The following is a 57,671-nucleotide window of genomic DNA, read 5'->3' as shown; positions in this document are numbered from 1 at the left end:
TCAGATAAGTGGCAGGGTTGCTGCGGGTACTCTTTCCGATAGGGTTCTGGTCAACAAACTCTACATGACTGATGCTCTTCCAGTTGCCTTCCATCGATGCATATTCGCCTGGTGCATCTGCTACGAGGTCCAGACGGCGACGCATGGCAGGATAGAGGATTCCCTTGATGAGCGAACTCTTGCCTGAGCCTGATACGCCGGTTACACAGGTGAAAACATTGAGCGGTATCTTAACGTCGATGCCGCGCAGATTGTTCATCCGGGCTCCCTTGATTTCGATATACTGGTTCCAGGCACGATGGCTCGTTGGCGCCTTTATCTCCTCGTTGTGGGTCAGGTACTTGATGGTATAACTCTCCGGATATTCAGCCAGCAGCTTTTCCTGTTCAGCCTTGTCGGTTGTTGAATATTCTGATGACGGACCGGCGTAGACCACTCTTCCGCCCAGTCTGCCGGCATCGGGACCGATATCGATGAGATAGTCGGCTGCCCGCATAATCTCTTCGTCGTGTTCTACCACAACCACCGTATTGCCCAGTTGCTGCAGTTCTTTCAGCACCTTAATCAGTCGGGCGGTATCGCGGCTATGGAGTCCGATACTAGGTTCATCGAGGATATATACGCTACCCACGAGCGATGAGCCCAGGTTGGTGGTCAGGTTGATGCGCTGACTCTCACCGCCGGAGAGGGTGTTGGAGAGTCGGTTGAGCGTAAGATAACCCAGACCAACATCCAGGAGGAACTGCAGGCGGTGGGTGATTTCGGTGAGCAGACGCTTGCTGATTTCCTTCTCATGCTCCGAGAGTTCCAGTTTCCTGAACCATTCGCTCAAGTTCACAATTGACATCTCAACCAGTTCGGTGATGCTCTTTCCGCCAATCTTTACATAGTTGGCTTCCTTCTTGAGTCGGGTACCATGGCAGTCAGGACAAATCGTCTTTCCACGGAATCGGCTCAGCATCACGCGGTATTGTATCTTGTACTGGTTCTCCTTTACCATTCTGAAGAACTCATCGATGCTCACCCTTTCCTGCTGTTTGCGTTTCTTCTCGCCAGGCAGACCGTGCCACAGCCAGTCCTTCTGCTGCTGAGTCAGTTCGAAATAAGGCTTGAAGATAGGGAAGTCGTATTCTGCAGCTCTGCGGATGAATTCCTTGAGCCACATACCCATCTTTTCGCCTCGCCAGCAAACCACACATCCGTCATAGACGCTCATCGAAGTGTTCGGGATGACGAGTTTCTCATCGATGCCTATTATGCTGCCGAAACCTTCGCAGGTAGGGCAGGCTCCGAGAGGAGAGTTGAAGGCAAACATATTGTCGGTAGGCTCTTCAAACTGCATGCCGTCAGCTTCGAACCGGGTAGAGAAGTCGTAGCAGATGTTGCTTGGCAGGAAGACGAGGCGGCAGGCTCCATCGCCTTCATAGAAGGCAGTTTCGGCAGAATCCATCAGTCGGCTGATGTCATCCTTCTCATCGCTTACCGAAGCACGGTCGATGACCAGGAAGATTTCTTCATCCTTCTGTTGCATTCTCTTTCTCAGTTTATCGCCGCTTACTTCCAGCAGATCCTTGTCAGCCTGCTCCATGAAGTCTTCTATGCGTACGAATTCACCTTTTATATATATACGCGCGTATCCTTCCTGGTTGTACATCTCCAGCTGTTTGCCCAGACTGCGCCCTTCGATGACGTGGATAGGGGCGAGGATGACAAACCTGGTACCCTGGGAATACTGTCGGGTACAGGCGAGTACATCTTCGGTAGTATGGCGTTTCACCTCCTGTCCGCTGATAGGCGAATAGGTTTTTCCGATGCGTGCGTAGAGCAGTCGCAGGTATTCGTAGATTTCGGTGTTGGTGCCCACGGTAGATCGTGGGTTGCGCGAAATCACTTTCTGTTCGATGGCGATGGCAGGTGGCAATCCCTTGATGAAATCACATTCCGGTTTGCTCATACGTCCCAGAAACTGGCGAGCGTATGAAGAGAGCGACTCCACATAGCGGCGCTGGCCCTCAGCATATAAGGTATCAAAAGCCAACGATGATTTTCCCGATCCTGAGACACCCGTAATGGCAACAAACTTGCCCTGAGGTATCTTCACATCGATATTTTTGAGGTTGTTGGCTCTTGCCCCTTTGATCTCTATATATTTATCTTTTGGCATATTCTTTTGCTTTTTACCCTTTTACCTTTATTCATGGTGGTAAGGTTCACCTTTTATAATAGTACATGCGCGATAGAGCGCCTCGGTAAAGATAAGGCGAACCATCTGATGCGAGAAGGTCATCTTGGAGAGGGAGATCTTCTCGTTGGCGCGGTCGTAGACAGACTGTGAGAAACCGTAAGGACCGCCGATGACAAAGACGAGCCTGCGGGCAGTGGCCTGCTTGCGCTCTATCCATTTTGCAAATTCGATGCTTCGGAATTCCTGTCCATGTTCATCCATCAGCACCACGGTATCCGAAGGCTGGAGGAGTTTCAGAATCAGTTCTCCTTCCCGTTCCTTCTGCTGCTGTTCGCTGAGACTCTTGGTGTTCTTGAGCTCAGGAATGGTTGTTATGTTGAAAGGCATATAATGGGTGATGCGCTCGGCATAATCCTTGATGCCCGCAATGAAATGCTTGTTTACGGTCTTTCCGACCAGAATGAGTTCTGTCTTCATTTTCTTCCTATACACTTGAATTCTTCACTGAAGTTTCGCAAATAAGCCCCACACGCCCTGAAAGGGCAGAAGCTCCTAGCCCAGGGCCTTCAGCCCGTACTTGAACCACATGCGAAACTTCAGTTCTTCGTTCTTCACTTCTTCTCGTCCCTGTAATATCCTGTTCCTATTCTTTTCGGATTCTTCGGGAACCAGCCTTTCTCGCAGCGTTGTCTCTGTTCGAAGAGTTCACCGATGCTCCAAAGGCATGAAGCACCTACTACGCCCAATATGGCAGAGAAGAGCACGTTGGCAACCAGGAAGGCAGCTCCGATGCAGATGATGCCTGCAACGAGGAAAACCCACCAATAGCGGGTGCCCGTATAATATTCCGTCTTCATGACGATAGGGTGAAAGATACCTATTATTAAAAAGGTGGATACGGCGATGATGACGCCCGTGTAATATACTTCCATATTCTATTGTTTTTATATTTTGTTCATTCAACTTTTGTTATCTTACCAATACAATATTGCTAAATATTAGCCTTATTCTATTTTCAATTCCATTTCAATGTGCAAAAATACAAAAAAAACTTCATTCTTGCTTGGTTTATCAAAATTTTTATATAACTTTGTACGCAAATAGAGAAATTATGCATTGTTTTCGTGCACATCCTTCTCGATAAGAATTAATTAATAACATAATATAATCAAACTATGGCTAATAACGCAGAATTGATCAAGCAGTGTGAAGAAAGAGCACAGCAGTGGCTCACACCTGCTTTTGACGAAGAAACCCGTAAGGAAGTAAAGGCAATGCTCGACGCAGAGGACAAGTCTGCTCTCGTTGATGCATTCTATCAGAACTTGGAGTTCGGTACTGGTGGTTTGCGCGGTATCATGGGCGCAGGTACCAACCGCATGAACAAGTATATCGTTGGTATGGCTACACAGGGCTTTGCTAACTACATCCTCAAGGCTTTCCCTGGTGAGGAGAACCTTTCTGTAGTGGTAGGTCACGACTGCCGTAACAACTCCCGTCTCTTCGCAGAGACCGTAGCTGCCATCTTCTCTGCCAATGGCATCAAGGCTTATCTCTTCGAGAGCCTCCGTCCTACACCAGAGATTTCTTTCGCTATCCGTGAGCTCGGTGCCAAGGCCGGTGTTAACGTAACAGCTTCTCACAACCCTAAGGAATATAACGGTTACAAGGCTTACTGGAGCGACGGTGCTCAGGTTCTGGCTCCACACGATACAGGTATCATCGAGGAGGTAAACAAGGTTACTATCGACCAGGTGAAGTTTGAGGCTAACTGGGATAAGATCAAGATTATCGGTGGTGAGATGGATTACGACTACATGACAGCCGTTCATTCTGCTATGATTGACCAGGATGTCATCAACCGTCAGAAAGACCTCAACATCGTTTATTCAGCTATGCACGGTACAGGTCGTGTCATCGTTCCTCTCTGTCTGCGTTCTTGGGGCTTCCAGAACATCAATGTAGTTCCTGAGCAGATGGTAGTAGATGGTAACTTCCCAACAGTGGTTTCTCCTAACCCAGAGAATGCAGAGGCTATGACCCTCGGTATGAAGCTCGGTACCAAGTTGAACGCTGACCTCGTGGTTGCTACCGACCCAGATGCTGACCGTCTGGCTATCGTTTGCCGTGATGACAAGGGCGAGTGGATGATCATCAACGGTAACCAGACAGCCATGATGTTCTGCTACTACATCATCGAGAACAAGAAGAAGTTGGGTAAGTTGAAGCCAACAGACTTCCTCGTAAAGACCATCGTAACAACAGAGGTTATCGCTGAGATTGCCAAGAAGAACAACGTAGAGTTGCGCGATTGCTACACTGGTTTCAAGTGGATTGCACGCGAGATTGCTATCTCTGAGGGCAAGCAGCAGTACATCGGTGGTGGTGAGGAGAGCTTCGGTTTCTTGCCATACGATAAGGTACGCGATAAGGATGCTCCTGCATCTATCTGTCTGATTTGCGAGATTGCAGCATGGGCTAAGGATCAGGGTAAGACTCTCTACGACCTCCTGATGCAGATTTATGCAGAGTATGGCTTCAGCAAGGAGTTCACTGTAAACGTAGTTCGCCCAGGTAAGACTGGTGCTGACGAGATTAAGCAGATGATGGCAGACTTCCGTGCCAACCCTCCACAGGAGTTGGGTGGCAGCAAGGTGGTAACCTGGAAGGACTATCAGTCTTTGGAGGCTAAGCATGCTGACGGCAGCGTAGAGAAGCTCGATATGCCTGCTACAAGCAATGTACTCCAGTGGTTCTGCGATGACAACACTAAGGTAAGTGTCCGTCCATCAGGTACAGAGCCTAAGATTAAGTTCTATATTGAGGTTAAGGATCCTTCATTCAAGTGCGCTGGCTGCTACAACCGCTGCACAGCTGCTGCAATGGATAAGATCGAGGCTATCAAGAAGAGCCTGAAGTTGGATTAATTTCATAGGAAATCATATCATGGCGCTCCGGTAATTATTGCCGGAGCGCTTTTCGTTTCAGTAGCCGTTTATTCTTCTCGAAATAGGGTAGCAAGTTACCCTCATTATCATGTTTTTACAGAAAAAAAGCAAAAAGACTTGCATATTTTCTGATTTTTATTTACCTTTGCACCCATATTACAAAATTATAACATATAATTATACTCTTATGGGAGGCATTTTCGGAACTATTTCCAAGAAAAGCTGTGTCGCTGATCTCTTTTACGGCACAGATTACAACTCACATCTCGGCACACGCCGGGGCGGTTTGGCAACCTACAGTAGTGAGAAGGGCTTCGTGCGCTCTATCCACAATCTGGAAAGTTCATACTTCAGAACGAAGTTTGAACCTACACTCAACAAGTTTGAAGGAGCTACATCGGGCATCGGCGTGATTAGCGATACAGATGCCCAGCCACTCATCATGAACTCTCATCTTGGCCGCTTTGCCATTTGCACTGTAGCTAAGATAGTAAACAAGGATGAACTTACTCAGCTTCTGCTCGAAAAGAACATGCACTTTGCAGAGATGTCTTCGGGTAGTACCAATCCAACAGAGTTGGTGGCTCTGCTTATTATTCAGGGTAAAACCTTCAGAGAAGGTATCGAAAACGTTTTCCATCACATCAAAGGTTCCTGCACCATGATGATCCTTACCGAGGATGGCATCATCTGTGCGCGTGATAGTTGGGGACGTACTCCAATCATCATCGGCAAGAAGGAAGGTGCCTATGCGGCTTCCAGCGAAACCACCTCGTTCCCTAATCTCGATTATGAAACAGCATATGAGGTAGGACCAGGCGAAATCGTGAAGATTAAAGCTGATGGCATGGAGCAGATCCGACCTGCCAACAAGAAGATGCAGGTTTGTTCTTTCCTCTGGGTTTACTACGGATTCCCTACATCTACCTATGAGGGCAAGAATGTAGAGGAGGCGCGTTTTACCAACGGCTTTAATCTCGCCAAGACCGATGATGTGGAGGTAGACTGCTGCAGCGGTATTCCTGATTCGGGTACAGGTATGGCGATGGGTTATGCTGCCGGCAAGGGTGTACCTTACCAGCGTTGTATTGCCAAGTATACGCCTACATGGCCTCGTAGTTTTACTCCTAGCAACCAGAGCATGCGTTCACTGGTAGCCAAGATGAAGCTGATTCCTAACAAGGCGATGTTGAAGGGCAAGCGAGTATTGTTCTGTGATGACAGTATCGTTCGTGGTACCCAGCTTCGCGACAACGTGAAGGTGCTTTTCGACCAGGCTGGCTTGAAGGAGTGCCACATGCGCATTGCATGTCCTCCATTGGTATACGGTTGTCCGTTCATCAACTTCACTTCTTCAAAGAGTGATATGGAGCTGATTACCCGTCGCATCATCGAGAAGTTTGAGGGCGATGCCAACAAGAATCTTGAGAAATACGCTACCACTGGTTCTCCTGAGTATCAGAGAATGGTAGATGAGATTGCCAGCCAGTTGGGCTTGACTTCCCTGAAGTTCAACACCATCGAGCAGCTGGTAGAGGCCATCGGTCTTCCTAAGTGCCAGGTATGTACCCATTGCTTCGATGGCAGCAGCGCTTATACTCTTGATGAGTTTGCTGATGAAGACTAAAATAAGAATATAAGTTCTTGATAGATAATAAGATAGGTCTAGCGACCCCGCTTAGCGAGGTGTAGCTAGACCTATTTTTATATTATTTCTCGGCAAAATCTTCTTTTGCATAAAATGTATTATTTTGCATAGAACGTAAACTTGTTCTTGTAATCTCTGTTCACGCAAATGGTTGCCTTGCGCTGGGAGAGATTGTATACCACCGACCACTGGGTATGGCTCGTTGGATTGCCTGGAGTTTCTGCCTGACTCACACCATTGAGCAGATTCATGGCTCCTTCCTCTGACAACTGGTTACTGTTCTGCTTGATGACGAATTCCATCATGTCGTAGCGGGTCTTGCCGTGGTTCGAGAGTTTCGGACCTTTATCTGAACATGCCATGGTTTCAGATACATAGAAGTTGCTGGCATAGCGCTTTTCTATCACCTCGCGGGTGTTTGGCAATACGTCAGGATATTTGAAATGAGTCTTTCCGTCTTCACCCGTATATTCATCGTCGATGTAAATCTTGCTTTGGTGATCCTTGTCATATACGAATTCTACGATGGCATAACGACCCGTGGCATCTGCCATGTAGAAATGATAGTTGCCGTCATTATCCGGTATCCAGAGGTCATATCCATCCAGAATCTTGAGAGCTTCATCTACAGTTCTTGCATGATCCAGCATCATGCGTAAGGCCAGGGTTGTAGTCAGTTTCTTGCCTGTGCTTGCCTGCTGGGTTGGCTTGCCGTCGAGATGGAGTACGGATACGGCAAAGCCGGCCTCGTTCATGCCGTCCATCAGAAGATATGGGAATGCCATGATATAGGAAAGGTCTTGCGTCTTATGTTTCTCAAACTGTTCCTTGTTATATAGGATGTAATGCCAGAGATCCTGCCGGTAACCTATCCAGTAGGCATCCACCATGCTGATGGATTTCAGTCCACCTTCTGGAGCCGTGCGAACCAGGGCTGCTGCAATCGGTTCATTATCGTGAGAATAGTCAAAGTTGCGCCCCATCAGATAATCACCAGTATCTGGTGTCGTAACAGCAAAGGCACTGCAGCCGGCATCCAGCTTGACTCTTGTCTTGAGCCAGGATGGTGTTTTGTCGCAGAGGGTTTTTAATACGGCACCAATCAGTTGGGTGTTGTCGGTAAGATTATAGCCTGATATGGTAGAGAGTTTGTAATCCTCCGTATAGTCAAGATAGAAGAATCTTCCGTCTTTCAAGTCCTGGATAGACCGGACCATCTCCAGTTTCTTGGCATCGGTCAGTAGACTGGCTGGTACGTCCTGATAGTGTGCCTTATTGTTTACTTCTGGGCTGTCATCATCGCTGCATGAAGATAGCAGAAACATACAGAATGTGATGCTGAAACTTAAGCATAAAAACAGAAACCATTGTATGTGCTTACTGTTGAAAGTGATATTCTTTTTCATACGTAATTAGTATTAAATGATTGATAAATGATTTGAATTTTCAAATGCAAAAGTAATGGAAAACCACTCTCGGTAGGGAGAAAAGTACACTGAAAAATGCTGATTTTTCTGGAATTATAAAAAAATATCCCTCAAAATACATCAAAACCAATCTTTTTTATTATTTTTGCAAGAAGAAAAAGCGATTCGTGTGTCTGTGCAAAATGATTCGTCAGTCAGGGCAAACCTGCCTCATCTGTCAATACGAAATAATTTATCTATCCATTATGAATATGAAAGAAAAGAACGCAAAGAAATCTAAGATACATCAGTTAGGATTCTGTTTCCTGAAGAGAGAATCTAATTACTTGGACCGCCAACGTCAAGCTATCCTTGTGTGTTTCTCCGTGATGCTCTCTTTGGGCATCCTGTCAAATATCCTGGGCTTTTCTGGAGCCTTTGATCCGTTTTTTACCGTGTCTAACATCGTTTTTCTGATAGTTGTGTTATCCTCCTTCATGGCTTATCTCTTCGGGAAAATCCCAATGGTGAGGGCAATCGTTTGTATCGCTATCGCCACCCAGTGCTTTATCGGAGCCGATATCCTCTACAGTGCCTTTATGCCTACGCTGAAAGATAACAGAATGGTGATTCTCATCAATATGCTTATCCTTTCAGACAACATGTTTTTCTCGCTGGCGGCTTATCAGGCGCGTCTCACACGCTGGCTGGTGGGAATAGCTTTTGGGGTTTATATATTGAGTGTGATTGTAACGGGGGATGAATCGCTCATGGATTATTTCTTCATGATAATGCTCATATTGCTTTTTATCAGCGTGCTGAGTCTGGCTGTTGCCAGAAACGGTGAGTATCTTGTCAATGCGAACAGAACGTTGCAGCGTGATGAGGAAGAACTGCTCCAGGTGCTGAAGATAAACAAAAAGCAGATTAAGGCATACGTGGCTCTGGCGAAGGAAAGGCATGATGTTAAACTTACCGCGCATTTGCTGGATCTTCTGGGTGAGGCTTCGCAGAAGAATGTCATAGACAATGTGATGCAATATCTCCAGACCCGCGAATTGAGCAAACAGAACATAGAACGTGTCTTTCCCGAGTTGAGTGCCTCTGAACAGGAAATCTGTTACCTTATCCTGCAGAACAGAAAGTTGAGTGAGATTTGCACGCTGCTCAACAAGTCGGAATCGAACATCACTACCCAGCGGGCCAACATCAGAAAGAAGTTGGGAATGGGCTCAGCTGATAACCTGAAGAAGGTTCTGGAGAAGCGCATAGCTGAAAGCCAGTAGGCCGATGAGGCTGATATTGAACCATATCCTGTTATTTTCGGAAATTTTGAACATATTGTGATAAGATGTGAATAGTCATTTATCACCGAAAAGCCGTACCTTTGTACCCAGATAATAAATGAAACGTAAATCAATAGAAATCATTAAGAAGAAATGAAGAAAATAATCATCTTATGTTTCGCGCTCGGAGCTTTCCATACACTTGGCGCACAGGAGACGCTTACGCTCAGCCAGTGCCTGCAGATGGCAGTGGATAACAACCTGTCGCTCCAGAGCAGCCGAAACGAAATAGCTAAGGGAAAGTACGCTATCAGCGAAAATCAGGCTAAACTCTATCCGCAAATCAATGCGGTGGCACAGCTCAACGACAACTTTACGCCACCTGTTTCGGTTACCGACGGCTCGGCTTACGGCAAGCCTTATAATGTAACCAAGACGTTGCAGTATAATGCTTCGGCAGGAGTACAATTGCAGATGCCGCTGTATAACCAGATGATTCTTACCGCCATCGACATCACCAAGATTGCCGATAAACTCAACCAACTCTCTTATGAGAAGGCGCGTGAAGACCTTATCGTGCAGACTGCCAAGATGTATTACATGGCGCAGAACACATCTGAGCAGATTCGTCTGACGGATGACAACATCAAGCGACTGGTAGAACTCAGAAACATCACCCAGGCTTTCTATGATAACCAGATGAGTCTGGAGGTAGATCTGAAGCGAGTGAATCTCAATATCGAGAACCTCACCGTGCAGCGCGATAACGCCATCGCCATGCTCGAACAGCAGTATACCATGCTCAAGTATGTGATAGATTATCCTGCCGAGAAGGAGATGAAGGTGACAGCCGTAGATCCGGGAAAGATAGAGATGGTGAAGGCTGACGGACTGGATACGGGACTCTACGAACTCCAGTTGCTGGAACAGAAGAAACTGCTCACCCAGAAGCAGACCAAACTAGCCAAGGACGGTTATCTGCCATCGCTCTCGCTGACCGGAAACCTGATGTATTCTGCCTTTACCGATAGGATAGATCACTGGATTCATTCGGGCGAATCAAACCACTGGTATGGTTCCAATGGTCTGGGCATCCAGCTGCGAGTGCCTGTATTCGATGGTTTTGAAAAGCGTTCTAAAATCAGAAAGGCGAAGATAGAGGAGGAGAATGCACGCATCGGTTACGAGGACGCCCTGAAGGGACTGCAGGCAAACTATATGAATGCGGTGAGCGAGGTGAACAACAGTCAGCGCAACTACAAGAAACAGTTTGATAATTATACCATGGCGCAGGATGTTTACAACGTAACGGCCGACCAGTATAAGGAGGGTGTGGCTTCGATGACAGCGGTGCTGCAGGACGAGATGCGCATGAGCGAGGCAATGAACAATTATCTCACAGCCTACTATCGCTACAAGGTTGCCAATCTCTCGCTGCTCAAGTTGACTGGACAGCTCAACCAGATTTCGGTTGCTAAATAACGGAGAAGAATAAATCATTAAAAAATAAAATATAAACAGGAAAACGGGATGTAAAAAAGTTTACTTCATATTCCCTGATTCCAAATTACAATAAAACTATGGAACAGAACGAAAATAAAAATGTAGAAACAGCAGAGGCTACACAGGTATCTCACGAAGAAACCAGGAAGAAACTCAAGAAGCAGCGCGTAAGACAGATTGTTGCCAGTCTGATAGGTGTTGCTATTCTGGCTTTCGGACTCTGGAAAATCGTATGCCTCTTCCTCGATTATAACTCTAACGAAACGAGCAATGATGCTCAGATAGAGCAATATATCTCGCCGGTTAATCTCCGTGCATCCGGCTATATCGCCAAGGTATACTTCAGAGAACATCAGGAAGTACACAAGGGAGATACCCTCCTTGTGCTCGACGACCGGGAGTATCGTATCCGTCTGATGGAGGCTGAAGCAGCTCTCAAGGATGCCAAGGCAGGAGCCAATGTCATCAACGCTACAGAGCAGACCACCGAGACATCCGCTTCTATCTATCAGGCATCCATCGATGAAATAAATGTACGACTTGCCAAACTCGCCAAGGACTGCGAACGCTATCGCAACCTGGTAGAAAAGAAGGCGGCTACTCCTATCCAGCTCGAACAGCTGGAGGTAGAATATGCAGCCACCAAGAAGAAACTCGAAGGGGTAAAGAAGCAGCAGGCTGCTGCCTATAAGGGAGTAAACGAGGTAACTACCCGCAAGCAGAATGTGGCTGCCTCCATCGAGCGTGCCGAGGCTGCCGTAGAGATGGCAAAGCTGAATCTCTCTTACTGTGTGGTTGTGGCCCCTTGCGACGGTAAACTGGGTCGCCGCTCTATCGAGGAGGGACAGATGGTAAATGCAGGAACCACCATTACCTACATCATTCCAACCAACAACAAATGGGTGATTGCCAACTATAAGGAAACCCAGATAGAGAATCTCTATGTAGGACAGAAGGTGCGTATGACCGTAGATGCCATCAGTAACAAGGAGTTTGAGGGTACGGTGACCGCCATTTCTGGTGCTACCGGTTCGAAATATTCGCTGGTACCTACAGACAATTCTGCTGGCAACTTTGTCAAGATTCAGCAGCGTGTGCCTGTAAGAATCGATTTCAACAACCTCAGCAAAGAGGATAATGAGCATCTTGCTGCCGGCATGATGGTGGTTGTCAAGGCTGAGAGAAAGTAAAAACAGCTAGATGGAAATGAAGTAATATATGGAAGAAGAATATAAGAATTATCCGTTTTATGATTGGGTGCCCAAACCGCTCGGCATCATCTTCATGATCATCCTCTTCGTGCCGATGATTACGATGAGTGGCGTCTATTCTGCCAACAGCGGCGAGATGATGAGCGGGCTTGGCATCCAGTCGGAATACATCGCCTTTGCGGGCTTCTGCACCTCGATAGGAATGGCGGCTTTCTCGCCGTTCTTCTATGATCTGGTGTGCATCCGGAGAGAGAAGATGATGTGTATCGTGGGCTTCTCCATTCTCTTTATCCTCAGTTTCGTGTGTGCCCAGACCGACTCGCTGTTCATACTCGGACTGTGCAGTCTGCTGATGGGTTTTGTCCGTCAGACGCTGCTGATGGCGCATCTCTTCGTGCTCATCAGATATGGTTTCGGAATAGAGGCTACGAGGAATATCACGCCGGGATGCGAGCCTACTACCGAGGAAGCATGGGATGCGGTAGATTCGGAGAAGATGGTGTCGCAGCCGGTCATCTATCTCTTCTTCATGATTATCGGACAGTTGGGAACCTGGCTTACGGCATGGCTTGCCTATGCTTATGAGTGGCAGTATGTTTATCATTTCATGATGGCATTCATGCTGGCAGGCATCATCATCGTGTTCTTCACCATGCCTTATCATAAGTATCCGATGCCTAAGTTCCCGATAACGATGTCGAAGTTTGGTAATGTTACGGTGTTCAGTATCATGCTCTGTTCGTTTGCTTATGTCATGGTTTTCGGCAAGACGCTCGACTGGTTTGATGATCCTACTATCCGTTTCTCTTCGGTGGTCTGTCTTATCTTTACCGCTCTGTTCATCTATCTGGAGAAGACGAGGCGTTCACCTTATTTCATCATGGAGGTGTTCCAGCTCAGGGTCATCAACTACGGCATCCTGCTCTTCTTCCTGCTGATGGTTTGCAATTCGAGTGCCATGTTTGTCAACGTGTTCACCAATGTGAGCATGAAGATAGATAACTGGCAGAACGCCACGCTAGGCAACTGGGTGATGGTGGGCTACACCGTGGGACTGATATTCGCCGTCATTGCCCGAGCCAAGAATGTTCACCTGAAGTGGATGTACTGTCTGGGCTTCCTCTTTATCGGAGCCTATGCGCTGTACATGTATTTCGAGGTACAGAACGACGGTATGTATGAGCGTATGAAATGGCCTATCATCATCCGTTCTACGGGAATGATGCTGCTCTATTCGCTCATCTCCACGATAGCCAACCAGCGCATGCCTTACCGCTTCATGTCAACCTGGGTTTGCATCATGCTTACCGTTCGTATGGTCATTGCCCCTTGCATCGGCTCGGCGCTCTATACCAATGTGCTGCAGCACAGACTGCAGTATTATGTAACCCGCTTTGCCCAGGATTACGACCGCACGAACATCGAGACGGCGAAGACTTACGACCAGACGGTGAGAGGCATGCAATATCAGGGCAAGAGTGTAACCGAGGCGCAGAATATGGCTGCCATGAGTACGAAGGGAAAGGTACAGGTACAGGCCACGCTGGTGAGTATCAAGGAGATGGCAGGCTGGACCTTCTACGGCTGTCTGCTGTGTGCCGGACTGATGCTCGTTCTCCCTTGGCGCAAGCGCAATATCGGGGAACTGACGCGTGAGTATCTGCTGAAGAATGTAGATGTGAAATCCCTGGGAAGAAGGTAGGGGAGTGCTAAAATATCATAAAAGATACAGGCTGCTCATCTGATGAATGGATATTTTTGTTATCTTCGCAGTTAAATCTGAAGATAACAGACCCATATTCATCATGAAAATAACAGATAATATCATCATATATGAGGCTCATGAGTTTCCTCAGCTGTTGATGCAGCCTTTCTACTCCGACTATGTCGGTATCGTAATCTGTCATCAGGGGATGTTCCGTTTCTGTGTAGACGGAACATCCTTTGTTGCATCTGAGGGTGAGACCGTTTTCCTCTCCAAAGGAGTGATGTTTCATGTGCAGGAAACGGGCAAGAACCTTAAATATACCCTTCTTTTTTACCGTGCTGAACAGATTCGTCACATGTTGGGCAATACCGTGGTTACCATGCGTCTTTATGCTACGATTTATCCCAAACCCTGCCATGTCAGGACGACGGGTTATGAGGATATGCTCACTTCCTATGCCCTGATGCTGAGGAAACTGGAGCTGGAAAAAGAGAAGAGTGGTGAACTGGATGCCTATTGTGTGCATGAGCAGAAACTGTTGCTGATGGCTGTTACGTACCGTTTGTGCAGCATCTTCTCGGCATCGTTCAAGGCTGCCGGCAAGGAGATGGAACGGAAGATTGCCATCTTTGAGTCGCTGGTGCTGCTGATAGAGAAGAATTATATGCGTGAGCGCAGTGTGGCTTTCTATGCAGACGAACTCTGTCTTACACCGAAATATCTGTCGGTACTGGTCAAGTCGGTTTGCGGTCAGACGGTCCAGCAGTTGCTTTTCAAGGCGATGATCCGTCGCAGTATCTATCTGATGAAGAACACCACGAAGACGATACAGCAGATAGCCAATGAACTCAGTTTTCCCAATGCTTCAGCCTTCGGAACCTTCTTCAAGAAACATACCGGTCTGTCGCCTAAGCATTACCGTAATTGGGAAGAGGGGAATGAACCGCCTTCTTTCAAATAAAGATTTCATCCTATACCTATAAAATAAAAAAGGGACAGAGGAATCGTTCTGTCCCCTGTCCCGAAACTGTGATATAACTAAAACAACTGAGCGAAAGCTTCGGCTGTCTTTCCTGTATAGGTCTTCATCTCTGTAACCGGCTTGTAACCGAAATCCTTGAAGGCAAGGAGCTGTGTGGCAACAAACTGGTGGTCGTCAGAGATGCAAGCCTGTAACTTCATATTACCCATGCTGATGGCAGAAACAGGGAAGTTGCTGATCGCTGTTTCTACATCCTTTGGGGCTGCACTGAGGATGTTCTCAAGCTTTCTTCCATCCTCTGCAGAATATTCTTTCTCTTTTATCTTAATCACGCTGTTGGTAGGTTGATAGATGAGCTTGACTGTCAAACCCATGAAACCTTTCTTTACCTGTACATCCTGGAGTGCCAATACATCAGCACCCATCTCTAAATGATTAATCTTTGCCATAATTTTATACTGTTATTTGCTTATTCTTAATTCTTGAAAAATAATATATATTGAACTGTTTTTTGTTTTGAATAGGGGTGTAGCCAGTCTTATCGCAAATCTTAGGAAAGATGCGATAAACCTATATGAAATTTTAAAAAGAGAAAAGAATAAGCACTAACAGAGCAGACGTCGCAGGCAAATGACATAATACTTGCTGGCGACATCAAAGTGGATTGGGGCAGTTTCCTGTCGGAAAGGCTCCATGCCACCTTCTATAGCTGATAAAAGGGATGATAAATAACGGATTCTATTTGTAAGCAATCTACTGGCAGTCTGACTGTTGTGCATATTGCCACTTGGCAATAAGCGCTGCGGACGGCTGCTACAGATGCGGTAAGCAAGCTGCGAGGCGTTTTCAAGCTGTGCCTCAGGCTGGCTCTTGTCATACTCAACCTTCGCCAAACCATCTTTCTTATGGCTTGCATCTTCGGTATAAGAATCCTCGGGAGTAAAAGAAATAGAGGCAGCAGATACCTCTCCATAGCCTGAGAAGACCATGGACACCAGAAAAAGGATGTATAGTATCAACTGCCTCATATTAAATATATTATGGTGTCAGGATGAACTCCTGACACCGGGGATGATTAATAGCTTCTTGCGATGATGACACGGGCTACGGCTGGTTTGCCGCTTACCATATCTACACCTGGAGTCTGCTCGTAAGCGAAAGGCACGCAGCGGATAGTAGCCTGAGTTTCCTCCTTGATCTTAGCCTCGGTCTCGGCTGTACCGTCCCAATGGCAGAGGAAGAAACCACCATCCTTCACACGCTCCTTGAACTCCTCGTAGTTGTCGCACTCGTAAACGTGAGCATCACGGTAAGCACGAGCCTTCTCGAAGATATTCTTCTGGATGTCTTCCAACATATTCTTTACGCGCTCTACGATACCGTCGAAGCTTACGTTCTCCTTCTCCAAGGTATCACGGCGCATAATCTCGATGGTGTTGTTCTCCAAGTCACGGCCACCCATAGCCAGACGAACAGGAACACCCTTCAACTCATAGTCAGCGAACTTGAAGCCAGGACGCTTGGCAGGGTTATCATCATACTTCACGGTGATGCCCAACTCGCGGAGCTGGTCGATGACAGGCTGCAACTTAGCAGTAATCTGAGCCAACTGCTCGTCGCCCTTGTTGATAGGGACGATAACCACCTGGATAGGAGCCAGCTTTGGAGGCAATACGAGACCGTTGTCATCGCTGTGAACCATGATGAGGGCACCCATCAGTCGGGTAGAAACACCCCATGAAGTAGCCCATACGTACTCAGGCTTGTTCTCCTTGTTCAAGTAGGTAACATCGAAGCTCTTTGCGAAGTTCTGACCCAGGAAGTGAGAAGTACCGCTCTGGAGAGCCTTACCATCCTGCATCATTGCCTCGATGGTATAAGTGTTCAGGGCACCGGCGAAACGCTCAGTCTCACTCTTCACACCCTGCAATACAGGAACACCCATGTAGTTTTCAGCAAAATCAGCGTAAACCTTGAGCATCTCCTGAGCCTTTGCCTCAGCCTCTTCCTTGGTAGCATGAGCGGTATGACCCTCCTGCCAGAGGAACTCAGAAGTACGGAGGAACGGACGGGTACGCATCTCCCAACGCATTACGTTACACCACTGGTTGCAGAGGATAGGGAGATCACGCCATGAATGAATCCAGTTCTTATAGGTGTTCCAGATGATGGTCTCAGAAGTAGGACGGATGATGAGCTCCTCATCGAGCTTTGCGTTAGGATCAACCTCAACCTCTTTGCCATCCTCTGTAGAACGGAGGCGGTAGTGGGTAACTACGGCACACTCCTTGGCGAAACCTGCCACGTGCTCAGCCTCACGAGAGAAGAAACTCTTCGGGATGAGGAGAGGGAAGTATGCGTTCTGTACACCTGTCTGCTTAAACATCTTGTCGAGCTGCTGCTGCATCTTCTCCCAGATAGCGTAACCGTATGGTTTGATAATCATACAACCACGAACTGGTGACAACTCAGCGAGATCAGCCTTTACTACCAAATCATTGTACCACTGACTGTAGTTGTCAGCGCGCTTGGTTAAATTCTTGAGTTCTTTAGCCATATTGCTTTTTTCTATTTATTTTGTTTTTTATTTCTTCTGTTACTTATATATTAAGGTATAAGCATGAGCCCCTTCATCATCTGCTGACGGCAGTTCATCTGTCTGCAGGTGTCTGAAATCCTACTTTTAGGGATTTTCCACCCCCAAATAGGTGATTTCCTAGCTCTATTTCGACAAATACCCTTAAATTTGCATGCAAAAATACAAAAAAATATTAGAAAACTCTCCATTATGGAGAAAAAAGAGTTATCTTTGCAATTAAATAACATAAATATAGGAGATTTTAAAATGAAAAAGACTAATTTTGCAGTTGCAGGCCTCTCTTTGTGCTTGCTTTTCTCAAGTTGTGGAACCAATCAGAAGACTGGTACAGCTGTAGGTGCCGGTTCTGGTGCAGCTCTGGGTGCTCTCGTTGGTGGATTGCTCAACAATAGCCATCGTGGTACAGGTGCACTTGTTGGTGCTGCTATCGGTGCAGCTGTTGGTGGCGGTGCTGGTAACCTCATCGGAAAGCACATGGATAAGGTGAAGGCTGAGGCTGAACGGGTGAAGAATGCACAGGTTGAGACTGTAACAGATGCCAATGGCTTGTCTGCCGTTAAGGTAACATTTGCTTCTGGTATCCTCTTCCCAACTAACGGTTCTACTCTCAGCAGCAGCGCAAAGACTGATTTGGCTCAGTTTGCCGGTGTATTGAAGAACAATACCGACTGCGAGGTTTCTATCCAGGGTTATACCGATGCTACAGGTAATGATGGTATCAACTTGCCATTGAGCCAGAAGCGTGCTGAGGCAGTTTACAACTATCTCGCTTCTTGCGGTGTTACCAGCCGTCAGGTAAAGAATGTTCAGGGTTTTGGTTCTGCTAACCCTGTTGTTAATACTACTGCTGCTTGCGCCCAGAACCGTCGTGTAGAGGTTTACATGTATGCTAGCCAGGCTATGGTTAACGCAGCCAACAACGGTACATTGAAGTAATAAGTTTCATGCTCCCGGAAGGGAAAAACTAAATAGATGATTTTGAAGAAAATCAAGAATATAGTAAAATGGGTGGTGGTGCTGTTTTTCAGTACCACCATTCTTGCTGTAGTGGCATATAGGTTCATTCCTGTATATGTCACTCCTCTGATGTTTATCCGATGCTTCCAGCAAGTAGCTGATGGAGAGAGTATTACCCTGCATCATCATTGGGTTTCGATGGATAAGATTTCGCCTCACATGCCAGTGGCGGTAATGGCGAGCGAAGATGCGAGATTCCTGAAGCATCACGGTTTCGACTTCAATGCCATCGAGAGTGCGGCGAAGAATAATGCACGTGGTGGAAAGGTGCATGGAGCCAGTACCATCAGTCAGCAGACTGCTAAGAATGTCTTCCTGTGGCCTGGCCGTTCATGGACCCGCAAGGGATTTGAAGTCTACTTTACCTTCCTCATCGAAATGATGTGGAGCAAGCAGCGCATCATGGAGGTTTATCTCAACAGCATTGAGATGGGACCGGGTATCTATGGTGTGGATGCGGTTGCAGAATATCATTTCGACAAGAAAGCGAAAGATCTGTTTCGTGGCGAGTGTGCGCTGATAGCAGCTACACTTCCTAATCCGCGCAAATTCAGTTCGCTGCATCCTAGCGCTTATATGAAGAAGCGCCAGCGACAGATAGAACATCAGATGAGATTTATCCCTACCTTCCCTCGTGAGGGCGAAGATTTCGACCCAGGCACGGCTGTGGGAGGATATAGGGGGAAGTAATACTTAGTTTATAGTTTATAGTTGATAGGGGTGACCTTAAAATAGTTTTTTGCCTCAAATATTGATTCATGGATTTACTGAAAGACTTGAACGAAGCGCAGCGTGCTGCGGTAGAATATATTGACGGACCTTCGCTGGTGATAGCCGGTGCAGGTTCGGGTAAAACGCGTGTGCTTACTTATAAGATAGCTTATCTCCTGAGCCAGGGCATGAAACCCTGGAGCATCATGGCGCTCACCTTTACTAACAAGGCAGCAAGGGAGATGAAGGAACGTATCGGAAAACTGGTGGGAAATGATCTCGCACAGCATCTCTATATGGGTACTTTCCACAGCATCTTCTCCCGAATCCTGAGAGCGGAGGCTGAGCATATCGGCTTCAACAACAACTTTACCATTTATGACGAAAGTGATTCGCGCTCGCTGATCAAGGCGATAGTGAAGGAGATGGGGCTGGATGATAAGAAGTATAAGCCTGCTGCCGTTCATGCCAAGATTTCGATGGCGAAGAACAACCTGATGAGTGCTGCGGCTTATGAGAGCGATGCGGCTATCTTCGAGCAGAACAAGCGTGCGCAGATGCCTGAGGTTGGTAAGATTTTCGTGGCTTACGTGCAGCGCTGCAAGCAGGCTAATGCCATGGATTTCGATGATTTGCTGACGCTTACCTATCAGCTCTTCAGGGAGCATGAGGATATTCGCCACAAATATGCCGCCCGCTTCGATTATGTCCTGGTGGATGAGTATCAGGATACCAACCACGTTCAGATGTCTATCGTCATGCAACTCTGTCAGGAGAAGCAGCGTGTTTGTGCCGTGGGTGATGACTCGCAGAGTATCTATAGTTTCCGTGGTGCCAATATCGATAATATTCTCAACTATCAGCGCCAGTTTCAGGGCACGCGTCTCTTCAAACTGGAACAGAACTACCGCTCTACTCAGACCATCGTTGAGGCGGCTAACAGTCTGATCAAGCATAACCGCAACCAGATTCCTAAGGATGTGTTCAGCGAGAATGCGAAGGGTGAGAAGATTCAGTATAAGCCTGCTTACAGCGACAAGGAAGAGGCGGCGATTGTGGCGAAGGACGTGAAGCGTATCCGGCGCGAGGATGGATGCCAGTATAGTGATTTTGCCATTCTCTACCGCACCAATGCCCAGAGCCGCAGCTTCGAGGAGGAGTTCAGAAAGCAGGGTATTCCTTATCGCATTTATGGCGGACTGAGTTTCTACCAGCGCAAGGAAATTAAGGATATTATTGCTTATTTCCGTCTGGTGGCGAATCCGGATGATGAAGAGGCTATCAAGCGTATCATCAACTATCCGGCACGAGGAATAGGGGCTACTACGGTGCTGAAGATTGCTGACTGTGCCCATCAGAACCAGGTGAGTTTCTGGGAGGTAATCGGTGCCCCTGAGCGGTATGGACTGGCGGTTAACAAGGGTACAATGAACAAGCTGGAAACCTTCAGGTTACTGATTTCTTCGTTTATCGAACGGGCTCAAACTACGGATGTCTATGAATTGGGTGATGCCATTATCAAGGAGAGTGGTATCAGTCAGGATATCATGTCGGGCAAGGATGCCGATGATCTGGCACGTCAGGAGAACTTGGAGGAATTCTTGAGCGGTATGTCTGCTTTTGTGGAGGAACGCCGTGAAGAGGGTAGGTTTGATGAACTCTTTCTGCAGGATTATCTGCAGGATGTGGCGCTGCTGACCGATGCTGACAGCGATGGTGATAAGGATGAACCTCGTGTCTCTCTGATGACGGTTCATGCTGCCAAGGGTCTGGAGTTTCCTACGGTCTTCGTGGTTGGTTTGGAAGAGAATATCTTCCCAAGTCCGCTTTCTGCTGCTTCGCTCAGAGAACTGGAGGAGGAACGGAGATTGCTTTACGTTGCCATTACGCGAGCTGAGAAACATTGTATCCTGACGAACGCCAAGAACCGCTGGCGATATGGCAAGATGGAGTTTGATAATCCGAGTCGGTTTATCGATGAGATTGACGGCAAGTTGATTGATAGCCTGGATGAGGCTGGTGGAAGCTTGTTTGGCTCTATGTCTGACCAGCCGGAGTGGGCGAGAGCGCAACGTCCTCGCAGACCATGGGAGGATGCTGAGCAGCCTAGATACAGTAGCAGGTATCAGAATTCCAAACCGGTAGCATCGCAGTTTGTGGCAGATCCTAAGCCTTCTCTCTTTGATGATGAACCTGAGACTTCACGTACTTCCGGACGCTCATCTCTCTCTGAAGGCAATTTCAAGTCTGTTAGAGCGCTGAATGCAGCTAAGCGTTACATGGAGGCGCATTCTTCTCATCCTGCTTCTCGCGGTACTGGATCTTCTGCAGCATCAGTTTCTTCTTCTACAGCATTATCTGCTGGCAGTTCTTCTTGTGGTTTGCAGGAGGGAATGAAGATAGAACATCAGCGTTTTGGACGGGGAACAGTATTGAAGATTGAAGGTACTGGTGAGAATACGAAGGCTACGGTTGAGTTCGTTCATTCTGGCACCAAACAGCTTCTGCTGAAATATGCCAAGTTTACGGTAGTAGATTAAGTTTAGTAGTCTGATTTTGCGTTTTTAATAATATATTAGGGCTCTTTAGTATGCTAAAGTACTAAAGAGTCTTAATTTTTTTGTGTAATTATTTGTTCTTCTTGTAACTTTTGTTTATATTTGTAGCATATTTACGAACGATATGCAAAAAAGAGTTTAATATTTAACTTATAAACAGAACGATTATGAAGAAATTAATGATGATGGCAGTAATTCTGCTTGCTGGTGTAGGAAGTGTAATGGCACAGAGCGATTACAAGCGCGGTATCTTTAACCATGTAGGTCTTAACGTGGGTGCAGGTACCGAGGGTATTAGTGTTGGTGTGGCTGCTCCTGTTACTAACTTCCTTGAGGTAGAAGCAGGTGTGAACATCATGCCATCTTTCAAACTGTCTGGTGATTTGGATGTAGATGTCAATACTAGTTCTTTGCCTCAAGTACCTAATGTTCAGTACCCAACCAGTGCAACCATTCATGCAGAAGGCTCATTCGACCGTACCACCTTTAATGTAAAGGCTAATCTGTATCCATTCGGTGGTGGCAGCAAGTTCTTTATCGCTGCTGGTTTGTCTATTGGTGGTGAGAAGATTGCTGAGGTTACCGGTTCTTGCGATGAACTTCGTGATTTCTCTAATAAATACTTGAAAAATAATCAAACTTTGGAGCAACAGTTCCGTAAGGCTATATCAGCCAACTTGGGTGGTTACAACTTGGAGCTCGATGAGAATTATAACCTTCAGGGCGATATCCGTTGCAAGAATGTTCGTCCATACCTCGGTTTAGGTTTCGGTCGTCTGGTTCCTAAGAACCGTATCGGTTGCCGCTTTGAGTTGGGTTGCCAGTTCATGGGCAAGCTCAAGGTTTACCAGAATGGTAACGAGATAGATATCAATAAGGCATTGGAAGATGCTGGCGAGGATGATCTCTCTAAGTTTGTAAAAGACTTGAAGGTTTATCCTGTTTTGAAGTTCTCTCTTACAGGTAGAATCTTATAATATAGATAAAGAGTTATAAAAATAGATTGGGCAAGACCATCTCTGGTCTTGCCCTTTTTGTTTCTATATACTATAAATTGAAAAAGCGTCCCCGCAGTAGCCTCACGGTCACTACGGGGACTTATAATTACTAACATCTAACTTTAGCATTTTTGTTTAAACTTAAAAACAAATTCTTTATGAGAGTAATTTCTCCATTATCTATAAACATAAACCAAGTATCTCATATATTGCAAGTAACTTGTATCCTGCAAATATCTTGTATCCTTAAATGCAAGTTCTTAGAAAAGTCAAACCCATAGACCAGTATCTCTACTAATATCTTGATTATTTTTATTTTATTGTTTTTGTCTGTTTAATATTTAATACTTTTAAGTTCACAATGCAAAGATATAAAAAAAATGGGTAAACTCCAAATTAATTTTGCTTTATTTTGTGTTAAGTGGCTTTTATTGTACTTATGCGGCGGTTTTTAAGGATTAACCGGCAAAGTTAAGAGGGTGTATCATAAACATTCAAATGCTTTATGATACACCCTCTTTCTCAGGATTCTGAATATTTTCGTGTTTATAACGCTTCGTCTTCAGGACGTGGCATCTGTGTCTGGGGCTTCTGTTTCTTGCCTGACTTCATGAATAGTTTCTTCTTCTTGAGCCATGCAGCCTTGCGTATCTCGTATTCTTCGCGATGACGCTCCAAAAAATTATCTGCCATGTTTCGTTTCCTTTTTTACTTTGCGTTATGAATGCTTATTCTTCTTTAAACTTGCTGTAAATCACCTTGATTCGGATCGGACCAGATGCCACCTTCTTACCAGTCTTCTTGTCTGTGGTATAATCCTTGTCAGAATCATCCGTACCCACGATGAGTCGGGTGGAAGCGAGTGACATATCGTGATTAATCTTGGAGATGACGGTAGTATAGCCCTGTGTGGTTGTGATGACGTTTACAGGAACCAGTACTACTTTATCCCAGTTTTCACTCTTGCCTTTGTTCTTATACATGGCAGAAACCAGGTTGGCGATATTCTGGAATGTATAGGCATTCTTGTAGGTGCCTGTACTGCTGTAGCTTGTAGTATAAGAAGTACGGCTATCTGCCAACTTGCTCTTTTCGAAGAACGACTGCAAACTGTCTTTCTGAACCATCAGGATGGTGCTTGGTGTAGCAAAGTTGTATGGGTTGTCTTCGTCTACATTATTGAGTCGTGGGAAAGAGATGGTAGCTGTGTTGAGCGTGTCCTTCTCATGGCCCTTCATGATGTCATCGATAGGAAGAGTAACCTCGGTGAAGATACCGGCAGGCGACTTGAGGTAAGTCCAGTCCTCCTGACTTGCCAACTTCTTCAAGTTCTCGGTATCATTCTCAATCTTGTTGAGCTGCAATACCTCTTCTGTACCATCAAAACGGTTGTATCCGATTCCAGTACTGTCAGTAACGCCGTCCTTTGCCTTGATGGTCTGGGTCCAGTAGAAGATAAGCTCTGTATTCCAGATCTTAGCCATGTTACCCGTACCACCTACATTCTTGATGTAGAAGCCAGGACAGACGTTGTGCAGGAACTTGAAGTTGGTCTTGAAGTACTTTGGATGTTTAGCGTATGTCTGCAGGATGTAAGATCCGTAGTTCTTATAAGTCTTACCATTTTTCTTGTACTCCTTATTCAAGTAAATCTTGAAGTTCTTGACGTCTGATGTATTGCTCAAGTTGTAATTGCTGCTCCAATGCTGATTGCTTTCGCTTACCCAGCCGTTCTTGAAGGCATCATAATTAGAGTAATATTCCTGATCCTCTCTCATCGGCTCGGTCATCTCATAGGCTGTCACCTTCATAGGGGTGATGGTATCACCGTAGCTGGCGTTGTAAGAAACCAAGAGGTAGCATGAGTCGGCTTCGATAGAACCATTGTTTGCCTTCTTGATATCTAGTGTATCTACAGAGAAAGTAGGCAATACGCTCAACTGGGTCATGTAGTCACCCTTTACATAATTGTGGGTTTCCGGGTCTTTCATATTACCGATAAGGCCCGTGTTGTTGCGGCTCAATACGGAATCTGCTACTATAGACTTTGTGGTAACATTGAACGCTGAGTTAGAAATGTTAATGTTGTCTATCTTATTAGTGATGCTACCACCGATTCCCTCGGTGGTATCATCACATGCAGCGAAAGTAAGCGCTGCTATTACTAATACTGTTAAGAGTCTTAATATTTTCATTATCCTTGTATGTATGTGTCTCTGTTGTCGGAATTTTATTCTGCGTCAGGACAAACCTTGTTGATGAAGTCTGCGTATGGCTCCTGGATATCTTCTCCCGGATAAGCCAGTACAGGCTTGTTCTTCTCCTTCGCATAATCAAAGAGAATCTGGTTAGCTTCTTCTTCACCTTCTACCACACCGTCGCTATAGTCGATGGCGAGTTTGCCGAGCTCAATGAAGTTGAAGTCGTCCTGATAGCCGTCGAGCAGTTCAGACTTGGCATCGCGGAAGGCAACGCAACGTTTGAAGTTGGTACCCAGTTCACCCTTGAGTTCGTTGGTATAGAGAGCGGTAATCACCTTTGATTCTGCAAATGAAGGCTCTTCGCTGTAGGCTGTCTTTACATAGAATGGCACTACTGCGCTAGCCCAACCCTGGCAGACGATCACATCAGGCTGCCAGCGGAGCTTCTTTACGGTTTCCAATACACCACGTGCAAAGAAGATAGCTCTTTCTCCGTTGTCGGCATATTCTTTTCCGTTTTCATCGGTGCCCATCTGGCGGCTCTTGAAATAGTCGTCATTATCGATGAAATAAATCTGCTGTCGTGTTGTTGGTATAGATGCAACCTTGATGATCAGCGGATGGTCTGTATCATCTATGATAAGGTTCATACCAGACAGGCGAATGACCTCGTGCAATTGTCCGCGACGCTCGTTGATGGTGCCCCACTTAGGCATGAAGGTGCGGATCTCAAAACCTGCTTCCTGCATCTTCTGAGGCAGTTCGCGTCCCATGATTGACATGTGAGACTCGGCTACGTATGGGTCGATCTCCTGATTGATAAATAATACTTTTTTTGCCATAAAATTTAAATTTTATTCTTACGAATTACGTGCAAAGGTACAAAAAAAACTTCAAATAGGGGCATTTTTTCTCCGAAATTCATTATTTTCGGCAATAATTCGCATATTTTTAGGTTTTTTCTTTCTCATTTGAGAAAAAAGTTGTTATTTTGCACCCGAAAACAGATTATGACGATGAAAGTATTCAATAAGATTGTTGACCTCCAGAACGAACTCTTCATGTGTCGTAAGGAGGGAAAGGAAATCGGCCTTGTGCCAACTATGGGTGCGCTGCATGAGGGTCACGCCTCTCTTGTTAAGCGCAGTGTAAAGGAAAATGGCGTGACTGTAGTTTCTGTGTTCCTGAATCCTACACAGTTTAATGATCAGGGTGACTTGGATCGCTATCCTCGTACCCTCGATGCTGACTGCAAGCTCTTGGAGGCTTGTGGTGCTGACTATGTGTTTGCACCATCGGTGAAGGAGATGTATCCTACACCAGATACGCGCCACTTTGAGTTTCCACCTGTTTCTACCGTGATGGAGGGTGCCAAGCGCCCGGGTCATTTCAATGGTGTATGTCAGGTAGTGAGCCGTCTTTTCTATATCGTTCGACCAACTCGTGCTTATTTCGGTGAGAAGGATTGGCAGCAGATTGCTGTCATCAAGCAGCTCGTGAAGTACATCAACAGCGATGTGCAGATTGTAGAGTGCCCTATTGTCCGTGATGAGGATGGTTTGGCTAAGAGCAGCCGTAATACTTTGCTGGCTCCTGATGAGCGTGCCATTGCGCCAAACATCTATAAGGCCCTGAAGGAGAGTGTGGAGTATGCCAAGACTCATACCGTACAGGAAACTCACGATAAGGTGGTTGCCGACATCAATGCTGTAGAGGGTCTGGAGGTAGAGTATTTCCAGATTGTGGATGGCGACAGCCTGCAGGATGTTTCTTCATGGGAGGATAGTGCATACGTGGTAGGTTGCATCACCGTTTATTGCGGTAAGACTCCTATCCGTCTCATCGACCATATCAAGTATAAAGGATAAATTCCTCTATAGATATTCTTTATTAAGTTTAATCCGTAACAGATCAAGTAATAACAGAACAATGCAGATAGAAGTATTGAAGAGTAAGCTCCATTGTGTGACCGTAACTGAGGCTAACCTGAATTATATGGGTAGCATCACCATCGATGAGGACTTGATGGACGCTGCTAATCTGATAGCAGGCGAGAAGGTTCAGATTGTAGACAACAACAATGGTGAGCGCTTGGAGACCTATATTATCAAGGGTGAGCGTGGCAGCGGTTGTATCTGCCTGAACGGTGCTGCAGCCCGCAAGGTGCAGGTGGGCGATACCGTCATCATCATCGCTTATGCCCTGATGGACTTTGAGGAGGCTAAGACCTTCAAGCCAACCGTGGTTTTCCCAAAAGAGGGAAACAGGGTTTAATATTCAATGGAAACAAAAGAAAGGGTGTGTCATGGACTTATGGCACACCCTTTCTTTTGTTTTATTACTATATAATTTAAGGTGTAATTGCGATGGGTTAAGGATAGATCTCGATATGGCTGCTGCCGGAGTTGCCATTCTTGATAATCCTTATCTGGGTGGTGATGCGCTCGCTCATCGTGTCGGTATGACTGATGACGCCCACCTTCTTGCCTTGCGAACTTTGCAGCATGGCGAGGGAGTCGATGACGGTGGCTAGGGTATCGGGGTCGAGGGTTCCGAAGCCTTCATCGATGAACAGATTCTCGAAGGAGATGTTACGGGAGGATAATGCCGACAGACCCAGGGCGAGACCGAGACTCACGATGAAGGTTTCGCCACCTGATAGGGAGGTGGTGTCTCGGATATCGTCAGCACGGTCGTGGTCGATGACTCTGATGCCCAGCGAATGCTTTACCTGCTGCAGTTCGTAACGGCTGTTGAACTTTCTGATTTCCTGGTTGGCGTGCGCTATCAGGAAACTGAGCGTATAGCATTGGGCTATCTTGCGCAGCGTCTTGCCGTCTGCTCCGATGGCATCCGTAATGGCTGTCCAGTCGTCCTTTTCCTGCGTTACGAGTTGCAGAGCCTCAGCCTTGTCACCCAACTGCTTTACGGCTTCCTGATGGTTCTGCATCCTGGCTTTGGCAGCAATCAGTTCGTTGCGCTGGCTTCTCTCCTGATACTCCTGCTGAATGGCTAGGAGAGCATCACGGGACTTGGCAGGCTGATGTTCCAAATGCTGCTGATGCGCCTTTTCTGCACTTTGGTAAAGAGCAGTAGTTGAAGCCACGGCTTTCTCCTTTTCGTCCTTTGCCCGTCGGATAGCGTTCCAATCTTCGGCAGAGTGAAGCATCTCTCCGATGATATTTCTGTCGATGAATCTTGATTCTAAGCTTCTTTCCTCGATGCCTTTTTCTTTAGAATCAGTCTCTTCGAAGTCTTTTCCTTCGATGCTCTTTTCTTCAAGCTGCTTGTTATATTCCTCAATCCAAAGGTCGAGTTCCTTTTCCTTCGCCTGCAGATTCTCTTTCATCGTCTTGTTCTGATACAGCATGGTTTGGTGCGAACCTTTACTGTTGGCGAGTTCAGCCTTCAGTTTGTTGATATTCTCGTTCTGGTTATCTGCTGCTTTCGTTGCCTCATCCTTTGCTGCTGTCAGTCTTTGTTCAGCCGCATCAGGCTCTTCTCCATTCAGAATCTGCTTGTATTTCTCCTGCCATTCCTCCATTTCCTTCTTGGTACTATTCCATGTCTGAAGGGCTTTCACGTAAGCCTCCTCCTTACTCTTCTGCTGCGAGATGAGGTTGGTGGTAAGTGCTTTCTGCTCAGCCAGTTTTGTGGTACAGATTGAAGTATTTTCTTGGGCTTTGTTCTGTATAGTTGAAGCCTTGCTTTCATACGCAGCTTCATCCTTTACAGCCTTATCTTTGAGTTGGGTCAGCCGTTCTATCTCTTTCTGAATCTTGTTAAAGAGGCTTAGTTTGCTGCTCGCATCTTTCGCCTTGTTCTCATAGATAGGTAAGAGTGCTTTCAGTTCCGTTCCCGCCTTCGGAATCTTTGGATACTGGGCGATGAGCGCCTTCCATTCCTCTTCGTAACTGGCGATTTCTCCCGACAGCTTTTCCTGCTGTTTCTGGAGCGTCTGTACTTCGCCATCGTTCTGTTTTCTCTCGCCGGAAAGGTTCTTTTCCTGTATCTGCTCCTGTTTCAGCAGATCCTCCTTGACTTTCAGAAGTTGCGAGAGTTCCGTGGTAGCTTCCTCAAACTGTCTGTTGTCGGTATGATAAGGATGGGTCGTGCTGCCGCAGAGCGGACAAGGTTTGCCTTCGGTCAGGTTGGCACGATGAATCTCCCATTTCTCACTCACCATGAGGGTATAGGCATTTCTCAGCGTCAGGGTCTCTTGGGTCAGAGCCTCGATGGTCAACTTGCCCAGGGCTTCATCTATCTCTGCGTTTCTCTTGCCCAAGACCAGGATGCGCTCCTCATTCTTCTGCTTTTCTGTTGTGGCAGCATCGAGATGAGCCACAACCTTGATGGCTTGCTGGACATCCTGCAGTTTCCTGTCGGCTACAGTCTTGCTGTTCTGCAGTTCCTCTATGTTCTGTCCGGCAGTCTTGTTTCTTTCCGTCTCCCAAGCATGTTCTGCGGCTTGCGTCGCTTCGTGCAGAACCTGTTTCTGCTTGGCAATCTCTTCCTTTGTCGCTTTGAGGGCAAGGTTCGCTTTCTCCGTTTCAGCTTCCCATTTTTTGATGTTTCGGGCGTTTTCCTCCACGTCTTTCAGGGCAGATTGATTCTCTTTCTGGGCCAACTCCAATGCCTCTTTCTTTTCAGTCAGATTCGGCATAGCCGCTTCTATTTTTGTTTTCAGCGCTCTTGCTTCAGCGATGACCGGCAGCGCCTTTTCCAGCTGTTCCTGTGCCTTGCTTACTGCTTCCTTCAGACTGGCGAGAGTTTTCTCGCTTTCGCTGATGGCAGACTCTTGACTTTTGATATTTCCTTCCGCTTTCTGGATGTTTTCTTCCTGCTCGTGGATGCTTTGCGTCTGTCGCTCTACTTCCTGCAGCAGGTTGACGGCAGGCTGTACTTCATCGTGCAACTGCAGACGGAGAATCTGGGCTTGCATCGCTTTAATGGCATCTGCTGCTTGCTTCATATCAGACTGGCAGATAGTGATTTGCTTGATTTGCTTATCGTTTTCCTCAAACCATTGCAGGTCTTTCGAAATGGCTTGCAACTGGCTGTCGAGTTCCTTCTCTGCCTTTTCCAACCGGGCGATTTCCTCCTTCAGATGGGCAAGTTCTTCATCGTTCAGCAGGTTCTGTTTTACGGCTTCCACCGATGCTGCCATCTGGTTGTAGTCATCTGTCGCCTGGTCTTTCGCCTTCTTGATTTCAGTAGCGATGTTCGTATAAGTTTCCTCGCATCCGATGAGTTTTTCCAGGAGTTCGTACCGCTCGTTTTCCTTTGCCGTCAGGAAGTTGGCAAACGAGCCTTGGGCGATGAGTACGGTACGGAGAAACTGGTCGTAGTCGAGTCCGATGATGTTCGGCAGCTCGTTCCAGTCGGCAGCTTCCTCCGTTATCTCTTCTCCCTTTCTCGTGATTTTATAAAGCGCAGTCTTGGCGTTCTCGTAGCGTACCCTCTGGAATCTGACGTGCCATTCTGCGCGGTAGATGCTGCCGTTGTTGGCAAGGAAGGTGAGTTTGCTGTAGCCTTCCTTCTTGCCACGGGTCAGGATGTTTCGGCTGTCGGTAGGAGCCAGTCGGTTACTTTCGCTGGCATCGGCAGCTCCGAAAATCTCGATGTTCTGGTTCTTGTCACCTTTCTTCCTGGGGTAGCGAGGGGCGCGGTTGTAGAGAGCCAGACAGATAGCATCGAGTAGGGTAGACTTGCCACTTCCCGTCGGACCTACGATGCTGAAGATGGTACTCTCGCCTAAGGCACCTTCTTCAAAGTTGATGACCTCGCCTCCCTGTTTGTCAAGCGAAGCGAGGTTGAGTATTTCGAGTTGTAGGAATTTCATAATGATGATGTCGTTAATAAATCGGATAACATTTTCTCCTGTCTTTCGTTCATTGGAGCGTTGTGTCTGATGGCGAAGGCTTCTTTCAGCGTGTCGAGCGGAGGACGGTTGATGATGTCTTCTATGCTGGTGATGTGCTGGGAACCCTGGATGGTGGAGAGGTCCAGTTGCGGGATGATGCGCTGGATTTTGCAGAGCACGGCATCCTTTTCGTTGACGAGTTTCTCCAGTTCCTTGATGTCATCGCTGTTCAGTTTCTCCTGTTTCACCTTCAGCATCACGTAGTCGAAATGGTCGCTCAGTTTGCCGTCAGTTCTCTCCGAGAGTTCAGAATTGATGAGCTTCTGCCATTTCTTGAAGGTCAGCTCTTCCTCATCTTCGGGCAGGATGCGGAGGGCGTGCTGAGGCTTGTATTCCAGGAAATCTACTTTCCATTCCTTGCTCTTGCCGGTTTCCTTTCCTTCCTCCTCTTCTCCGTGTTCTATGGTGATGAGGTCGATGCCGTGGGTGTAGTCTTTCTCGGCAAACGACATCGGGAGGATACTTCCCGTGTATCTTGCCCAGTCGGTATTCCAGATATGTTGCCGTTTGTGGATGTGTCCGCAAGTCATATAGTCGGGATGGTCGTTCCATCCTTCCAGGTCCACTTCCTCCTGTCCGCCGATGATGATTTTCTCGCTCGCATCCTTCTTGGCGATATCCGAACCCTTGGCGTACATGTGTGCCATCATGATGCACTTCCTGCCCGGGTATTTCTTTCGAGCCTCAGCCGTCAGTTCTCTCAGAAAGTCGTTGACTCCCTGCGAGTAACTGGCGTTCTGTACCACATCGCTTCTTAGGAAAGGTACGGCGAGGATGATGACTTCTTCTCCTGCCTCGTTGGTTACGGGGATGATGAGGTCATCGAAGGAATAGATCCAATGTCCGCCGGTTTTATCATCGTCCTCGCTTTCTCCCTGCTGCCAGATTTTCCTTACGTTTCCTCTTATTTCCACGTGGTATCGGGTGAGCAGCGGACGGGGAGCCTCCAGTCGGCTGGCGGAATCGTGGTTGCCGGCGGTAATGATGACCTGCATGTTAGGGCACAGTTGGGTAGCATCGGCAAGAAACTCGTAATAAACGGTCTGTGCCGCTGCCGATGGATTTCCGTTATCAAAGATGTCTCCTGCTATGAGGAGAGCATCGGGCTTTTGTTCAGCGATTTGTTCCAGGAGCCATTTCAGGAAATGCTTGTGTTCTGGCAGACGGTCGTTGCCGTGAAACAGGTTGCCCAGGTGCCAGTCGCTGGTTGCTAATATCTTCATACTCATAAGGATGTCTAATCTTAGTCTTTTGCTTAGTCTTTGGCTTGCAATCCTTTAGCCTTTGGCTTGCAATCTGACTACAAAGTTAACACAATTATTTGGGATACGCAAAGAAATAAGCTCAAAAAACGAAGAATTATGGCCGGAAAAGTAAAGATATTCAGGAAAAGTCTTGTTTTATATCTGATAAAGTTGTATCTTTGCAAGGTAGAAATCTTCGTTCATAAACATTGAATGTCCGTTCAGTGTCTTTGAACGGCGGTTCATAGACTTTGAATGTCGGTTCAGTGTCTACGAACGGAGATTTCTCCTAGGATAAAATACTTTTCTTCCTAGGTTTGTGGTCTTTTCTTCTTAAGTATAACAATAAATACTATAGGATATAAAGGCTGTTGCAATAAGAAATACTAATAAACTAAAATAGGAAAGGAAACTGATATGGCTAAGTACAAATTGCAGGAAATGGGGGATATGCGCTATGATGGCAAGCGCAGAGTTTATCCCAAGATGGTGACCAACCGGACACTATCCCGAAAAGAGTTCGTCAAGATGATGCAGAACTACCATCGCGGTATTTCGGAAAGTACCACGGAGGCTGTATTGACCGATGTGGTTGATATGCTGACAGATATGCTCTCCATGGGTTACAACGTGAATCTGGAAGGTTTCGGCACCTTCTCCCTCTCCCTCGCTTTCGAGGATGAGAAACCTAGGGAAATTCTGAATCCAGATGATAAGATGACGTACCGCAAGGTGGGAGTGAAAGACATCAACTTCAAGGCGTCTCCTGAGTTTGTCAAGGATGTGAAGCGTGAAACCGACCGTGACCTGGAGCGTGATATGGGTGGCGTAAAGGTTATCCGTAAGCAGCTGTATTCCAAGGAAGAGCGCATCGCCCGTGCCCTGGAGGTGATAGAGAAGAACGGAGTCCTCACCCTAGGCGATTATGCCTCTATCAACAACCTGAGCCGTACTGCTGCCTCTATGGAATTGAAGGAGCTGACCTGTGATAAATCTTCGCCGATAGATTCACTAGGCCGCGGCAGCCATAAGGTTTGGGTGAAGCGGAAAGAATAAATGCAACGATAGTATTAAAATAGATGTTTAATTTAAATTCCAAATAATTATGAAGCAGATTACTATAGATTTTAAGAACGATTTTGATTGTTCCAAGAAGGAAAAGTCGAAGGCTTGTCGCTCTGGCTATGTACGTTTGGTTCGTTTTATGGATGATAAGAAGCATACTAGACCACAAGTGTATGAGGGCGATTTGTTGGAGGCTATTATGGATGTAAAGAGGGGGAATGTCAAGAACTTCGATACATTGGAGGATATGATGAACTATCTGGAAGCTTAGACATGAGTATAAAATGCCTGGTTAAGAAGTAAATCATTGAACTTTTGCATGTGGTTCAAGCACGGGCTGAAGGCCCAAAAGCTCCTAGCCCAGGGCACCACCCTGGGTGTTAAGGCGTTGTCCCCCTGCGCCCTGTAAGGGCAAAAGCCTTGAATATATGCTGCTTTATAACCAATTTTATTGGGATTTGCAAGAAACTATTTCTCTTTTAAATCATTTGCCGACTTTTCGAAATCAGCTTTGATTTCATCTAATAGTGGATTTCTGTTTTCTACAATGATAGAAGAGTAGAATCCTTGACCTTCAATGGTTGTGTTAGCAGACTGGATGGTATACTTTTGTGGGTCTGCATATTCCTTGAACCATCTTATAAACAAACGATTTCTAACTTCTTCACGGTTGTCACTTGTGTCGCAAATATATAGTAAGACATTCAAGTTTTGAAGGAAGAACTCCTCAATGATGGCAATAATCGTTGTGCTTATTTTATTATCGTATGAGCCATGGATTTTATTGTCATTGTGTATGCAAAATTGATAGCTCATACAACCGCCAAGAGGAAACTCTTCCGTAAAAGAAATGGTATAGTTAATCCCCTTGTCTGTTGCAAACAGATAATCACCCTTATCTGAGCAGATAACTCGATAAGGTGATTTGCTGTTAATGTGATGTAGAGACAATTCTTTCATGCGTTTGCAAATTTAGCATAAATGTCAATGCCATCATATTGTTTTGCTCTTTCGAGCATCTCCTCTTTATGTTTTAGGAGTTGTTTAAACTTTCTGATGGTTTCCTCCTTTGAATTGTTCTTTGTTGCTTGCATAATAACCTCCTTTTTAATGTTATTGTTATTAATTTGGTGGCAAAGATAAGAAAAGTAAATGAGATATGCAAGAAAAAAGACTCAAAATTTTGTGAACCCAATTCTTTTTCGTACTTTTGCAGTTGTCTTGCTGTGGATGGCTAGCGATGAGTCGCTGGCTAGGTAAAAATCCATGGCTTGGCCTATTTTAATAAGAAAGACGTGTACTGACGTTTTCTTCTGAATTATAGGAATCTGGAAAATTCAAATAGACACTCAGAGGAAGATTGTGGTAGGCGTCTACGCATCGTGTATATACGCGAGGCATAGGTGTGCCCTTTTCTTAAATAAGAAGAGGGTGCTCCCTATGCTATCTATATATACAAGTTTGGCGTAGGGTCTATTGCTTCTCCTTGGTGTCTAAGGCATTTTCCAGAGCCTCTATAATCAAGGGTTATATAGAAGTAATTTGATTCCTACGCTTTTCTTTTTATTATAGCCATTACAAACACAAACAATCTTCTCTGCTTAAGGAATCGGTGGAGTATATTTTGTAGAGCTAGGAGACACCGATATGGCAAAGAAAATAGATTGGGAAGCTTTGCACCAGCAGATAAATGAACTTCAGATTGATAAAGATTTGAACAGGGGAAAGCTGCACCCTCTTTCGGAGAAATTCACTATATTTGCAACATGAAGGAAATATAGAAACCATACCAAGGATAGAGTTAGCCCTGATTATCATCGGGGGGTGCATCCATATTTATCTTCTTAATAAACCTCTTGTATTTTCTGGAGTGAACTTAACAATAAGCAGACAAATTTAAATAACAATTATAATATTAATTTATGAAAAAAAATACCAATCAATTCAATGGGTCGCATGCCGACCGTATTAACAATGGTGGAGGTAGGTTCCGAAGGATCGCTCTGTTCCCATTGATGTGGCTCATGTTGTTGCTTGTGCCTACCAGTATGATGGCGCAGACAGATTACGACAACACAGTAACCTTCACAGCCTTAGCAGGTAATCCCCAAGGCTTCACTAATGAGACTTATGCGAAACTCTTTGATGGCAAAAAGACAGAAGGCGATTTCTCCAAGTGGTGCTGCAAAATCTCAGGTAGTGCCAATGTCATCTTCGCAGCCAGCAAAGCAGGAGTCCCTGTGGGCTACACCATCACAACGGGTAACGACAACTTCACTAGTAAAGGTCGCAACCCTATGTCGTGGAAGCTCTATGGAAACAACGTGGGCAAAGATGGAGAATGGACGCTCATTCAGGAGGTAAACAACGATACGAAGCTTCAGGATGTGAACTATACTTCTTACGACTTCACCTGCGGGGGAGGTAAATCTTACAAATATTTCAAATGGGAAATATCGGCTATTCATAGCGGAGACGTGTTGCAGGTAGGCGAATTTGAACTCAAACTCCAAACTTGTACGCACACAAATGCCGATGGCTCGTCTGCCCTTGGCAATGCAATAAAAACTGTGGAAACTACTTGCACCGAGCATGGCTATACCACATACAAATGCTCTATTTGTCATTCAATAGTAAAAAAATATAAGACTGATGAGCTAAAGAAGCACACACTCACTTACCATGAAGCTAAAGATGGAGTTAAAGAACACTGGCAGTGTGATGTATGCCACAAATACTTCAGCGATGCAGATGCCACTCAAGAGGTAAGTTATGCCAGCCTTTTATATCCGGCTTATGCAGTGTTTGAAGGAAGCACAGGAACGCTTACATTCAAATGCAGTCCTTCCAAGCCTGAAGGAGCTTATGACCTTAATCGGGATTGGAAAGCTATAAGTAGAAATATCAAGAAGGTGGTTTTCGATGCTTCGTTTGCCAATGCAAGACCAACGAGCTGTTATATGTGGTTCTATGGCTGCTTTTATCTGACCACAATAGAAGGCATTGAGTATTTTAACACCGAGAACGTGACGAATATGCGCTATATGTTCGGTGGCTGCAGGTCTCTCAAATCTCTCGATCTCACAAACTTCAACACCGAGAATGTGACAGATATGTACTATATGTTCTATAACTGCACCTCTCTCGAATCTCTCGACCTCACCAACTTCAACACAGCGAAGGTGACGAATATGACAGATATGTTCCGTAAATGCTCCGCTCTCAAAACCATCTACGCCAGCGATAAGTTTGTTACGGATCAGGTTACTGAAGGTTCTGATATGTTCTATCATTGCTTCAACCTCAAAGACTATTCCTCTAGCAAGGAAGACCACACCTATGCCAACTGCGGCCCGACTGGTTACTTTACTTATGGAAGTGGGTATGCCATGTTTGACGATGCTACTGGAACTCTTACATTCAGCTACAAGGGATTCAAGCCCGAAGGAGCTTATGAGCTTAATGAGGGGGGAAATACTCCTGAATGGATTTCTAAAAACTCTTATGTCAAAAAAGTGGTCTTCGATGCCTCGTTTGCAAAAGCACGTCCTACGAGTTGCTATTATTGGTTCAGAGGTTGTGATATGCTGACTCAAATTGAAGGTATTGAGCATCTTAATACCGAAGAAGTAACCGATATGAGCTGGATGTTCATGGATTGTCGCGGACTCACTTCTCTTGATGTTTCTCACTTTAATACCCAAAAAGTAACTAATATGGAACACATGTTCAATAGATGTAGCGGACTCACTTCTCTTGATGTTTCAAGCTTCAATACCGAGAACGTAACAAATATGACATGCATATTTTTGGGTTGTAGCGGACTCACCTCTCTTGATGTTTCTCACTTCAATACCAAGAAAGTAACAGATATGTCATGTATGTTCTATGAATGTGGTAAACTCACCTCTCTTGATGTTTCTCATTTCAATACGGGTAATGTAACCGATATGAGCTTTATGTTCTTTAATTGCTCCGCCCTCACCTTACTCGACCTCACAAACTTCAATACAGCAAAGGTAGTGGATATGGGCGGTATGTTGATAGACTGCTCAGCCCTCACTACTATTTATGTCAGCGATAAATTCGTTACAACAAACATAACAGAAAGAGGAAGCATGTTCTATGGCTGCACCTCGCTCAAAGGCGCAATAGCTTATGATGAAAACAAGTTTGACGACACTTACGCCAACTACGAGACTGGCTACTTCAGTAAGCTGGTAGGTATGAACGGTAACGAGAAGATTGGGGCATCAGGAGAAACTCTTACAGCAGCGAGCCTTGCTCTTGCCGATGATAAGGATTTCGTGGCTTACGAGCCTTTCACAGCGACAACAGCTACTTATAACCGCGAAATGAAGGCTGGCACCACATGGGCTACGCTCTGCTTGCCATATGAAGTGTCGCTCACGGGGCAGAAATTCCGTGCATTTAGTCTTCTCTCGGCTAATGAGGGTTCTATCGAACTTAAAGAAGTAGAGACAAGCATCGCAGCTGGCACTCCTGTTATCATCAAAATGAACAACGGTGAAACCACTCTCAGCTTCTCTGAAGCTAACAAGGAGATTGCGCAAAAGGTAGTGTCTGCTGATGGCAGCTATCAGCTCCAGGGTCTCTATACAAAGAAGGTGTTCGACAAGGATGCTGACAACAACTGCTACATCGTGAAGGGCGACAAACTGATGAACCCTACCAAGCTATTGGAGAACACAAGCACAACACAGGTGGGCAGCAAGCCTTTCCGTGCTTACATGGTAGACAACTCTACTGCTCCTGCTGCTGGTGCCAAGATGTTTAGCATCGGCTTCGACGATAGCACAACAGCCATCGACAGCCTCAACACTATTGCAGACGACAATGCCATATACTACGACCTGCAGGGCAATCGCCTCAACGCTCCTCAGAAGGGCATCAACATCGTGAAGCGTGGAAACAAGACAATGAAAGTTATCATCAAATAAAAAAAACTGAGAATTATGAAAAAGAAAGAATATATAAAGCCAGAACTGAATGTCTACCAAATGGAGACTACATCTATCCTCGCTGGCTCTGAAATATTGAAAGCAAAGGAAGAGGATTATAGCGAAGGGTCGGTTAGTGACTATCGCGATTCAAGTGGCAGCATTTGGGCTGATTAAAAAGCCTCACCCCCAATAATAATGATACCCCATGGCATGAGTGCCATGGGGTATTTTCGTCGTTTTGATGCGATAAGGTTTTATGTGGGTTATCATTCGGATAGGGATAGTGCCGTGGTTCAGGTATTGGACACCACCTATGAGGAAGGCTTGGTAACTTATCATCTCGGTGCTGATTGCGAGTGTACCCAGGGTGCTGCCCTGAGCTAGGAGCTTTTGGGCTTTCAGCGAGAGTTTAGCTTATTACGTATATTTTAGTTCTAGCGCTCCCGTGAAATGCGGGGGCGCTAGAATCCTGTTCCGAGTGTCAGAGTTGGGGAATATAATTTATAGATAGACCTTTTACAAGCGGCATTCGGTCCTGTCCTGAAATATCTTGTTTTATAGGGAATCGGCTAGCAAATCACTAAACATCAGTCTCGTTTTTAACTGGCGAGGATTCTTTTGTTGTTCTTTTCTTTCTTCTTCGCTTTTAGGAGGTTTTGTATAGAATATTTCGTCAATTTCTCTAGGGAATAGAGTCTTGAAATTGTTTTTCTCATAAAAGCGTAAAACATTGGGTTCGTTTTTGGCATCAACAATCGCAAATCTGCAACCTGTTTTGTTTGCATCATCTAGAAACCACATCTTGATAAAATCTAAAACCTCAGAGCCAATGCCTTTATTGGAAAACTTAGTTGCGACGGCTAATCTTCCCACAAGGACACCTGGATATCTGGTGAGCATTTTTTCTCTATGAGTTATTCCCCACATAGCATTACGTCTGCTGCTTGGTAAATCGTATATACGAATGCTATCATTTGATATGGTGAAGCAAGCAACTATATTCTGTGGATCGTCTTTTAATCGGAAGCAATAAGATTTTCCCATTTTATAGTGGGTATAAGTTAATGCATCTTTGGCAAAGAATTCATCCATATCATCATCGCCACAAACAAAAGGATGACACTCGTTAAGAATGTCATCCGTTATCAAGTCTAATATGCATTTATCTTCAAGAAATCCCATACTGTTAATAATTAATGTTTGACCTTTCGAGTATTGTGCGCATTGCACGATAGCGAGGATCTTTTTTGATGTCTCGCTTGGGACTGATATCATATTGGCGCTCTGTTTCGTCTGCCATATCTTGGAAACGACGAGCCTCCTCACCGTAGAGTGTTGGTATTGCTTTTATTGCTAGTGCCATAATTCTGTTCCTCCTATTAATGTTATTGTTATTTATTTTGCTGCAAAGATACGTTTTTTATTTGAATAGTGCAAGGAAAATGGAAGAAAAGTTACGGAAAAAGCTTCTTCTTGCAGTTCTTTCTAAAATCTTCTATACTGATAGAACGTTTCCAATCTTCTAGCCACGGGTCTTGTGCCGTTAGTTCTTTTTCAAAGTCATCTGCATTTGACCATGTTCGTTCTTCATTTAGTTTATTGAAAAACTCTTCTTCATTATAGCTAACACCTGTCCTTTCATACTCCGCTTCAATGGCTTCAATCCTAGCCACGGCTTCTTCTTCATTGGCCGGATGCCAGCCAACTGGAATCGGCTGCTCTTCTTGTAATGGATATCTTTTCTCCTTCATAAGTTTTTTCCTTTATAGTTTTCTTTTGAATTGTCAGATCAGATATCTAGGGCTTCTTCTCATATCCCATAAATCTACGAAAATGATGAGGTCGTTGGCTTCGTCGTAGCGATAGATAATTTATATGAGCCATAATCCTTCTGATTTAAGTTCTCTTTCAAAATCTTCTACATCAATATATTGCCCATTCTCATACTCCGCCTCAATAGCTTCAATCCTAGCCACGGCTTCTTCTTCATTAGCCGGATGCCAGCCAACAGGAATCTTATTCCAGTCAATATCTTCTTCTGCACATTCATCCTCGGGAAGTGCTATGGCGGCATTTCCGTGATAGGCTGGTGCAGGCTCTGCAGCGAAAGCTGCATCTTTCTGCTCTTCTGGCAATGTATATCTTTTCTCTTTCATAAGCTTGCGTATTTTATCTGCTGCAAATTTACGATTATTATCTGAATCATGCAAGAAAAATGGGAGAAATGTTTTATAAAGTATCTTATAATCAAGGTTTTTGCTCTTTGTTGGGCTTTGGGTCGGTTCTGAAAAAAAAGTCACAATACCTAGCTGATAGAGCTGGGTATTGTGACTTTGCTTTTTGTTATATGTGTTTATTCGAAAATAATCACTAAATCTTAGTGGTGTTTCAAATCACACGCAGCCTGCTCATAGTCGATGAGATGATCGATGGTAGGGTGGTCGCCGCAGATTTCGCAGGATGCACGCTTCTTTACCTTGATGGTGCGGAAGTTCATCGTCTTGGCATCGAAGGTGAGCAATCGGTCGGTGAGCAGTTCGCCCACACCGAGGAAGTACTTCAACGCCTCGGCAGCCTGGATGGTTCCGAGCATACCAGCGATGGCACCAAGGACTCCTGCCTGGCTACTGGTAGGAACAGTGCCTGCTGGAGGTGGCTCCTTGAAGAAACAACGGTAACAAGCCGTGCCTGGAAGATGGGTGAAGGTCTGCCCCTGGAATCTCAGAATGCCGCCATGCGAGAATGCCTTGCCCAGTCGCACACAGGCATCATTGATGAGGAACTTCACCGGGAAGTTGTCGGTGCAATCAATGACGAAATCCCATGGCTTGATGATTTCCTCGGCATTGTCTGAGGCGAGGAAGGTATGGTAGGTTGTTACCTCCACATCAGGATTGATGGCAATCATCTTCTCCTTGGCGCTTTCCACCTTAGGGGTGTTCAAGTCCTTGGTCTGGTGGATGACCTGTCGTTGCAGGTTGCTGAGGTCAACCACATCGGCATCCACGATACCGATATGTCCCACGCCAGCCGCAGCGAGGTAGAGGGCAACTGGGGAACCCAATCCTCCGGCACCAATGATGAGCACCTTGGCATTGAGGAGCTTTTCCTGCCCCTCGAGGCCTACATCCTGAAGGAGGATGTGGCGGCTGTATCTTTCTATCTGTTCTTCTGTTAAATCTATCATTTTATAGTACTTTATGTCTTTTTTCTTTAGTAAAAAAATACTTTGTATAGCAGTTTATGCTCATACAGCAGTATAGAAAAAGGTCGCAAACAATTAACAGCTTGCGACCTTTGATATTCTTTATAAGAACCCGAATTATAATCCCGAATCCGGAAGTATAATTCTCTAATTCTCAAATTCTTGATTTACTCGATAACCACGAGTGCATCCTCTTCGAGCACAGCCTGACCAGGCTTAACGCAGATAGCAGTAACCTTGCCATCCTTCTCAGCCTCGATGTTGTTCTGCATCTTCATAGCCTCGAGAACGACAACAGTATCACCTGCCTTTACCTCCTGACCTACAGCTACCTCGATGCTGGTGATAGTACCAGGGAGAGGAGCCTTTACAGCATTGGCTGTATTTACGTTGGCAGCTGGAGTAGCCTCAGCATCATCAGATGCAGCAGCTGGCTGACCAAGCACAACCTTCTTCTTCTCTGGCTCAGCCTCCTGTTCCATCTCAACCTTGTAAGCTTCGCCATTCACGTTCACGCTTGCGATGTTACCCTCAACAGCGTCAATCTGAACCTTGTATTCTTTTCCGTCAATTGTATATTTAAACTCTTTCATTTCTATTACATTATGGTTTAGCTGTTAAACTCAAGAACTTGGCGTTCCACATCGTCTGACGTGGCTTGATAGTGATGATGCCAGGCTCCTTGTCGTGTACGTTATTGCCCTGGTACTCATAGAGTGCCATGGCAATCGCAGCATAAATATTCTTATCCATTTATTCTAATGTTTAATTGTATCATTACATTGGCATACAGCCATGCTTCTTAGCTGGCAAGCTCTGACGCTTGGTAGCGAGCTGAGCCAAACCACGGCAGATGCGGAAACGGGTGTTACGTGGCTCGATGACATCATCGATGTAACCATACTGAGCTGCCTGATATGGATTAGCAAACTTGTCAGTATACTCCTGCTCCTTCTCAGCCAGGAATGCCTTTACATCCTCGCCAGCTTCCTTCTTAGCCTTAGCTTCCTTACCACAGAGAACGGCAACGGCACCGCTGGCACCCATTACAGCAATCTCTGAAGATGGCCAAGCGAAGTTCAAGTCGGCACGCAACTGCTTGCAACCCATCACGATGTGGCTACCACCATAGCTCTTACGCAATGTGATAGTGATTTTTGGCACGGTAGCCTCGCCGTAAGCGTAGAGCAACTGTGCACCGTGGAGGATGACAGCGTTGTACTCCTGACCTGTACCTGGCAAGAATCCTGGTACGTCTACGAGAGATACGATAGGAATATTGAAGGCATCGCAGAAACGAACGAAGCGGGCTGCCTTGCGGCTAGCGTTTACATCGAGTACACCTGCGTATGCTGATGGCTGGTTGGCTACGATACCAACGCTCTGACCATTGAAGCGGGCGAAACCTGTGATGATGTTCTTGGCGAACTTAGGCTGAACCTCGAAGAACTCTCCGTTATCGGTTACAGCACCGATTACCTTATACATATCGTATGCCTGGTTTGGATCGTCTGGGATAATCTCGTTCAGAGTATCGTCCATGCGGTCGATAGGGTCTGTGCACTCTACGCGTGGAGCCTCTTCTGTATTGTTGCTAGGGATGTAAGAGAGCAGGCTCTTGATCATCTCGATAGCCTCTTCCTCTGTCTTAGCAGCGAAGTGGGTAACACCACTCTTGGTTGCGTGAACAGATGCACCACCGAGGTGCTCTGCATCGATGTCCTCACCAGTTACAGTCTTAACCACCTTAGGACCAGTCAGGAACATGTAAGAAGTCTGCTCCTTCATGATGATGAAGTCGGTCAAACCTGGAGAGTAAACGGCACCACCGGCGCAAGGGCCCATGATAGCAGAAATCTGTGGGATGACACCAGAAGCGAGGATGTTGCGCTCGAAAATCTCACCATAACCAGCGAGGGCGCAGATACCTTCCTGAATACGAGCACCACCTGAGTCGTTCATGCAGATAACAGGTGCACCCATAGTCATAGCCATATCCATTACCTTGCAGATCTTCTGTGCCATAGTCTCAGAGAGTGAACCACCATTTACGGTGAAGTCCTGAGCATATACGTAAACCAGACGGCCGGCTATAGTAGCGCTACCAGCTACAACACCATCACCGAGGTACTGCTTCTTCTCCATGCCAAAGTTAGTGCAACGATGCAACTTGAACATATCATACTCCTCGAAACTGCCGGCATCTACCAACATTTCGATACGCTCACGAGCGGTATATTTGCCACGTGCATGCTGCTTCTCGATGGCCTTCTCGCCACCGCCAAGACGAGCCTGTTCGCGCTTAGCGATCAGCTCCTTAATCTTTTCTACTTGTTTGCTCATAATTGATTATTATGTATTATTTCTTTATTCTTTATAGAATGGTTTCCTGAATCCATGGAATGAGCGGACGAACCGTCATCGCATAATTCGGGCGCAAAGATACGAAAAAAACCGCAGATAGCGAACTATCTACGGTTAAATATTTAGAATAATGTGAAAAATCACTATTATTTGGTCCTAAAATTCCAAAAGAATGCGGGCATTGAGCTGTCTGCCGGTAAGATAATTAGGTACGGCGTATTGCTGGCTGGTTACATCTGTCACCCAGTAATAGCTGTTTACGTTGTCTATGCCGAAGAGGTTGAGACAATCTACCCCCAGCATCACATTCTTCAGGAAGGTCTTCTTCTCCCGGCGGCTGTTGTCGAGCAGCTGATAGCTCATACCGATATCTGCACGGCGATAGGCTGTGGCACGGAAACTGTTGGTCTCCAGCTCTCTGTGGGGAGCTGCGAAAGGAAGACCATCGGCAAAGGCGAGTTTCAAAGACATGCGCCACTTCTTGCTGCCCGGGAAATAATCGGTGAAGAAGAGGTTAACCGCATAACGCTGGTCGGTAGGCAAAGGGATGCTCTTGCCGCCCAGTTTCATCTTGGTATCCATGAGCGAAAGACTGAGCCAGGAATCGGTACCCGGAACAAATTCTCCGTAGAGTTTGAAGTCGAGACCTGCTGCATGACCGCTGCATTCGTTCTGTCCGTAATAAACTACCTTCACGTTACTAACTGAATAAGGAACCAGATTGCCCAAAGCCTTGAAATAGGCTTCGGCAGAGAATTTATAGCGTTGGTCTCCTAGCTTGAACCTATAGTCGTAGCCGGCGATGAAGTGGATGCTTCGCTGGCTCTTGATTTTCCCGTTCAGCGATGCGATGGTTATGCCGTTCACTGTAGATGTATCTCTCAATTCCTTGAAGAATGGAGCCTGATAATACAGACCTGCCGCAAAACGGAGTGTTGTATTCTCGTGGTTGGCTGGTATGATGGCGAGCGACAGACGAGGACTCACGATGGTTTCTCTGTTGAAATTCCAATGACTCATTCTGATACCATAGTTCAGGGTGTAATGTGTCTGTCCATTACCGGTACTGTCGGCTGTTCCTCCCGAAAAACGGTAGGTGTCCTGGATGTAAGCTTCCATGCGGTTGGCATTCAGTTCGTTGCGAGCCTTCAGTGAATAAACCATATAGAGGTCTTTGCCATTGTGAGGAATACTGTATCCTGCAGAATCACGCATCTCATATTCTACAGAATTCTCCTCGATATGTTCACGCTTCAGACTTACTGCGGCCTCCATCTGATGTTTCTTCACCTTGTGCTTGAGCATCAGTTTGGCGCTCATCACGCGGGCTGTGAGATAGTTTCGGGCATGTTCGAAATAGGTACCTACACCCAGGTTTTCTGAAGTCTCGGTTTCGTCGAGCCAGTATTGTCCCTGAATGTCATATTTCTCCTGTTCCTTGGTATAGAAAGCACTGCCCAGAAGCGAGAGACTGGTGTTGGCTGTAAACTGGCGGGTAATGCCGAGTGTACCGAAGTAGGTGAGGAAGCGGTCTTTCTCCTGACCGTCAAAATATACTCTGAAGCTCTTTACGTTTTCCATTGTTCCGAACTTCGTTTCTCGGTCTTCCGGTTCGAAGTTGTAGTGATTATCAGAGATGTAGCCTATGAAGTCAAGCTTCCAGCGTTTGTTGGGCTGGTAACTCAGATAGGTCTGATAGTCCAGATAGTTTGGCTTGTATTCGCCTTTGGTTTCCATTGAACCGAGCAGGTAAGAGGTGGTTTTGTAGCGCACGCTGTTGAGCCATGAAAGTTTCTGGGTTCCCAGCCCGATGTATGCGTCAGCACCCAGCAGACTGGCAGCCAGACTGCCTTCAACCACCGGCTTCTTGCTTTTTGCTTTCAGGGTTTTGTAGGTGATGTCGAGAGCCGAACTCATCTTGTCTCCGTATTTGGCAGCATATCCTCCGGTTGAGAAACCGATTTTATCTACCATATAAGGGTTGATGACGGAGAGGCCTTCCTGCTGTCCGCTGCGAACCAGGAATGGGCGGAATACTTCTACGTTGTTGATGTATACGGAGTTCTCATCGAAGGCACCGCCACGCACATTGTATTGCGAAGAGAGTTCGTTATGGGTACTCACGCCAGCCTGTTGCTGAACCAGACTTTCCACCCCATTTCCGTTGGCTGATGGCGTCATCTTCATGTCCTTAGTCTTCAGTTCCTGTATCTGATCCGACTGTATTTTCTCTCCCTTGATATTCACCTCATCGAGGGCTGTGGATGCTTCGCGAAGTACCACCTGCAGGGTTTGTTTTCCTCGCGGTCTTCTCAGCACTTTTGTTTTTGTCTTGAAGCCGATATATGAGAATTTGACTACCACGCTGTCTGCAGAATGCAGTTTGAGGCTATAGTCTCCCTTGAGCGAAGTAACGGCAGTCTTTCCCTGGCTAGCCACCGAAACGATGGCAAACTCCAGTGGCTGGTTGTTCTCGTCTACCACTTTGCCGTGAAGGGTAAACTCCTGCGCCATCATCTTAATGGTTGCGATGAGGCATATTGTGAGTATCAATAATCTATTTTTCATACTTTTATTAACGAGAAAAACTGAAAAATATTGTAGATGGTTGCAAGTTTTGATGAATGTCACTGGTTGTAATGCATTTGCGTCAGCCCGATTTGGCAGTCATGACGAGACCATATCTACATCAACCTTTATGATTGATGCTGCAAAGATACATTCTTTTCTGTTTCATAGCTATGCGATTTGTGACAATTGTGTGGATTCGGGAAATACAGTTGGCGAAAATTATATTTTTATGCCTTATCTTGAAATTCGAAGAAATATTTCCGAAGAATAGAAAATTATCTCCGAAGGATAAAATAATATCTCCGATAAATAGGAAAATATTTCCGAAGGATAAAATGATATCTCCGAAAGAGAATTGTCTCCTGATTATATATTCCGGCATAGATTGCTGCAGATGATTTTCTGTTGCTTACAGAACAGGAATTTGGATGTGATTTTTGGGAGGTGAAGGTGAAGGGTGTATTTTTAATCTTTATATTATATTCTTTATTTTAGGGTTTTTCCGATTTTTGACCCTAGGGTTTTTTTTTCGGTTTTTACCCTAACCCTTCACGCGTATATATATAAAAGAGTTTTCAAACCTTCACCCTTCACCTTTTTGGCGATTCTTTTGATGGTCAGAGAGTTACGGGTGAAGGGTGGTGAAGGCACTTCTTTGCTTTCTTTAAACACTTTTTTGCATTTGGACATTCTAAGGAGAGTTTGGTTGGGAACGGAGAAATATGAACTTGCTTAGAAAAAGAGAAAGGAGATTATGAAAAAGCCCGATAAAAGAGACTTTTATCGGGCTGGAATTGTTATGATTATTTACTTATTGAATGCATAGAACAAACCATCATTCATAGCCATGCGAACCTGGTATAAACCATTGGCATCTGCTGGGACGTTGATCTTCTCGCCACTTGGCAAGCAAGCCTGGATGCTGCCATCCTCGTTGAAGCTGAAAAGCTCACGGATATCGCCATCCTTGCTGTATGACCAACTCTTGTGCTTCTTGTCGAACACAAAGTATGATTTCTCACCATCTGGGTCGGTAATCTCGTAGCCATTCTTCAATGTCTTGATGGCATACATGCGACCATCCTTACCCATTACGTCCTTAGTAGTTCCTACCTGGCCAATCACCTTGTCGCCTGTCCAGAACTCGATAGAGTTGATAACGAGAAGGTCTGCAAATGAACATACTGCGTAAGCTGGAGAGATAAGCACGAAGATAATCTCGTTTACAAACTTGTTGTCTGTTGCTCTCTTGTTCCAGTCAAGTACGGAATTTGTCAGGCCAAATGAGCCGATGCAAGAACTGAATGTCAAGGCGCCCAGCAGGACTGCGATGACAGGTTTAGTTAAATTTTTCTTCATAGTCATTAATTAATTTATATGTTGAGTATCTTTTACTTAGCAGACTCAAACTCGCGCAAGAAACGAGTATCGTTCTCAGAGAAGAGACGAAGGTCGCTCACGCGATATTTCAAGTTGGTGATACGCTCAACACCCATACCGAAGGCATAACCCGTATAGACATTGCTGTCGATACCGCAAGCCTCAAGATCATGAGGGTCAACCATACCGCAACCTAAAATCTCAACCCATCCGGTATGCTTGCAGAAGTTGCAACCCTTACCGCCACAGATGTTGCAGGAGATATCCATCTCGGCACTAGGTTCTGTGAATGGGAAGTAGCTAGGACGGAGACGAATCTTGGTATCTGCACCAAACATCTCACGGGCAAAGGTAAGGAGCACCTGCTTGAGGTCGGTGAAACTTACGTTCTTATCTACATAGAGACCTTCTACCTGATGGAAGAAACAGTGAGCGCGGGCGCTGATAGCCTCGTTACGGTAAACGCGGCCTGGGCAGAGCACACGGATAGGTGGCTCATGAGTTTCCATATAGTGAGCCTCGTCGCCAGAAGTATGGCTGCGGAGGAGCACATTCTTGGTAACATCGTCAGAGTTGGTCTTCTCTATAAAGAAGGTGTCCTGCATGTCGCGGGCTGGGTGGTCGGCAGCAAAGTTGAGCATCGTAAATACGTGCTTGTCGTCATCTACCTCAGGACCCTGGAAAAGGGTAAAGCCCATGCGAGCGAAAATGTCGATAATCTGATTCTTCACTACGGTGAGTGGATGGCGGGTACCGAGTGCTACAGGGTAGGCGGTACGGGTCAAGTCGATATCATCGCTTGATGCCTCGGCTTCTTCCATCTGCTCCTTCAGTCCGTTGATCTTCTCAAGGGCTGCGTTCTTCAGTTCGTTGATTTTTACACCAACCTCTTTCTTCTGGTCGGCTGGCACTGTGCGGAAGTCGGCCATAAGGGCGTTAATCTCGCCCTTCTTGCTCAGATACTTGATTCGAAGCTGCTCTACTTCTTCTGCGTTTTGGGCAGTCAAAGTGCTCACTTCTTTCAAGAGTTCGTCTATTTTTTCTAATAACATATCTATATTTTTATCTTTTTTGACTGCAAAGATAACATTTTTTGCTTAAAAGATGAAATAATTCAAAAGAAAGTTGTACTTTTGCATGGAAAATTTGAGAAATTTAATAGGTTTATGAAAAAACTCTGTTTATTAACGGTGTTAATGGCGGTGCTTACCATCGTTTGTTTCACGTCTGTGGGATGCACAGACAAGAAGCCTGCGCCTGCCATTGATTCGGCTTCATCCGACTCGGTGATTGCCGACACCCAAGCGATGGACTCTACAGAACAGCTGATAGAGGAGACTCCGATGCCAAAGGCGGCTGACGAGCTTTTTGATGATTTCGTGTTTAATTTTGCAGCTAACAGAAAGTTGCAGAAAAGTCGTATTGTCTTCCCGCTGCCGGTATATCACGGTAAGAAACTGACCAAGAAGATAGAAAAAAAACATTGGAAGATGGAGCATTTCTTCATGCGCCAGGATTATTACACGCTGATTTTTGATAATCAGAAACAGATGAAACTGATGAAGGATACTACTATCGATCATGTAGTAATAGAAAAGGTGTTCTATAGTAGAAAGACAGTTCAGCAGTTTGTGTTTAATCGCATCAATGGTCAGTGGATGATGACTAGCATCTGCTACGTGCCTATGTATCAGAATAATAATGCCAGTTTCCTGAAGTTTTACGGACATTTTGCTACTGATACCGCTTTCCAGGCTCGCCATATCCATAATCCGGTGAAGTTTACCGGTCCTGATCCTGATGATGATTTCAGTACGATGACAGGCGATATAGACCCGGAAACATGGCCTGCCTTTGCGCCTCAACTGCCTCACGGCATGATTTACAATATAATCTATGGTCAGAAATATACCGAGAGCAACCGGAAAATCTTCGTGATTCGTGGTATTGCCAATGGTATGGAAACCTCTCTTACTTTCAAAAAAATTGGAGGAAAATGGGAACTGATCAAACTGAATATGTAGCTTTTTAGTTAGTAGTAATAGTTTAACCAGATATGAAGGATATTCGTAACTATGGCCTTTTGGCTCACAACACATTCGGGATTGATGCTAAATGCAGCAGATTTCTGGAGTATGAATCGGTTGAGGAAGCCCGACAGATAGTGGGCTTGCTGACAGAGGCAGATCAACCGCTGCTCATTTTGGGTGGCGGCAGCAATCTCTTGCTGACCGGTGATTATGCAGGTACAGTACTCCATTCGGCTATTATGGGTATTGAGGTTCTAGACAACAAGACTTTGGCAACTGCAGAGGGGGATGATGCTTTGTGTAATCCGGATTGGGTATTCCTTTCCTGTGGTAGTGGTGAGGTGTTTGATGATGTGGTAGCTTATGCCGTAGAGCATGGCTATCATGGAGCGGAGAATCTGAGTATTATTCCGGGTGAAGTAGGTGCCAGTGCGGTTCAGAATATCGGTGCCTATGGTGTGGAAGCCAAGGATATTATATATAAGGTGGAAGCGGTTGAGATAGCTACGGGTAGGGTAGTGGTGTTTGATAATGCCGACTGCGAGTATAGTTACCGTCAGAGTAAATTTAAGCATGAGTGGAAGGATAAGTATCTTGTAACGCATGTGATTTACCGTTTACAGAAGACCTTCCGTCCGGATCTGGATTATGGTAATATCCGTTCTGCGCTCGAGGCTAAGCATATTGCTAAGCCTACAGCCCAGCAGCTTCGTGATGTCATCATAGAAATTAGAGAGGCAAAATTGCCAGATCCTAAGGTGCTTGGTAATGCAGGCAGTTTCTTTATGAATCCTATCGTAGAGAAAGCAAAGTACGAAGAACTGGCTGCTCTTTATCCAGGTATGCCTCATTATACCATCGATGATGCTCATGAAAAGATTCCGGCTGGCTGGATGATTGATCAGTGTGGCTGGAAGGGTAAGAGTCTGGGGCGTGCCGGTGTGCATGATAAGCAGGCACTGGTGCTTGTGAATCGTGGCGGTGCTACGGGCAAGGAAATCGTAAAACTCTGTAAGACCATCCAGGAGGATGTGAAGCAGAAGTTTGGCATAGAGATTCATCCGGAGGTGAATGTGAAGTGAAGAATTCGGTTGTTTTCAGAAAAATATTTGATAATTAATGAAGGTAACTTTATTAGGTACAGGCACATCGGGCGGTGTTCCTTCGTTGGGGTGTAACTGTGAAGTGTGCCGAAGTACGGATCCGCATGATAAAAGATTGCGCAGTGCAGCAATGATAGAAACGGAGAATACCCGTATTCTGATAGATGCCGGACCTGATATCCGACAGCAGTTGTTGCGTGTGCCTTTCAGGAAGATTGATGGTGTACTGATTACGCATATCCATTACGACCATGTAGGTGGTATTGATGATTTGCGCCCTTTCTGTATTTTTGGCGACATCAATATCTATGGTGATGAAATCGTTACAGCGGGGCTGCCTCATACGATGCCTTACTGCTTTCCGAAAGATGCGGAAAAACTCTATCCGGGAGCTCCGAAACTCAAATTGCATACCATTCATCCGCATGAGCATTATCAGATAGGTGACATTGAGTTTGTTCCTATCCGTGTGATGCACGATAAGATGCCTATTCTCGGCTATCGGTTTGGTAAGTTTGCCTATATTACTGATATGAAATCTATGGGTGATGAAGAATATGCTTATTTGGATGGTGTGGAAACACTCGTAATTAACGCACTCAGATTTGAGAAAACACATCACAGCCATCAGCTTGTATCTGATGCTATTGAGGTGTCGCGCAGGATAGGAGCAAAACATACTTATTTTATCCATGTGACTCATCAGATAGGTTTTCACGATGAGGCGAATAAAAGGCTGCCCGAAGGCTTTGAATTTGGCTTCGATGGAATGGAGATATATGTAGAAAATAGATGAACTTTTATTGAAAAAAGGTTTAAAAACTGGTTGGTAAAAGTTAATTAAATTAAAATAATAGGTCTTTTGCTAAGAAAAATTTGCGAGTATCATAGATTATTTCTATATTTGCATGTGTGTTTTTCATAGTATTAGATTTAAGGTTAACAAGGTATTGGGGTCGCAGCGGCGACCCTTTTTTGTTTTTATGCCCTTTTGGGTGACTAAAAAATACTTTTTTTTCAAGGCATCTTTCCTTTCCCCAAAACGGTATATGATTCATCTCTTCCGAGGTTTGAATCTCCGGTAAAGTTTCCAAGCCAACAGTGCACCGTCGAATGCTCCTGCTCCCACCTGCAGCAAACTCTGCAGTCGCTTGCTAGGACTCGCATTGCGTGACAGGATTTCAGGTTTTGTGAAAATCGAGTTCCATAAAGTCTGAATCTTGGCATCATCGGCATCAATTTCCTTGCGTATCGCCTCTTTTTTGAGTCGGATATCGTTTAAGGAATTATATTCTGTGATTTCTGAATGATTTGTCATGTTGCGAAAAGGAGGTTATTTTTCCATTAAGAGGCTGGCCAGAAATCTGACCAATGGTCTCTCGATCCACTTATGGCGGAAAATTACAAATAATATTAATATAAATAGGTATACTGCAGCAACAATGCAGAATCCGAAAGTCAGACTACCTATTAAGTCTGCCAATGCAAAAGCAGCGCCAAAGGATAGGTAAATGAGGGTAAGCGTAAGTAAGCCCAGAAGTACCACCGTCATGGTAATGACGGTAAGCAGGCGTACCACCTTATCCACAACATCGAGCTTCAGAAATTCGCTCTGAAGCCCGATGTAATGTTTAAGCACCTCAATGAGCTGCCCGATAGTTTCTACATTTTTATCGTTAGAGAACATCATGATAGGTGATGATTAAACCTCAGGAGCAGCGTCCTTGATATCGTCAACCAGATCATCAACGTCCTTACGGCTCAACTTGATGTCGTGCTTCTTGCAGAAATCGTCTACTGCACCTGCAATCTTACTACGTGTATCCTCACCCTTCTCAGGAGCGAAAATCAAACCGAGTGCTGTACCGGCGATAGCACCGCCGAGGAAAGCACCAATGTAACCTAATGTTTTCATATGCTATAAATTTTAAACGTTAAACGATTATCTTCTTGTCATTTTCATTTGACAATGCAAATATACTAAATTCTCTTTAAAAAACAAGCCTTTTAGCCTTAATTTTTCATTAAAAATGTTTTAATAGCCTTATTTAACAAACTTTAGGCGGCATATTCTTCGTTTTTCGGGCATTTTTTTGTATTTTCGCAGAGTAAAAAACGCATAACGCGAAATTTATATTGAATGAACAACAATAATAAACAATAAAACGAATAAGAATTATGAAGAAAATTACAGTATTAAGCATGGGAATGTGCGCAGTTTTGGCGCTCGCAAGTTGTGGTACATCTAAGGAAAGTGCATACAAGAAGGCATATGAGAAGGCTCAGCAGCAGGAACAGCAGGCAGCTCAGGCTCCTGTTGCTCAGGAACCAGTTGTAGCTCCTCTCGAGACTCAGGCTCCTTCTGATGAGCAGACAGAGGTTGATAATGCTACTGTTCGTTCTGAGGATGTTTCTCTCATCTCTGGTTCTGGCTTGTCAAGCTATAGCGTAGTAGTTGGTTCTTTCTCTCTCAAGGCTAACGCTGAGGGATTGGGTAGTACATTGAAGAGCGCTGGCTACGATGCTCAGATCGCCCTGAACACAGAGCGTAACATGTATCGCGTGGTAGCTTCTACATTTGCTGATAAGGCTGCTGCTGTCAAGAGCCGCAATCAGCTTCGCGCTGGTAAGTATCCTGATGCTTGGTTACTCCTTAAGAAGTAATCTGATATTATATAAGGATAAGATATCCGTAGATTAATGCGAATTTTATCTATAGATTACGGTAAGAAACGTACCGGACTGGCTGTGACCGACCCATTGCAGATTATTGCCAATGGGTTGGCCACAGTTTCTACACATGAACTTTTCACTTATATCGAAACTTATATTCAGAAAGAACAGGTGGAGCGCATTGTTATCGGAAAACCGATGCAACCTAACGGGCAGCCAAGTGAAAACCTGACAAGAGTAGAAAACTTCTACAACCGTTGGCGAAAGGCTCATCCTGAAATTCCAATTGAATATTATGACGAGAGATTTACATCAGTCCTGGCACATAGAGCCATGATAGATGGAGGTGTAAAGAAGAAAGTGAGAAAAGAAAATAAAGGATTGGTAGACGAGATAAGTGCTACCATCATATTACAGGATTATTTGCAATCAAGAAGATAATGATTTTACCGATTTATATTTATGGTCAGCCAGTGCTGAGAAAAGTGGCTGAAGATATTACACCTGATTATCCAGATCTCAAGGTGTTGATTAATAATATGTACGAAACCCTTGATTCCAGCAACGGCATCGGACTGGCTGCACCTCAGATTGGCTTGCCTATCCGCCTCGTTGTTATCGACCTGGATGTGCTCAGCGAGGATTTTCCTGAGTATAAAGGATTCCGTCATGCTTTCATCAATGCCCATATCCTAGAGCGCGATGAGGAAAATACCGACTCTTCTGAAGAGGGATGTCTTTCTATTCCTGGTATCAATGAGAAGGTGGTTCGTCCTACACGCATCCATGTAAAGTATATGGATGAGGATTTTAATGAACATGATGAGTGGATAGGGGGATATCTGGCTCGCGTGATGCAGCATGAATTCGACCATTTGGAGGGTACAATGTTTGTTGACCGTGTGTCTCCTCTTCGCAAGAACATGATAGCAGGAAAGCTCAAGAGTATCATCAAGGGCAATTTCCGTGCTGCCTATCGTACTAAGATACGTCGATAGTTCTTCCGAAAATATAGTAAGCTTCATGGTAATCGTGACGATTGGGCTTACTATATTTTTTTATTCTACATTCAATAGGTTTTATTTCAGAGAGTTACGAACAGATGAAGAAGATTCTCTTAGTTCTTTTTATGGTAATGGGCGCCATGTCGGCTTCTGCCCAATATCGTGTAGACCGACTTGTTACGGCCGGTCGGAGTGCATTGTATTATGAGGATTTCGTCCTTTCAATCAAGTATTTTAATCTGGCTATAGGTGCCAAGCCTTATCTGTATGAGCCTTGGTATTACCGCAGTGTGGCAAAATTTAATCTGGATGACTTTACGGGTGCCGAAAGTGATGCCAGCGAGGCGTTGCATCTCAATCCCTATATCAATGATATTTATGACTTGAGAGCCATCTGTCGCATCAGACAAAACAGGTTTGATGATGCGATAGCTGACTATAATGAGGCTATCAGACTGGAACCGCGCAACCGAAATTACTGGTTCAACCGGGCTATCTGCCAGATGGAAAACAAAAAGTATGAGGCGGCGCAGCAGGAACTGGATACCATCGTGGGAAAATGGAAAGACTGGTCGAATGCTTATTCGCTCAAGGCTGAAGTGTATCTGCATCAGAAAGATACCGTGCAGGCTGAGAAATGGCTAGACAAGAGTTTGCAGCTCAATCCGTATGATGGGGATGCCTGGACTACGCGTGCCTATATGGCGCTGGCTAGAAAGGAATGGAAAACGGCTGATGAGGCGCTGACCAAGAGTCTGCATTTCAAACCTAACAATGTGAACAGTTACATTAACCGTGCTTTGGCGCGTATTAATCTAAATAACCTCAGGGGGGCGATGAGCGATTATGACAATGCCCTTGAGCTGGATCCGAACAATTTCCTGGCTCATTATAATAGAGGACTGATGCGTGTACAGTTGGGTGATGATAACCGGGCTATCACCGATTTCGACTTCATTATCAAGATGGAACCCCAGAACTTCATGGCTATCTTCAACCGAGCTCTATTGCATGACAAGACCGGTAATCTGAGAGCAGCCATCAGGGATTATACTATGGTTATCAACCAGTTCCCTAACTTCTGGACCGGTTTGTCTAACCGTGCCAGCTGTTACCGACGCCTGGGCATGACAGCTAAGGCAGAGATGGATGAATTCCGTATCTTCAAGGCACAGATGAACAAGCATATCGGTATCCAGCCGAGATGGAGCGCAAAGACCAAGAAGGAGATGCGTAAGCGCTCTGAGGTTGACCCGAATAAGTTTGCTTCGCTGGTAGTAGATGACGAACCGAAGTATGAACACAACTATAAGAGCGAGTATCGTGGTAAGGTTCAGAACCGTCTGGTAGAAACCGCCTTCCTGCCGATGTATCAGCTCTCTTATTTCCCAAACAATCAGAATGTAAATGGAGTTCAGGCTTATGACAAGGAGGTTGATGCGCTCAATCAGCATACCAAGGCAGACAAGGTTTATATCGTTTGCAGTAAGGAGCAACTCGATGAGAATGGTTCTATGAAGATATTCTCGATGATTGATAAACTTTCGGCAGAGTTGAGTGTGGCGAGCGATAATGAAACCAGAAAACGTCTCCTGATGCGCAGGGCCATCGCTCATAGTGTACTTCGTGATTTTGAGGCTGCCATCAGTGATTTTACCTATTATATCTCGCTCGATGACAAGAACTCTTTGGCTTACTGGCAGCGTGCTGTCTGCCAGGCTGAGATGGATGAATTTAACAAGGCTGAGGGCAAGGGTGTTCTGAATATCCATTCTGCCGAGGCTGATTTCAGTGATGCCATCCGCCAGAACAGCAACAATGCTTACATCTATTATAATAGAGGTAATCTTCATGCAGGCAGAAACGAACTTTCAAAGGCAATAGATGATTATACCATTGCCTTGAGAATTGATAACCGCCTTGCAGAGGCTTATTATAATAGAGGTATAGCACGAGCCAAGAGTGGCAACAAGCAGACTGCCATCCAGGATCTTTCAAAGGCAGGAGAACTTGGTTTGTATGATGCTTATTCTGTGATCAAGCGCTTGAATAAGTCGAAATAAAAAAATCCCGCAGAGAAAATCTGCGGGATTTTTTTATGTATTTCTGTATTCCGGTTTTATATTCTCGTTACCTGCTTAACGCCCTTCACTGCGCTCAGTTTCTTGATGAGTGCATCAGTTTTGCCGGCATCATCAATCATTACGGTAACATTGCCAGAGAAGAGACCATCCTTGGAAGAGATGTTGATGCCTCGCATGATGAGTTTGTCTTCCTTGGAAATGATGTTGGTGATGTTGCTCACAATACCGATATCGTCGTTTCCGATGATGCGGAGCGTGATGGCATACTTGGATGTTCCCTTGCCGCTCCATTTCGCCTTCACGATGCGGTAACCGAAACGGCGGCGCAGTTCCTTGGCGTTAGGACAATCCATGCGATGTACCTTGATACCCTTGCTGATGGTAACGAATCCGAAGATTGGGTCGCCGTAGATAGGGTGGCAGCAATGAGCCAGTTCGAAATCGATGCCCTTGAGGTGCTCATCGATAACCAGCACATCGTCGCTCTGCTTCATCAGTTCCTCGGTAGGATTCTCAAACTCGAAATTCTCTGCACTTTCTGCAGGCTTGTTGGTATTGGCGAGGTTCAGGTCGTGGTCGCGCTCCTCTATGTATCTCTCGATGATGCTGTTCACGTCGATTTTCTCCTCGGCTACATCCTTATAGAAGTCTGAGTTCTCCTTATATCCCATTTTCTTGATGATGCGCGCCATGATGCTCTCATCAATATCCAGTTTTCTGTTCTTGAATCGGCGTTCCAGAAGTTCCTTGGCATAGAGGCCGTCCTTCTTCTGGGTTTCCTTCAGCGCTAGACGAATCTTGGCCTTAGCCTTGGATGTCTGCACGATGTTGAGCCATTCGCGGCGTGGCTTCTGGTTGCTCTGTGTGAGGATTTCTACCTGATCTCCCGAATGGAGTTCCTGTCGGAAGGTGACGGCTCTTCCGTTAATCTTTCCGCCCACGCAGGTATTGCCGATGCGGGAGTGGATATAGTAGGCAAAGTCGAGTACCGTGGCTCCCTTCTGGAAGTTCAGCAGGTCGCCCTTTGGAGTGAACACGTATACTTCGTCTTCCTTCAGGTCGGTGGTAAACTGGTCCATCAGCTGCAGATCATCGTTGCT

General features: G+C 45.5%; 54 protein-coding genes (2 of these 54 running past the window's edge). 26 read left to right on the top strand and 28 right to left on the bottom strand.

Features of this window, described 5'->3' with window-relative positions:
- The 3 genes from uvrA to F7D47_RS14625 form a co-directional block, all read right to left on the bottom strand.
- Positions 1-2,164 carry the 5' portion of an excinuclease ABC subunit UvrA gene (uvrA, locus tag F7D47_RS14635; protein WP_153085445.1) on the bottom strand. Its footprint begins 734 nt before the window's first position, so 2,164 of the gene's 2,898 nt are visible here — the first part of the coding sequence; its start codon is at positions 2,162-2,164; its stop codon lies beyond the left edge, outside the window.
- 27 nt (positions 2,165-2,191) lie between these two features.
- Positions 2,192-2,662, bottom strand: a complete 471-nt coding sequence (rlmH, locus tag F7D47_RS14630; protein WP_006846932.1) for a 23S rRNA (pseudouridine(1915)-N(3))-methyltransferase RlmH — start codon at positions 2,660-2,662, stop codon at positions 2,192-2,194.
- Positions 2,663-2,796: 134 nt separating this feature from the next.
- A complete protein-coding gene (locus F7D47_RS14625; RefSeq protein WP_022120939.1) occupies positions 2,797-3,117 on the bottom strand; it encodes a DUF4491 family protein in 321 nt (106 codons plus the stop codon).
- A 243-nt stretch (positions 3,118-3,360) separates the two neighbouring features.
- Between F7D47_RS14625 and F7D47_RS14620 the strand changes: the two genes are divergently transcribed.
- Complete coding sequence (locus F7D47_RS14620; protein ID WP_153084021.1) at positions 3,361-5,112, top strand: phospho-sugar mutase; 1,752 nt, start codon at positions 3,361-3,363, stop codon at positions 5,110-5,112.
- 208 nt (positions 5,113-5,320) lie between these two features.
- Complete coding sequence (locus tag F7D47_RS14615) at positions 5,321-6,760, top strand: amidophosphoribosyltransferase (protein ID WP_153085446.1); 1,440 nt, start codon at positions 5,321-5,323, stop codon at positions 6,758-6,760.
- A 119-nt stretch (positions 6,761-6,879) separates the two neighbouring features.
- On the opposite strand, the gene F7D47_RS14610 is transcribed toward F7D47_RS14615, so the two are convergent.
- Positions 6,880-8,187, bottom strand: a complete 1,308-nt coding sequence (locus tag F7D47_RS14610; RefSeq protein WP_153085447.1) for a carcinine hydrolase/isopenicillin-N N-acyltransferase family protein — start codon at positions 8,185-8,187, stop codon at positions 6,880-6,882.
- 272 nt (positions 8,188-8,459) lie between these two features.
- Here F7D47_RS14610 and F7D47_RS14605 point away from each other — a divergent pair, with 272 nt between their 5' ends.
- The 5 genes from F7D47_RS14605 to F7D47_RS14585 all read left to right on the top strand — a co-directional run bounded on the left by F7D47_RS14605 (position 8,460) and on the right by F7D47_RS14585 (position 14,856).
- Complete coding sequence (locus tag F7D47_RS14605) at positions 8,460-9,473, top strand: helix-turn-helix transcriptional regulator (RefSeq protein ID WP_153085448.1); 1,014 nt, start codon at positions 8,460-8,462, stop codon at positions 9,471-9,473.
- A gap of 153 nt (positions 9,474-9,626) precedes the next feature.
- Complete coding sequence (locus tag F7D47_RS14600) at positions 9,627-10,955, top strand: TolC family protein (protein ID WP_022120934.1); 1,329 nt, start codon at positions 9,627-9,629, stop codon at positions 10,953-10,955.
- 98 nt (positions 10,956-11,053) lie between these two features.
- Positions 11,054-12,166: an HlyD family secretion protein gene (locus F7D47_RS14595; RefSeq protein ID WP_153085449.1), complete on the top strand. Its 1,113-nt coding sequence runs from the start codon at positions 11,054-11,056 to the stop codon at positions 12,164-12,166.
- A gap of 28 nt (positions 12,167-12,194) precedes the next feature.
- Positions 12,195-13,889, top strand: a complete 1,695-nt coding sequence (locus tag F7D47_RS14590) for an MFS transporter (protein WP_153085450.1) — start codon at positions 12,195-12,197, stop codon at positions 13,887-13,889.
- 103 nt (positions 13,890-13,992) lie between these two features.
- Entirely contained in the window at positions 13,993-14,856 is an 864-nt protein-coding gene (locus F7D47_RS14585) for a helix-turn-helix domain-containing protein (RefSeq protein WP_181976423.1), read from the top strand.
- 77 nt (positions 14,857-14,933) lie between these two features.
- On the opposite strand, the gene F7D47_RS14580 is transcribed toward F7D47_RS14585, so the two are convergent.
- The 3 genes from F7D47_RS14580 to proS all read right to left on the bottom strand — a co-directional run bounded on the left by F7D47_RS14580 (position 14,934) and on the right by proS (position 17,434).
- Positions 14,934-15,326, bottom strand: a complete 393-nt coding sequence (locus F7D47_RS14580) for a hypothetical protein (protein WP_118085548.1) — start codon at positions 15,324-15,326, stop codon at positions 14,934-14,936.
- Positions 15,327-15,482: 156 nt separating this feature from the next.
- Positions 15,483-15,905 carry a hypothetical protein gene (locus F7D47_RS14575; RefSeq protein WP_151200591.1) on the bottom strand — a complete coding sequence of 141 codons (423 nt, stop codon included), beginning with the start codon at positions 15,903-15,905 and terminating at the stop codon, positions 15,483-15,485.
- Positions 15,906-15,952: 47 nt separating this feature from the next.
- Entirely contained in the window at positions 15,953-17,434 is a 1,482-nt protein-coding gene (proS, locus tag F7D47_RS14570; RefSeq protein ID WP_153082015.1) for a proline--tRNA ligase, read from the bottom strand.
- A gap of 288 nt (positions 17,435-17,722) precedes the next feature.
- Here proS and F7D47_RS14565 point away from each other — a divergent pair, with 288 nt between their 5' ends.
- The 4 genes from F7D47_RS14565 to F7D47_RS14550 all read left to right on the top strand — a co-directional run bounded on the left by F7D47_RS14565 (position 17,723) and on the right by F7D47_RS14550 (position 22,739).
- Positions 17,723-18,412: an OmpA family protein gene (locus F7D47_RS14565; RefSeq protein WP_153082016.1), complete on the top strand. Its 690-nt coding sequence runs from the start codon at positions 17,723-17,725 to the stop codon at positions 18,410-18,412.
- Between the two features lie 36 nt (positions 18,413-18,448).
- Positions 18,449-19,183, top strand: coding sequence for a monofunctional biosynthetic peptidoglycan transglycosylase (gene mtgA, locus F7D47_RS14560; RefSeq protein WP_022120926.1), 735 nt, complete (start codon positions 18,449-18,451; stop codon positions 19,181-19,183).
- A 68-nt stretch (positions 19,184-19,251) separates the two neighbouring features.
- Entirely contained in the window at positions 19,252-21,744 is a 2,493-nt protein-coding gene (locus F7D47_RS14555; RefSeq protein WP_153085451.1) for an ATP-dependent helicase, read from the top strand.
- A 185-nt stretch (positions 21,745-21,929) separates the two neighbouring features.
- Entirely contained in the window at positions 21,930-22,739 is an 810-nt protein-coding gene (locus tag F7D47_RS14550; RefSeq protein WP_153085452.1) for a hypothetical protein, read from the top strand.
- Positions 22,740-23,306: 567 nt separating this feature from the next.
- Here the strand turns inward: F7D47_RS14550 and F7D47_RS14545 are convergent.
- The 3 genes from F7D47_RS14545 to F7D47_RS14535 are packed head-to-tail and all read right to left on the bottom strand — an operon-like array spanning position 23,307 to position 25,803.
- Positions 23,307-23,453, bottom strand: a complete 147-nt coding sequence (locus F7D47_RS14545) for a hypothetical protein (RefSeq protein WP_022120923.1) — start codon at positions 23,451-23,453, stop codon at positions 23,307-23,309.
- Between the two features lie 35 nt (positions 23,454-23,488).
- Complete coding sequence (locus tag F7D47_RS14540) at positions 23,489-24,955, bottom strand: DUF4270 domain-containing protein (protein ID WP_153085453.1); 1,467 nt, start codon at positions 24,953-24,955, stop codon at positions 23,489-23,491.
- 35 nt (positions 24,956-24,990) lie between these two features.
- Complete coding sequence (locus F7D47_RS14535) at positions 24,991-25,803, bottom strand: glycogen/starch synthase (RefSeq protein WP_118253531.1); 813 nt, start codon at positions 25,801-25,803, stop codon at positions 24,991-24,993.
- A gap of 174 nt (positions 25,804-25,977) precedes the next feature.
- On the opposite strand from F7D47_RS14535, the gene panC reads away from it, so the two are divergent.
- Both panC and panD read left to right on the top strand, forming a co-directional pair.
- On the top strand, positions 25,978-26,829 hold the full coding sequence (gene panC, locus F7D47_RS14530; RefSeq protein ID WP_022120920.1) for a pantoate--beta-alanine ligase: 852 nt from the start codon (positions 25,978-25,980) through the stop codon (positions 26,827-26,829).
- A gap of 61 nt (positions 26,830-26,890) precedes the next feature.
- Entirely contained in the window at positions 26,891-27,235 is a 345-nt protein-coding gene (gene panD / locus F7D47_RS14525) for an aspartate 1-decarboxylase (protein ID WP_089545082.1), read from the top strand.
- A gap of 97 nt (positions 27,236-27,332) precedes the next feature.
- On the opposite strand, the gene F7D47_RS14520 is transcribed toward panD, so the two are convergent.
- Positions 27,333-30,803 carry an AAA family ATPase gene (locus F7D47_RS14520; protein WP_153085454.1) on the bottom strand — a complete coding sequence of 1,157 codons (3,471 nt, stop codon included), beginning with the start codon at positions 30,801-30,803 and terminating at the stop codon, positions 27,333-27,335.
- Positions 30,800-32,107: an exonuclease SbcCD subunit D gene (locus F7D47_RS14515; protein ID WP_194252613.1), complete on the bottom strand. Its 1,308-nt coding sequence runs from the start codon at positions 32,105-32,107 to the stop codon at positions 30,800-30,802. The genes F7D47_RS14520 and F7D47_RS14515 overlap by 4 nt, the downstream gene beginning before the upstream one ends.
- A gap of 438 nt (positions 32,108-32,545) precedes the next feature.
- On the opposite strand from F7D47_RS14515, the gene F7D47_RS14510 reads away from it, so the two are divergent.
- On the top strand, positions 32,546-33,184 hold the full coding sequence (locus F7D47_RS14510; protein WP_153085456.1) for an HU family DNA-binding protein: 639 nt from the start codon (positions 32,546-32,548) through the stop codon (positions 33,182-33,184).
- A 49-nt stretch (positions 33,185-33,233) separates the two neighbouring features.
- Positions 33,234-33,464: a hypothetical protein gene (locus tag F7D47_RS14505; protein ID WP_153085457.1), complete on the top strand. Its 231-nt coding sequence runs from the start codon at positions 33,234-33,236 to the stop codon at positions 33,462-33,464.
- A gap of 197 nt (positions 33,465-33,661) precedes the next feature.
- Here F7D47_RS14505 and F7D47_RS14500 read toward each other — a convergent pair whose 3' ends face one another.
- A complete protein-coding gene (locus F7D47_RS14500; protein ID WP_144150639.1) occupies positions 33,662-34,153 on the bottom strand; it encodes a DUF6169 family protein in 492 nt (163 codons plus the stop codon).
- A gap of 687 nt (positions 34,154-34,840) precedes the next feature.
- Here F7D47_RS14500 and F7D47_RS15065 point away from each other — a divergent pair.
- The 4 genes from F7D47_RS15065 to F7D47_RS14485 all read left to right on the top strand — a co-directional run bounded on the left by F7D47_RS15065 (position 34,841) and on the right by F7D47_RS14485 (position 38,541).
- A complete protein-coding gene (locus tag F7D47_RS15065; RefSeq protein ID WP_262884370.1) occupies positions 34,841-34,963 on the top strand; it encodes a hypothetical protein in 123 nt (40 codons plus the stop codon).
- A gap of 152 nt (positions 34,964-35,115) precedes the next feature.
- On the top strand, positions 35,116-38,154 hold the full coding sequence (locus F7D47_RS14495; RefSeq protein ID WP_153085458.1) for a BspA family leucine-rich repeat surface protein: 3,039 nt from the start codon (positions 35,116-35,118) through the stop codon (positions 38,152-38,154).
- Positions 38,155-38,169: 15 nt separating this feature from the next.
- On the top strand, positions 38,170-38,331 hold the full coding sequence (locus tag F7D47_RS14490) for a hypothetical protein (RefSeq protein ID WP_153085459.1): 162 nt from the start codon (positions 38,170-38,172) through the stop codon (positions 38,329-38,331).
- Between the two features lie 21 nt (positions 38,332-38,352).
- Positions 38,353-38,541, top strand: a complete 189-nt coding sequence (locus tag F7D47_RS14485) for a hypothetical protein (RefSeq protein ID WP_153085460.1) — start codon at positions 38,353-38,355, stop codon at positions 38,539-38,541.
- Between the two features lie 171 nt (positions 38,542-38,712).
- Here the strand turns inward: F7D47_RS14485 and F7D47_RS14480 are convergent, their stop codons facing one another.
- The 11 genes from F7D47_RS14480 to pheS all read right to left on the bottom strand — a co-directional run bounded on the left by F7D47_RS14480 (position 38,713) and on the right by pheS (position 48,729).
- Entirely contained in the window at positions 38,713-39,339 is a 627-nt protein-coding gene (locus tag F7D47_RS14480) for a GNAT family N-acetyltransferase (RefSeq protein ID WP_119230155.1), read from the bottom strand.
- Positions 39,340-39,343: 4 nt separating this feature from the next.
- The gene (locus F7D47_RS14835) at positions 39,344-39,520 is read right to left on the bottom strand and encodes a hypothetical protein (protein WP_194252612.1); all 177 of its coding nucleotides are present in this window, start codon (positions 39,518-39,520) and stop codon (positions 39,344-39,346) included.
- 91 nt (positions 39,521-39,611) lie between these two features.
- Positions 39,612-39,908: a hypothetical protein gene (locus F7D47_RS14475; protein ID WP_153085461.1), complete on the bottom strand. Its 297-nt coding sequence runs from the start codon at positions 39,906-39,908 to the stop codon at positions 39,612-39,614.
- 120 nt (positions 39,909-40,028) lie between these two features.
- Positions 40,029-40,313 (bottom strand): hypothetical protein, encoded by a 285-nt coding sequence (locus F7D47_RS14470; RefSeq protein WP_153085462.1) that lies wholly within the window; start codon positions 40,311-40,313, stop codon positions 40,029-40,031.
- 221 nt (positions 40,314-40,534) lie between these two features.
- Positions 40,535-41,344 carry a HesA/MoeB/ThiF family protein gene (locus F7D47_RS14465; RefSeq protein ID WP_006846891.1) on the bottom strand — a complete coding sequence of 270 codons (810 nt, stop codon included), beginning with the start codon at positions 41,342-41,344 and terminating at the stop codon, positions 40,535-40,537.
- Positions 41,345-41,529: 185 nt separating this feature from the next.
- Positions 41,530-41,955, bottom strand: coding sequence for a biotin/lipoyl-containing protein (locus F7D47_RS14460; RefSeq protein WP_022120280.1), 426 nt, complete (start codon positions 41,953-41,955; stop codon positions 41,530-41,532).
- A gap of 10 nt (positions 41,956-41,965) precedes the next feature.
- Positions 41,966-42,115, bottom strand: coding sequence for a hypothetical protein (locus tag F7D47_RS14830; RefSeq protein WP_176425588.1), 150 nt, complete (start codon positions 42,113-42,115; stop codon positions 41,966-41,968).
- Positions 42,116-42,139: 24 nt separating this feature from the next.
- Positions 42,140-43,705, bottom strand: coding sequence for an acyl-CoA carboxylase subunit beta (locus F7D47_RS14455; RefSeq protein ID WP_153085463.1), 1,566 nt, complete (start codon positions 43,703-43,705; stop codon positions 42,140-42,142).
- Positions 43,706-43,882: 177 nt separating this feature from the next.
- Positions 43,883-46,294: a TonB-dependent receptor gene (locus F7D47_RS14450; RefSeq protein WP_153085464.1), complete on the bottom strand. Its 2,412-nt coding sequence runs from the start codon at positions 46,292-46,294 to the stop codon at positions 43,883-43,885.
- An 810-nt stretch (positions 46,295-47,104) separates the two neighbouring features.
- The gene (locus tag F7D47_RS14445; protein ID WP_040552794.1) at positions 47,105-47,656 is read right to left on the bottom strand and encodes a DUF3332 domain-containing protein; all 552 of its coding nucleotides are present in this window, start codon (positions 47,654-47,656) and stop codon (positions 47,105-47,107) included.
- A 32-nt stretch (positions 47,657-47,688) separates the two neighbouring features.
- Entirely contained in the window at positions 47,689-48,729 is a 1,041-nt protein-coding gene (pheS, locus tag F7D47_RS14440) for a phenylalanine--tRNA ligase subunit alpha (RefSeq protein ID WP_118079092.1), read from the bottom strand.
- A gap of 114 nt (positions 48,730-48,843) precedes the next feature.
- On the opposite strand from pheS, the gene F7D47_RS14435 reads away from it, so the two are divergent.
- Genes F7D47_RS14435 through F7D47_RS14425 form a run of 3 tightly spaced genes read left to right on the top strand, consistent with a single transcriptional unit; the run spans position 48,844 to position 51,606 of the window.
- Positions 48,844-49,701: a DUF4348 domain-containing protein gene (locus tag F7D47_RS14435; RefSeq protein ID WP_119238297.1), complete on the top strand. Its 858-nt coding sequence runs from the start codon at positions 48,844-48,846 to the stop codon at positions 49,699-49,701.
- 32 nt (positions 49,702-49,733) lie between these two features.
- Positions 49,734-50,789 carry a UDP-N-acetylmuramate dehydrogenase gene (murB, locus tag F7D47_RS14430; RefSeq protein WP_153085465.1) on the top strand — a complete coding sequence of 352 codons (1,056 nt, stop codon included), beginning with the start codon at positions 49,734-49,736 and terminating at the stop codon, positions 50,787-50,789.
- A 37-nt stretch (positions 50,790-50,826) separates the two neighbouring features.
- A complete protein-coding gene (locus F7D47_RS14425) occupies positions 50,827-51,606 on the top strand; it encodes an MBL fold metallo-hydrolase (RefSeq protein WP_153085466.1) in 780 nt (259 codons plus the stop codon).
- Positions 51,607-51,864: 258 nt separating this feature from the next.
- Here the strand turns inward: F7D47_RS14425 and F7D47_RS14420 are convergent, their stop codons facing one another.
- Genes F7D47_RS14420 through F7D47_RS14410 form a run of 3 tightly spaced genes read right to left on the bottom strand, consistent with a single transcriptional unit; the run spans position 51,865 to position 52,725 of the window.
- Positions 51,865-52,128 (bottom strand): hypothetical protein, encoded by a 264-nt coding sequence (locus tag F7D47_RS14420; protein ID WP_153082039.1) that lies wholly within the window; start codon positions 52,126-52,128, stop codon positions 51,865-51,867.
- Positions 52,129-52,143: 15 nt separating this feature from the next.
- Positions 52,144-52,497 (bottom strand): phage holin family protein, encoded by a 354-nt coding sequence (locus F7D47_RS14415; RefSeq protein ID WP_119229521.1) that lies wholly within the window; start codon positions 52,495-52,497, stop codon positions 52,144-52,146.
- A gap of 15 nt (positions 52,498-52,512) precedes the next feature.
- Positions 52,513-52,725 (bottom strand): YtxH domain-containing protein, encoded by a 213-nt coding sequence (locus F7D47_RS14410; protein WP_006846877.1) that lies wholly within the window; start codon positions 52,723-52,725, stop codon positions 52,513-52,515.
- Between the two features lie 263 nt (positions 52,726-52,988).
- On the opposite strand from F7D47_RS14410, the gene F7D47_RS14405 reads away from it, so the two are divergent.
- The 4 genes from F7D47_RS14405 (at position 52,989) to F7D47_RS14390 (ending at position 56,550) form a co-directional block, all read left to right on the top strand.
- Positions 52,989-53,474 (top strand): SPOR domain-containing protein, encoded by a 486-nt coding sequence (locus F7D47_RS14405; RefSeq protein ID WP_153085467.1) that lies wholly within the window; start codon positions 52,989-52,991, stop codon positions 53,472-53,474.
- A gap of 36 nt (positions 53,475-53,510) precedes the next feature.
- Positions 53,511-53,924 (top strand): Holliday junction resolvase RuvX, encoded by a 414-nt coding sequence (gene ruvX, locus F7D47_RS14400; RefSeq protein ID WP_118151877.1) that lies wholly within the window; start codon positions 53,511-53,513, stop codon positions 53,922-53,924.
- Positions 53,924-54,481 (top strand): peptide deformylase, encoded by a 558-nt coding sequence (def, locus tag F7D47_RS14395; protein WP_022121616.1) that lies wholly within the window; start codon positions 53,924-53,926, stop codon positions 54,479-54,481. Before ruvX ends, def begins: the two co-directional genes overlap by 1 nt.
- Before the next feature lie 104 nt (positions 54,482-54,585).
- Positions 54,586-56,550 carry a tetratricopeptide repeat protein gene (locus F7D47_RS14390; protein WP_153085468.1) on the top strand — a complete coding sequence of 655 codons (1,965 nt, stop codon included), beginning with the start codon at positions 54,586-54,588 and terminating at the stop codon, positions 56,548-56,550.
- Positions 56,551-56,606: 56 nt separating this feature from the next.
- Here F7D47_RS14390 and F7D47_RS14385 read toward each other — a convergent pair whose 3' ends face one another.
- Positions 56,607-57,671 carry the final stretch of a RelA/SpoT family protein gene (locus F7D47_RS14385; protein ID WP_118189910.1) on the bottom strand. The gene runs 1,155 nt beyond the window's last position, so only the last 1,065 of its 2,220 coding nucleotides appear in the window; its start codon lies beyond the right edge, outside the window — the gene reads right to left on this strand; its stop codon occupies positions 56,607-56,609.

The sequence above is a fragment of the Segatella copri genome (assembly GCF_009494835.1).
In the GTDB taxonomy this organism is placed as follows: Bacteria; Bacteroidota; Bacteroidia; order Bacteroidales; family Bacteroidaceae; genus Prevotella; species Prevotella copri_F.
The sequence above is the reverse complement of the archived record's forward strand: the minus strand, read 5'-3'. Positions and strand labels throughout refer to the sequence as shown.

Coding starts and splice junctions, on each gene's coding strand:
- pheS (WP_118079092.1), bottom strand. CDS start 48,729: ATGTTATTAGAAAAAATAGACGAACTCTTGAAAGAAGTGAGCACTTTG.
- F7D47_RS14540 (WP_153085453.1), bottom strand. CDS start 24,955: ATGAAAATATTAAGACTCTTAACAGTATTAGTAATAGCAGCGCTTACT.
- F7D47_RS14485 (WP_153085460.1), top strand. CDS start 38,353: ATGATACCCCATGGCATGAGTGCCATGGGGTATTTTCGTCGTTTTGAT.
- def (WP_022121616.1), top strand. CDS start 53,924: ATGATTTTACCGATTTATATTTATGGTCAGCCAGTGCTGAGAAAAGTG.
- panC (WP_022120920.1), top strand. CDS start 25,978: ATGAAAGTATTCAATAAGATTGTTGACCTCCAGAACGAACTCTTCATG.
- F7D47_RS14620 (WP_153084021.1), top strand. CDS start 3,361: ATGGCTAATAACGCAGAATTGATCAAGCAGTGTGAAGAAAGAGCACAG.
- F7D47_RS14445 (WP_040552794.1), bottom strand. CDS start 47,656: ATGAAGAAAAATTTAACTAAACCTGTCATCGCAGTCCTGCTGGGCGCC.
- F7D47_RS14590 (WP_153085450.1), top strand. CDS start 12,195: ATGGAAGAAGAATATAAGAATTATCCGTTTTATGATTGGGTGCCCAAA.
- F7D47_RS14390 (WP_153085468.1), top strand. CDS start 54,586: ATGAAGAAGATTCTCTTAGTTCTTTTTATGGTAATGGGCGCCATGTCG.
- F7D47_RS14580 (WP_118085548.1), bottom strand. CDS start 15,326: ATGGCAAAGATTAATCATTTAGAGATGGGTGCTGATGTATTGGCACTC.
- F7D47_RS14505 (WP_153085457.1), top strand. CDS start 33,234: ATGAAGCAGATTACTATAGATTTTAAGAACGATTTTGATTGTTCCAAG.
- F7D47_RS14595 (WP_153085449.1), top strand. CDS start 11,054: ATGGAACAGAACGAAAATAAAAATGTAGAAACAGCAGAGGCTACACAG.
- mtgA (WP_022120926.1), top strand. CDS start 18,449: ATGATTTTGAAGAAAATCAAGAATATAGTAAAATGGGTGGTGGTGCTG.
- F7D47_RS14490 (WP_153085459.1), top strand. CDS start 38,170: ATGAAAAAGAAAGAATATATAAAGCCAGAACTGAATGTCTACCAAATG.
- F7D47_RS14625 (WP_022120939.1), bottom strand. CDS start 3,117: ATGGAAGTATATTACACGGGCGTCATCATCGCCGTATCCACCTTTTTA.
- rlmH (WP_006846932.1), bottom strand. CDS start 2,662: ATGAAGACAGAACTCATTCTGGTCGGAAAGACCGTAAACAAGCATTTC.
- F7D47_RS14555 (WP_153085451.1), top strand. CDS start 19,252: ATGGATTTACTGAAAGACTTGAACGAAGCGCAGCGTGCTGCGGTAGAA.
- F7D47_RS14460 (WP_022120280.1), bottom strand. CDS start 41,955: ATGAAAGAGTTTAAATATACAATTGACGGAAAAGAATACAAGGTTCAG.
- F7D47_RS14450 (WP_153085464.1), bottom strand. CDS start 46,294: ATGAAAAATAGATTATTGATACTCACAATATGCCTCATCGCAACCATT.
- F7D47_RS14585 (WP_181976423.1), top strand. CDS start 13,993: ATGAAAATAACAGATAATATCATCATATATGAGGCTCATGAGTTTCCT.
- F7D47_RS14410 (WP_006846877.1), bottom strand. CDS start 52,725: ATGAAAACATTAGGTTACATTGGTGCTTTCCTCGGCGGTGCTATCGCC.
- F7D47_RS14545 (WP_022120923.1), bottom strand. CDS start 23,453: ATGGCAGATAATTTTTTGGAGCGTCATCGCGAAGAATACGAGATACGC.
- F7D47_RS14480 (WP_119230155.1), bottom strand. CDS start 39,339: ATGGGATTTCTTGAAGATAAATGCATATTAGACTTGATAACGGATGAC.
- F7D47_RS14575 (WP_151200591.1), bottom strand. CDS start 15,905: ATGAGGCAGTTGATACTATACATCCTTTTTCTGGTGTCCATGGTCTTC.
- F7D47_RS14500 (WP_144150639.1), bottom strand. CDS start 34,153: ATGAAAGAATTGTCTCTACATCACATTAACAGCAAATCACCTTATCGA.
- F7D47_RS14605 (WP_153085448.1), top strand. CDS start 8,460: ATGAAAGAAAAGAACGCAAAGAAATCTAAGATACATCAGTTAGGATTC.
- F7D47_RS14495 (WP_153085458.1), top strand. CDS start 35,116: ATGAAAAAAAATACCAATCAATTCAATGGGTCGCATGCCGACCGTATT.
- F7D47_RS14520 (WP_153085454.1), bottom strand. CDS start 30,803: ATGAAATTCCTACAACTCGAAATACTCAACCTCGCTTCGCTTGACAAA.
- murB (WP_153085465.1), top strand. CDS start 49,734: ATGAAGGATATTCGTAACTATGGCCTTTTGGCTCACAACACATTCGGG.
- F7D47_RS14610 (WP_153085447.1), bottom strand. CDS start 8,187: ATGAAAAAGAATATCACTTTCAACAGTAAGCACATACAATGGTTTCTG.
- panD (WP_089545082.1), top strand. CDS start 26,891: ATGCAGATAGAAGTATTGAAGAGTAAGCTCCATTGTGTGACCGTAACT.
- F7D47_RS14405 (WP_153085467.1), top strand. CDS start 52,989: ATGAAGAAAATTACAGTATTAAGCATGGGAATGTGCGCAGTTTTGGCG.
- F7D47_RS14425 (WP_153085466.1), top strand. CDS start 50,827: ATGAAGGTAACTTTATTAGGTACAGGCACATCGGGCGGTGTTCCTTCG.
- F7D47_RS14435 (WP_119238297.1), top strand. CDS start 48,844: ATGAAAAAACTCTGTTTATTAACGGTGTTAATGGCGGTGCTTACCATC.
- F7D47_RS14600 (WP_022120934.1), top strand. CDS start 9,627: ATGAAGAAAATAATCATCTTATGTTTCGCGCTCGGAGCTTTCCATACA.
- F7D47_RS15065 (WP_262884370.1), top strand. CDS start 34,841: ATGGCAAAGAAAATAGATTGGGAAGCTTTGCACCAGCAGATAAATGAA.
- F7D47_RS14415 (WP_119229521.1), bottom strand. CDS start 52,497: ATGTTCTCTAACGATAAAAATGTAGAAACTATCGGGCAGCTCATTGAG.
- F7D47_RS14455 (WP_153085463.1), bottom strand. CDS start 43,705: ATGAGCAAACAAGTAGAAAAGATTAAGGAGCTGATCGCTAAGCGCGAA.
- F7D47_RS14470 (WP_153085462.1), bottom strand. CDS start 40,313: ATGAAAGAGAAAAGATATACATTGCCAGAAGAGCAGAAAGATGCAGCT.
- proS (WP_153082015.1), bottom strand. CDS start 17,434: ATGGCTAAAGAACTCAAGAATTTAACCAAGCGCGCTGACAACTACAGT.
- F7D47_RS14535 (WP_118253531.1), bottom strand. CDS start 25,803: ATGGCAAAAAAAGTATTATTTATCAATCAGGAGATCGACCCATACGTA.
- F7D47_RS14830 (WP_176425588.1), bottom strand. CDS start 42,115: ATGGATAAGAATATTTATGCTGCGATTGCCATGGCACTCTATGAGTAC.
- F7D47_RS14465 (WP_006846891.1), bottom strand. CDS start 41,344: ATGATAGATTTAACAGAAGAACAGATAGAAAGATACAGCCGCCACATC.
- ruvX (WP_118151877.1), top strand. CDS start 53,511: ATGCGAATTTTATCTATAGATTACGGTAAGAAACGTACCGGACTGGCT.
- F7D47_RS14420 (WP_153082039.1), bottom strand. CDS start 52,128: ATGACAAATCATTCAGAAATCACAGAATATAATTCCTTAAACGATATC.
- F7D47_RS14510 (WP_153085456.1), top strand. CDS start 32,546: ATGGCTAAGTACAAATTGCAGGAAATGGGGGATATGCGCTATGATGGC.
- F7D47_RS14615 (WP_153085446.1), top strand. CDS start 5,321: ATGGGAGGCATTTTCGGAACTATTTCCAAGAAAAGCTGTGTCGCTGAT.
- F7D47_RS14475 (WP_153085461.1), bottom strand. CDS start 39,908: ATGAAGGAGAAAAGATATCCATTACAAGAAGAGCAGCCGATTCCAGTT.
- F7D47_RS14550 (WP_153085452.1), top strand. CDS start 21,930: ATGAAGAAATTAATGATGATGGCAGTAATTCTGCTTGCTGGTGTAGGA.
- F7D47_RS14515 (WP_194252613.1), bottom strand. CDS start 32,107: ATGAAGATATTAGCAACCAGCGACTGGCACCTGGGCAACCTGTTTCAC.
- F7D47_RS14565 (WP_153082016.1), top strand. CDS start 17,723: ATGAAAAAGACTAATTTTGCAGTTGCAGGCCTCTCTTTGTGCTTGCTT.
- F7D47_RS14835 (WP_194252612.1), bottom strand. CDS start 39,520: ATGGCACTAGCAATAAAAGCAATACCAACACTCTACGGTGAGGAGGCT.